The organism is Paenibacillus sp. FSL K6-0108 (assembly GCF_045040695.1).
GTDB classification, from domain to species: Bacteria; Bacillota; Bacilli; order Paenibacillales; family Paenibacillaceae; genus Paenibacillus; species Paenibacillus pabuli_B.
Genome location: NZ_CP150288.1, coordinates 57672 through 115342, shown reverse-complemented (window position 1 = coordinate 115342; position 57671 = coordinate 57672). Strand labels below are relative to the sequence as shown.

Genomic DNA, 57671 nt, shown 5'->3' with positions numbered 1-57671 from the left:
CCCATGTTTGCCCAGTTTACGGAACAGGCTCTCGCCAGCGTTCCACCAAAGATTTTCACCGTACCGGATAACGTCGTCAGTGTATATATCGATCCTGAATCCGGTAAACTGGCTGGCAATGGCTGTGCCGAGAAAAGGCTGGAAGTTTTTATTGATGGCACAGAGCCGACCGAGGTCTGTCGCAGCGCTTCAGACAACTCGGGTTCAGAGAATGATAAAGACAGTCGCGAAGTGCAAAACCAGCAGGGAATACAGGAAGAGAAGCATTCATGGTGGAAGGATTTCAAACGCTGGTGGGTGGAGTAACCAAAGTGACGCAAAAACGTAATGACGTAATTACGTCAGCGTCTGTAAAATTTAATTTTAGCATACAAGCAAAAACCCCGAACCGATCATCTCGGTCCTGGGGCTTTTGCTTCTTTTTTTTGAACAGCTTTGAACATTCATTAATTAAGCGAGTGCTTCTTTCAATTCATCCGGAGAAGCGTTCCACCATTCTTCGTTATGCGTAGTCAGCAGCGTCTTGAGTGCTGCGCGATCTTCAGGTCCAAGTTCATCCAGCATGAACCGGCGCTTCATGGCATAATCCATGCGATTCACATGATCCGCCAGCAGTTTCCATCCACGCCGTGCTTCGGTATCAATCCACATCTCACATGCAGTTGCTCCACCATAGAACTGCCCCTGTTCGTTACGGTCCACAGCTACCCATACCAGCCATACCTGGCGTCCATTGGGTACATCCTCACGGTTGGTCGAGAATTTGATGTTGCGTTCTACCTTACTCTTCGCATGCATTGCACCAATATCGATCTTAGCCTCTCCGTTATCAATAATAACCGGAGACAGGTTGTTCAGATCAATAGAGCCTGCACCAAAGCCTTTGTGTTTGCTCTTTGCACTAACGATATTCAAGGCAATCTGTTTTTTGCCGTTTTGCTCGTTTTGGTCCATGTTTATAGCCTCCAAGGGTTGATACAAATATTTTAACTAATAATCGCCCCAATGCAAACATATACATGCTGTAGATGCTTGTCAACGGGAGGTATTTAACGATGATTCCACGACGTGCCAAGAGCTGGCTCACCGCAATTATAGCCCTGTGTGTAGTTGCCGGAGGGATATGGCTTGGTCTGGGTTCCACACGTTCCATTCATTCTGACTTGCCTGCGCTCGCCCCGGAATCGGGCAAGCCTACGGCACCCGTCAAAACCCAAACATCTCCGGAAAGTATACAGACACCTACCGCTGAAGTATTCAGCAACCGCGTAGTGGAATATCACATGGATGTGAAGCTGGTAGACGGAAATGTATTGCAGGGGACCCAGACGATAACCTGGACACATCCAGGCAAGAAAACCGTCAGCGAACTTTATTTTCACATGTATCCCAACGCCTTCTCCTCTGCCGACACCACCTTTATGAAAGAATCCGGGGGGAAACTTCGTGGTGATGTCATGCCCACGAACGGTTATGGTTCCATGCATATTACAGAAATGAAAACAGAGGACGGGCTTTCTCTCTTGCATCGGATGCAGTATGTGCAACCGGATGACGGGAACATGAAAGATACTACCCTCATTAAGGTAAGGCTGCCCAAACCCGTTAAAGGTGGTGAAAGCATCACGCTTCGCACCCGATTTGAGGTCAAGCTGCCGAAAATTTTCGCCCGCATGGGAACAGCAGATAACTTTGTTATGGCAGGCCAATGGTTCCCCAAACTCAGCGTATATGAGCCAATTGGCACACGAGGTCGAACGACCGAAGGCTGGAATCTGCATCAGTATCACGGCAATTCAGAGTTCTACGCTGATTTCGGGATCTATAGTGTGCGTATTCGGGTACCGGAAACATACAAAGTAGCCGCTACTGGATTTCCAACCCAGCAAGCTGTTGTGAAGAATGGCGAAAAAGTATATCAGTTCTATGCCGATGATGTGCATGATTTTGCCTGGTCAGCCTCTCCTGATTTTGTTTATGCGGAGGAGCCCTTCTCTGCTCCCAATGTACCAGGCGTTCGAATCAAGCTTTATCTCGACCCTGCTCATGAGGATTTGAAGGAACGTTATTTCTACGCCGCCAAAGCAGCGCTTTCCAATTATAGCAAATGGTTTGGCCCTTATCCGTATTCCACACTATCTATCGTTGTCCCGCCCAAATCGGGGAATGGCGCAGGGGGAATGGAATACCCTACTTTGGTCACTGCCTTCGGTGCGGATGATTCTACTCCTGGTTACGATCTGGAACGCACGGTTGTGCACGAGATTGGGCATCAGTATTTTTACGGCATGGTCGCGAGTAATGAATTTGAAGAAGCATGGCTGGATGAAGGATTCACCTCCTATGCGGAAGACAAAGTGATGGAACAGGAATACGGACTTATCCCGAATCTGCCTGTACAATCAGCTCTCATTACTTCTCCAGCTTCATTGACACAGGACTCCTGGAAGTTTGATTCCCAGAATCAATATGCAGCAAATGTATACACACGAGGCAAGCTCGTATTACTCGGAATAGAACAGCAGGTTGGTACAAAAACAATGGAACGTATTCTCTCGACCTATGTGAAGAAATACCGCTTTAAACACCCTACTTCATCTGATTTTCAAAAGGTTGTGGAGCAAGTTACGCGGGCATCCTGGAACGATTATTTTAATCAGTATGTATACGGTGACGGCATGGCTGACTTTGCAGTGGAGAAGATCGCAATCAATCCGATCCTGAAAGACGGCCAAACGTTGTACGAGTCGTCAGTTACATTGCAGAAAAAAGGCAGTGACTATTTAAAAGTACCTGTTCGAATCGTGTTCGAGGATGGAAAAACCCTGACTAAGGAATGGGATGGAAGCGACAAACGCATTACTTACAAACTAACCTATACTTCCCCTGTTTCCTGGGCAATGACTGATCCGCTGTACACCATTGTGCTGGAGAACCACCATATGAACAATTTTCTGAAAGCCGGACTGGATGAGCCAACCAAATCCCGCTGGAGCATGAGCGCAACCAAAATTATAGAAGCCATATTCGGAAGTCTGTCATGGTGAGGTGGATACAGTGAAAGCGAAAATACGTGAAGGCTGGTTTCTCGTCCGTCAGCATATGTTCATTGCAGCACTCTTGTTTCTCTATCAATTAATATGGGGATACTTCCTTTATCGAATGGTACAGTCAGCGGTGGTCCCGCTGCTCCTGCGTTATCCTGATCCTGATGCCGGGGAGCTAAGTACAATCTTGTTCAAAATGGAGAGCCAGCTCGGCCTTTCAACGAACTCGGAGGTTCATCGCTATCTGTGGATTCTAGGCGCTATGCTACTGCTAAGGATGCTGATTAGCCCTCTCATTCAGGCTGGGCTGCTCTACTCGCTCCAGCATTATAATCATTCGGAAGAACGTATCCCATTCATTCGGGGCGTCAAAAATTTGTGGAAGCCAATGCTGTTGCTCTACACCATTCGCACCCTATTGCTGCTGCTACCGGCATATTGGCTCGCACCAAAGCTCTATTCCATCTTCATGGAAGGTTTTCATTCTCTCCATCTGCTTCTGCCTGGTATACCCTATGTTGTTGGCTGGATTGTATACGGGTGGGTTATCCATCACATCCTGCTCTACATGCAGTTTGGTATCTCGGCTCCTGATGGAGAAGGTGGAGCGCTTGGTACGTTTCAAGCTCTATGGATTGCGCTACGCCAGGTCATCCCTCTTATTGGCATTGCAGTCCTGCTAGGAGGCCTTCATCTGCTGGTATTTGGCGCCTTTACTTCAGCTTCATGGTTAGTAACGGGCTTAATCGGTCTTATACTACAACAGACGTATCCACTTGCCAGGTGTTTGCTGAGCCTGTGGAAAATATGCGCCCATTTTCGATTATGGCAGTCCAATTCGGTCAAGGAATAAACTGAACGGTTAAAAATTGTTACCATCTCTATGTAAAGTGTTATGCTCATCTAATGCCGTTAAATAAGCAAACCTCGACCTTTCCCCGTCAAAGGTCGAGGTTTTTTTTGTTAATTTTGTTGTTAAACGTTGCCAAAGTGGTATACCTCTGTTACAATAATCGCAGTGAGTTTTTAGTAACAACTTTGTAATCTTTACCTTCATATTTGTAACTACTTAAAATTTAATCGTCATTTCTTGATTTCGCAGGTGCATAACTAGCATAGCCAAATTCCTAGCACCTGGGAAGCGGGGGAACCAGTTATGGGTGAATTGATCTTGCAACAGAGGGATCATAGGGGACCTTCAACCGAATCCTTAAGCTAACCTCGTAGGCATTGGAAGGGGTATATCTCTTGTTTAAGAAGAAATTAACCGCAGCTGTACTTAGCCTGACATTCGCATTATCGCTTGGAGCAGGCAGCGCATTCGCAGATTCAAAAATGGACCAAGTCATTGATTCAGCAATGGGAACTACATACAAAAGCGGAGGAACAACGCTTAACGGCTTTGACTGCTCTGGGTTTACAAGTTATGTATTCGACAAGCTGGGCATTGATCTGGCTCGCCAATCCAGTTCACAATTCGACATGGGCGATTCAGTATCCCGTATGGAAATGAGACCAGGCGATCTGGTATTTTTCAATACAACGGGCAAAGGGGTCTCGCATGTAGGGATCTTTGTAGGGGATGGTAAGTTTGCACACTCCTCTTCTTCCAAAGGAGTTACAATCAGCGCATTAAGTGAAAGCTACTGGGCTAACCGCTATGTTGGCGCTAAACGCATTATGAGCACGGACGCATATGAAACATTGGCCATCGACTAGGGACAAACTGAGCAACGTCATGCTGGAACAATAAAACTACTGTAACGAAGCATAATAGAACCGTCTGGTACATTCTCCGCAGGAATGTATCCGGCGGTTTTTTTGTGCTTTGTTTCTCTAAACGTATTCAGGATAAGCTATTAAACCAACTTTAGCTTTTTATAGAGCTAATTTTTATTGCTTTGTCCGTGCTCTTATAATGTTTTTACCCATCCCACTATAATATAAACGAAATTACCGGAACTTTTGTTTCACTTTTTTTCTCAAACGGGTACTTGCCAAATGAACGCCTCTTTTGTAGAGTGAAAACAGACTTACATATGGAATGACATATGTATATGGACAATTCAAAACCAGTATAGCTTGTTCACAATGAGAGGAGCATGCAGTTGTATGGATGAAGCCCCTGTGATGTTTCACGTTGTGCCCATGCAAGAAGAACATGCGAAGCTCATCTGCGATTGGCAGTATGACCCGCCTTATAATATTTATAGCTGGCTGCCCTGGGAGCAGATGAAAGCACTTGAGGTGGAATTTGGCGATCCCCAGCTACGGAAAGAACAATATGCGGTCGTACTGGGGGAGGATGGGCAAATTTGCGGTTTCGCTCAATACTTTGCACTTGAAGGTGTCACCCGCATTGGGCTTGGCATGCATCCCGAACGCTGTGGTCATGGTCAAGGGACGGATTTTGTCTCGGCCATTGTGCAGGAAGCCATTCGCCGGAACCCTGCAAACGAAATAGATCTGGAAGTTCTGACATGGAATGAACGTGCCATTCGCGTCTATCTCAAAGCCGGATTTGTTACGCAGGATACATACGAGCGACAGACACCGAGCGGTTTGAAACCTTTTTATTGCATGGTCTATCAAGGTCCACGCGGATAAAAAAGGCTATAAAAGCACCTTGAAAGTCCCCGGTTATGTGATTAGTTCAAAAAATTACCACAAAATGCTATGATGTAACTACAGGTTCCGTTATAATGATATGGATAGTTTCAGGTTAGATGATCTTTCATTCTGGAGGGGACATAAGGGATGCACAAATGGATCATGAGCGGGGTATTTTTTGCAGCGTGCGCTTTAGCTATTGTTTTAATGTTTACGCTTCCAGGGAAAGAGGAAGTTGCAGAAGAAGCGAAACCGACGATGCCACAAGTTACAATGGATGCAGGACAGGCTGAGGCACTAGTCAAAGCAAACTGTATTACCTGCCACGGTGATCAGCTTCAAGGGGGCATGGGCCCTAGTCTGCAGAAGATTGGTAGCCAGGACGATGTGGAGAAGATTTATACCACGATTGTCAAAGGTAAAAGCGGCGGTATGCCTTCGTTCAAAGACAAGTTGAAGGATGAAGAAATCGCAAATGTTGCGATGTGGCTGGCAGAGAAGAAGTAATCCAAGATGTTCAAGGCGATCAGTCTGTGACGGATTGCATGTATAGTGGGTTAGTGATTTCAATCTTGGTCACCTCCTGCACCTTCGTGCATACCAAACCACACTGAAGCTGGACACACAACGTAGTTACCCCTGTATTCAATATTACAGGGGTTGCTGGGTTTATCGATGGTCATACAAAAGAAGAGGCTCTTACTCACCCGCGCTGGGAAGTAAGAGCCTCTTGGTCATATATTAGGTATACCCGCTGGAAAATTGCACGCTATGATTTCTCTGATTGCATTGGCGTATCCTACGGCCGCATGCCGCCTCTGGTTCACCTAAAAGCTTGCATAGATTACTGGGTCTTTGCCTCCTGCTCAGCGAGAAAAGCTTCCACTTCACGTGCGGACGGCATCCCGGACTGGGCGCCGAGCTTCGTCACGGACAACGCGGCTGCGCCCATGGCGAAACTTACCGCCGTGTCAAGCGTCTCTCCGCGCGCGAGGGCTACCGCCAGCGCGCCGTTAAAGCAATCGCCAGCGCCGGTCGTGTCGACGGCGCTTACGGCGTAGCCGGGCGCACGGCACGCGCCGGCACGCCCTGCCTGTACGCGGCCGCTAGGCGCTGCCGCGTACACAGCCCCCTCGGGACCGAGCGTCGTGACGACAGCGGCCCCGAGGGATGCGGCAAGCTCTGCGACCGCCGCATCCACGTCTTCCGGCCGGAGATCATCCCGGCCGGTGAGCACGGCGAGCTCGCTGCGGTTCGGCGTGACAACGTCGACGCACCGCAGCAGCTCCTGGGGCAGACCCGGCACAGCAGGGGCCGGGTTGAGCACCACCAATGCGCTGCCTTCAGCCGCCAGTTGGGCGGCGCGGGTGACCGCAGGCAGCGGGATCTCCAGCTGCAGCAGCACCGCTGCGGCTGCAGTCAGGCTTTTTACCGTATCCGCCTCCTCCAGCATCGCAGGCACGACCTGCCCATTCGCTCCGGGAATGACAATAATCCGGTTATCTCCTTTGGATAGCCAGATGGAGGCTGTACCTGTAACGGTATCATCCAGAATACGAACCTGCGAGGCATCCGCCCCGCTTTCCGTTAGACTATGCAGCAGGCGTTCACCAAAACCATCCGAACCTACAGCACCAACCATTGTTGTCTGTCCGCCCAGTCGTGCAGCAGCAACCGCCTGATTGGCGCCTTTGCCCCCAGCCAAATAGTGCAGTTCCTCCCCGCTCACCGTTTCGCCTTCCTCAGGGATAATATCCGTCTTCACGACCAGATCCATATTAAGGCTGCCTACGACAGCAATAAGAGGTTTGTTCTGATTATCGTCTGACATGTATGCTTCACTCATTTCAGTAGTGCGATAATAACCGATCCCGGTTATTCCGACCTCATTTTCTCAAAAGCTTCGTTATATTGCCCTGCTTCTTTAATATCTACAGATGTGATGCCACCCTCATCCCATGATGTGAGACGCAGTGTCACCGTTGTATAGTCAATCGTAATGAAAGGGTGATGATTGAACGCTTCCGAAATCGCTGCGACCTCGTCCACAAATGCAATCCCTTTCATGTAGTTGGAGAATACGAACTTGCGGACAATCCATCGTCCCTCTTCCAGTTCCCAGCCTTCCAGCCTTCCCAGATGAGCTTCGACTTCCTCTTGCGAAAAAACCATACGTTATCTTCCTCCCCATATGATGGCTCATCACAGACACCTGTCCATGCTGCCACCGAAACCTTTGGTGTTACCCATAGCAACCTAAGCGCATAGGTACACCGCCCTGCGGTTCGCCCGTTTCATGACTATCATCTTACCACGGACAAGCCTCAAATTCCAATAGTACAAATGGCGCTAGATCCACTAGCCATAAGGCTTTAGGGAGATTCTTCTACTCCGTTTTCCATGCCAAAAACCTTATGGAAGCATACTAAATGAGTGGTACAAAAGTCAGCTCTTCTTCCCCGATTAAGATATGAATTCGGTGCTGATCCTTGTCATGAATGACCACTCCACTTCCCACCGGGATAACAGACTCCTCACCCAGCGCATAGAACAGATCTTCCGCAAGCGCCTCATCCACTTCGAGCTGCTCTGTCACACCAAGGCGGGACCACTCTTCCTCGTCCATTTCAAAGAAAACGTAGCGGTCCGGTATTCGACCTAAAGCCTGTGTCAAATCTGTCAATATTCCTTCATAATCCCGTCCATGCTTTACGCCCATTGGCTTTTCACTCCTATTTAGCCCCTAAGGAGCAGATTTGATCTTATTATACCTGAAAATTACCCTTAAAAAAAAAGGCCATCTGGTCGATAAATACTATACATGACCGTTTTAACTGTTTCTGCCACCCTATAGGGTGCCTAACATTAAACGGATTGCGGTGTAACGTTCGTCCGGAAGCCCGAATAAAGCCGCTTGAAAGGATTCAATTTTATCTCATGGATGAGGTGTATGATGGAAATTTCAACGATTATCGGACTAGTTTTAGGGCTGGTTTCACTTGTATTGGGGATGTTCCTGAAGGGGGCGCCCCTAATCAACCTGGTTAACAACCCGGCAGCCTACGTTATTATTTTTGTTGGTACGGCAGCAACTATTTTCATGGCATTCCCCATGTCTGAAGTTAAAAAAATCCCCAAGTTATTCGGGGTACTGTTCAAAAAGCAACAACTGATTGACCGTGTTTCTCTAATCGGCACATTTATGGACTGGGCTTCCACCACCCGTCGTGAAGGCTTACTTGCACTTGAATCGAAAGTCGAAGATATTGACGACCAATTCCTGCGCGCCGGTATGCGTATGATTATTGACGGAAATGATCAGGAATTTGTAAGTGATGTACTCATGGAAGATATTCACGCTACAGAAGAGCGCCATCGCGGCGGTGCCTTGATCTTCTCCCAAGCGGGGATGTATGCACCAACGCTCGGGGTACTCGGGGCCGTTGTAGGTCTCATCGCAGCGCTTGCAGATCTAAGTGATATGGAGAAGCTCTCCCACGCGATTGCAGCGGCGTTTATCGCAACGCTTCTCGGTATCTTCAGTGGTTACGTGTTGTGGCACCCGATGTCCAATAAACTGAAGCGGATGTCCAAAAAAGAGATGGAAATCAAGCTGATGATGGTTGAAGGGCTGTTATCCATTCAATCCGGTGTATCCACAATCGCTATCAACCAAAAACTATCTGTATTCCTGACACCTTCCGAGCGTAGACAACTGGAAGAGAAGGAGGGATCTTCAGGTGAAAAAGGCTAAAAAACATGAACCGCATGAAGAGCATATAGATGAGAGCTGGTTGCTCCCCTATTCCGACTTGATGACTCTGCTGCTTGCCCTGTTTATTACCCTGTTCTCCATGAGTTCACTTGATGCGGCAAAGTTTGAACAGATGGCTTCGGCACTGAGCAGCGCATTGAACGGTGGTTCGGGTGTATTGGATCATACCTCCATGAATCCTACAGATTCCACGACAGATTTGGGCAAAAACAAACAGCAGCCTGAAGACATCACCAAGAAGACACCAGCTCAGATTACAGATGCGCAGATGGCTCAGAAAGAACAGGAAGATCTGGAGAAACTCAAGAAACGACTTGATCAATATATTCAGAAAAACGGGCTTTCCGATCAGCTGAATACAAAGCTGAATCAGTCTGAGCTCAAGATCACGATCAGTGACAACGCCCTGTTCTCCTCTGGCCGGGCTGATGTTAAACCCGAGTCACGCTCATTGGCTAAAGCCATCTCGAGCATGCTGCAGGAGTTTCCGGAATACGAAGTTGTTGTATCTGGTCATACTGATAATGTTCCCATTTCGAACAGCCAATATAAGGATAACTGGGATTTAAGTGCGGATCGCGCACTAAATTTCCTCAAAATTCTGTTATTGAATGAGGCACTGGACCCTGCGAAGTTCACACCTAGCGGTTATGGAGAGTATCACCCAGTCGCCAGCAACCAAACGGATGCTGGACGAGCTCAAAACCGTCGGGTAGAAGTTTCGATTATCCGGAAATATCAAAGTAACAACACAGCCGTGAAAGCAGTTGGACAAGGTAACTAAAAAATCGTTCGTTGTAGACAAACGAATGCTTAAGGCACTCTCCTTCATACCAGGAGAGTGCCTTTTTTTCTATCCACTGATATGAAGAAGTGCTGCTTCCCTTGAGGGAAAGCAGCACCTTGGATATCATCATTTATTCCATATTATAATCTAGCAAACTGCTCAATTCTGACTTTTCTGCGGGTGTCAGTTCTCTCCAGGTCCCTGTGACCTGTTCGCCGAGATGAATATTCATAATACGAATCCGCTTCAACTTCCGCACCTCATAGCCAAATGCACTGCACATCCGGCGAATTTGGCGATTTTTTCCTCTGTCAGAATAATACGGAACACCCGATCTGATATGCGAGTCACCGTACAGGGCAGCGTCATTTCACCAAGGATTTTGACTCCCGTGCTCATGCCTCTTAAGAAGCTCGGCGTTACCTCGCGATCCACGGTGACAATATATTCTTTCTCATGGCGTCCTTCTGCCCTCAAAATTCGATTGACGATATCGCCATCATTGGTCATCAGAATCAGACCTTCCGAATCCTTATCCAGACGACCAATCGGGAAGATACGCTCTTTGTGCCCTACAAAATCAACAATATTTCCTTGAATGTGCCGCTCGGTTGTACTCGTTATTCCGACAGGTTTATTGAGCGCAATATATACGTGTTTCCGTTTTTCCTTAATAGGTTGACCATTAATCCGTACATCATCGCCATCTTCTGCCTGACTGCCCAGCTCTGCCTTCACTCCATTAATTGTTACTTTTCCGCTCTCCACCAATCTGTCGGCTTCCCGACGAGAACAAAAACCCGTTTCACTGATAAATTTATTAATACGCAAAAGGTAATCTCACCTCATCTAGTTCTCTTCTTCTGAAGGTTCATTGTCCGTCTTATGATCTTCCTCTATATTCTCCGGCTGCTGTTGGGAAGCAGGCAGATCGATAATGACGGTGGTCCCCTTATTTAGTACGCTTTTGATATCCATCATGCCCTTATGTGATTGAATAATTCGCTGACTGACCATCAGACCAAGCCCTGTGCCCGATTCCTTGCTTGTAAAGAATGGTTCCCCGAGCTTAGGCATCAGTTCTTCTGGAATTCCAGTGCCTTCATCCTTAATTTCAATCCGAACCCGACTATTCTCTTGGTCATGATTGAGTTTAATTCGAATATTGCCCCCGTCTGGCATGGCCTCCATGCCGTTCTTAAGCAAGTTAATGAAGACTTGCTTCAACTGATTCTCTTCACAGTGTACCATAGCTGAATCAGATGAAGCATTCAGTACAAATTCCACACCATGCAGATGCGCCTGGCTGTCCAGCAATGATATAACATCTCCCAGAATGAAGCGAATATCCCGTTCCTGAAAATGAACCGCCTGTGGTTTGGCCAGGATCAGAAACTCACCCACAATAAGATTAATTCGATCCAACTCGGACAGCATCAAATCCAAGTGACGATGATTAAGCTTGTTCGTCTCTTGCTGAAGCTGAAGAAAGCCACGTAGGGTCGTAAGCGGATTACGTATCTCATGCGCAACTCCAGCTGCCAGCTGTCCTACCGTCGTCAGTTTTTCGGAACGTCTGAGCAGCTCCTCCATACGGTTACGGCTGGTAATGTCTCTTGATACGCTGATCAGTGCTGTGATCTCGCCTGCTTCATCCCGGACTGGTGCTGTGCTCACGCTGACTTCAACACGGCTGCCATCCTTCTTCATCCATGTCGTTTCATTAGACGTAATGGACATGCCCTCAATCAACTGGGCATGCTGCTCTTCCATCTGCTCTTCAGTACCCGGAGGGATAATCTTCAATTTTCGACCTTCTACTTCACGACTGCGCCAGCCGTACAATTGCTCAAAGGCACGGTTTACTCGCAGTACATTTCCATCCAGATCCGTAATATGAATCGCGTCTGCTGTTTGATTAATGATCGATTCCAAATGTTCTTTTACCGCACGATTTTCCTCATACATCTGTTTCAGACGATTCGTATAATGTCCCAAATTACGAATCATGGCATTAATGCGATTAGCCAATTGGCCCAGTTCATCTTTCCTTCGCACTTTCAGACGGAAATCAAAATGGCCATCTGCCACATCATTCACTTTTCCCAAAATAGATTGAATAGGGCGGGTAATGTAACCCGCGAGCAAATAACTCCCAAAGATCACAATCTCCAGCAAAACAAGTGAAATCGAGGCATGACTAACCAGCTGTTCCGATACCATGGAGGATATTTGCTTATAATCCATGACAATACTAATCACATAGGATGATTCATTGGGAGTGAATATCGGAATGAAACTCTTGAGCACCTTCTGATCATGAGTTTCACTGACAAAGGATACATTCTGCCCGGTACGAATTGCCCTTACAACCGCCTTATGATCCTCTTCTGCGGCACCATATTGATATGTACCGAAACGAATAGGCCTGTTGTTTAACTTGTTGTGATTCGTGTCTCTTCCGTCATTGCCCATGCTCGAACTTCCGAAGGTTAATGGATTAATCCCTGTAATCTCCAGAATCGAAGGATTAACTTCCCGAATTTTATTCAAAATCTCGTCTGGACCAGAGATCTTCACATAGTCGTCAACAGCGGCATTATTATAGAAGGGATTGATTATGTAATTCCTCTTCCCATCGTGATAGTAACCCCAAATATCAACATCTGACGGATTTGATGTAGAGTATTCAAATCCATCCGACCAAAAATGGTCCAATTTCTGCCCCTGTGAAATCGTAACCTGATGATTTTCGAACAGCTGTTTAAATGCCTGGTACCAGTATGTCATGGATTTGGTAGACAATCCGATCTCCTTTGGATCTGACGATCGGGTAACCACAATATCATCAGCCGTTTGCTCCATCAATGAAATGTGGGAGACACCGACTTTTTCGCTCATGCGGACCAGGTCTTCATTTGTGATATTATTAATATCAGGGTCCAATTCTTCCGCTGCCATTACAGACGCCAGCCATAGATTGTTCCCGATTTGTCGTTTTACATATTCTGAACTGGATTGACTCTGTTCGACAGCAATTGCAATCTGTTTGGCCGTAAGCACCATCTTGGTTTCGCTGTCCTGCCTTAGATTCTCTTCTGTAGTATAATAACTCAGTGCTATATTCAAAACCAAAATGACGAGCACCGAGCACGACATAATCATGGATAATTTCGTTTTAATAGACAACTTTTTCGTTCACCTCTCGGCTTGTACCCTCTGGCGATATATGGCAAAACCTATATCCATCATAACTGTTGTGTGTCTATTTGAAAAGGATAATTGACCCTTGTCCAAAAGTTACCGCTTGGCTGAAAAACGCGAAATCAATTGTATTTTGTCTTTTCGATGCCTACAATGGGAATAACCACTAAAAATTATACACAAATCCACAGGTATGTGGATAGCATGTTCATAACTATGTGAGCAACTCGTTAGTTATCCACATACTTATACACAACATGTTAACAAACGAATGTCTGTTCGCCGCATAAATGCTCTTTGGAAGGAGTTTTACATTTTAATGAAGGATGACGTTCTCCAACCTGAACTTTCGCATCTCTCGGAGGAGGCTCAGCACGAGCACTGGATGCGTGAAGCCATTGCTGAAGCATACAAAGCAGAAGCACTCGGGGAAGTACCCATCGGGGCTGTAATTGTTCAACATAATCGTATCATTGGTCGTGGGTACAACCTGCGCGAGACCACACTTGATTCCACCGCACATGCGGAGATGGTAGCCATCCGGCAGGCCAGTGAGGCCATCGGTGCATGGAGACTCCTGGATTGCAGTCTGTACGTCACACTGGAGCCCTGCCCCATGTGTGCAGGGGCCATTGTACAATCCAGAGTGCCTCGAGTCATATATGGCACCGCTGACCCCAAGGCTGGCTGTGCAGGAACGCTGATGAATCTGCTGCAGGAACCTCGTTTTAATCATCGAACCGAAGTAATTGCTGACATTCTGCAGCCAGAATGCTCTACCATGCTGACTCAGTTTTTCAGGCGTCTACGCAAAAAATAGAATTTATATCCATCTGGAAAGGAAGTGCATTCCATGCCGCTTACTCTATACGACACACCAAAAGGAATAAGTCTTCGGTTACTTACTCCACAAGATTCGGAAGCTTATCTTGCTCTTATTCAAATCACACGTCATCCCTATCAAGCTGTTGAACCAATCCGGGATGATGAATTCTATACACTGCACGCGCAAACCAGACGCATTCAGGATAGAATGCAGGCGGCCGAGGAAGGCACAGGTTATCAATTTGGAATCTTTACAATTGATGATGGTCTTCTCATCGGTCAGGTCAGTTTGAATAATGTCGTTCAGGGCGTTGCCAATTATGCGGATATGGGGTACTTCATCCATCCAGACTACCAAGGCGGTGGACGAATGACCGCAGCCGTGAAGCTCGCCGTGTCCTATGCCTTCCGTGCCCTGAAGTTAAATCGTGTTCAGGCAGCTATTCTGTTATCCAACTCCGGCTCCAAACGAGTTCTGGAGAAGAACGGCTTTCAGGCTGAAGGCATTGCTCGTAAATATCTCAAGATTAACGGAGAGTATCAGGATCATCAGATCTACGCTGTGCTGGCCGAGGATATGAGTGAATCTTTACAGTAACTAATGAGAAAACTCTGGAACAACATAAAGAGCCGTTCAACCCTAAGGTTGAGCGGCTCTTTGCTTTAACTAATGAATTGGAGAACTTAATATCCGTAAGATGCGTTCATTAACTCTTCAAACTCATCCATTGTAATAACGTCTTCGCCAGTAGGAATATTGATTTTAAATGCTGGCTTCTCGTTAATTTTGGTGTATGTGTTCGAACCTGTGAAAGCAAGTTTAATTTCATCCTTGGTATCAGGTTGTTTGATCAACAGATCAGCAACCAATTTTTGATATACCGGGAAATCTTTTTTGTCCAAAGCAAAATCAATGTGGAACTGGTTAATGGTCAGTGTATCTTTCAATTGATCCAGATCTTTAGCCATTTCAGCTTGATCTGCTTCAGTGATTTTCAGATCCTCTTTAGCTTTGTCGATATCTTCCTGACTCATTTGCAACATATCACGGTACTCTTCTTTAGAGATGATATCCAGTACTTTTGGCAATGCTTTGGTTACCAGGACAGTAACGGCTTCTTTCACATTGTCATTGTTGACCGAAAATTGAACAACTTGCTTCGCATCCAAACCTTCAGGAAGCTGCGCATCCTTCACATTCAGGTTTTTAAAGAATTTATCCTGATCGTACTCGCTCAGAACCGCATCCATAACTTCATTGCTCAGCTTTTGTGTTTTCGCTGCATCCATAGCATTCGGATTCCATTCCGTTCCTTCTTGCTCAGCCAGTTCTTTCAGATCCAGCTCCAGGAATTTACCAACAACCGTTTCCGGAATCGGGAAGAACGGAATACTTGGCACCTTAACATATAACTTCTCAGCGGTCATAACCATTGGAATGTTAAATGTCATACCCATATCGCCTTTAAGCTCAATACCTACCGTCATTTCAGTCTGCATTGGCTCGCTTTGGTATACGCCAGTTACATTCAACTGAGCATCCTTCAGCATGCTCATAAACTGAGACATCGTTGGATCCTGTTGTGACTCGTCTGCAGCTTTATAGCTCAATTCATTGATAGTGAAATTAGAACTCATCTCATACGAAGTCAGTTTGGAAGCATTGGCTGCCGCCGTCTTTAATGCCTCTTTTGGCTCTTGCTTGCTGCTACATGCTGTCAGTGCCATGGATACGGTTAACAGCAACGTAAGAAGAAGCGCCCCCATACGTTTAGTCATTTGTTTCTCTCCTCTCGTGATAACCCCAAAAAAATAATTCAATATCAATGATATACCATTTATTCTAAAACGGAAACACGATTTGGGAAATTTGTGATCTTTACTCTGCAAATTGGCTACAAAGACCTATGTAAGCTTTAGATACAATTAGGTGCGCTTCTTCAAATTATGTATGAACGCGCAAAAACCCCGGTTTGTTAACCGGAGTTATAGGTTATCGTTATGCAATTATTAGGTGCTAAAAAGCGGAAAAATCTTGCCTTCACCCGACTTAGCCTTGAGGATTGTTATGATCGACATGGTTCTGGTTTTTCACTTTTTTGGAGCCTGATAACGGTTCCTGCATGGAAGAATGCTTTTCAGGTTTTCGATGCTGCTCAGCAGCCTGGGCCTCAGGCACAGGTGTTGCTTTAGGTTTGCTCATGTTGTTCCCTCCTCTTCATTGGATTAGGAATGGGATGGGTCCATATCTTCCGTTTTGTCATGATTCATGGAATCCTGATGCCGACGATCGTTTGAGTCCTGTTGAATTTGCTGGGCATGGTGACTATTCACAGGTGTCTGATTCAGGTCCGCGACTACATTCTGCAGATTTTTATCTGTTCCCGCTTTGGCTTTGCTCACGTATTACCACTCCTTTGACATCTGCCTAATGTCTGGTTTTGGATTGCAACGATTGGGCACATTCATGAATATGACGCGTGTAATCCTGAGCCAATTCCTGAATGGGCTCTGTACGCTCATCTGTCGTCCTTCCATCGCGTTCCACATCAATCAGCTGCACACTGACTTCACGTGAATCCACATAGGCACACTTGAAATCAAAAGAGTACATCTGGTGTCCCGCTGTTGCGATGTGAATTCGAATAGCTTGTTGATCAGCCTCGTCAGCCATAACCTGAGCCCGATCTCCGACATTTAGAACTTCAGGCAACCTTTCCTGCCAAGCACCCACAAGCTCCGTCTGATCTATGTTTAATTCGCGGTTCATCTTACCACCTCCACTCTTATATAAAGTGCGGCGATTCAGATGTTTTTATGCATCACACAGATATTGAAACAAACCGATTATTGAAACAAACTGAATTATGTCGTAGACATGCTCTGGAAATATAGGTTGAAGCGACAGCGCTGGATATATAAATAAATGCAAAAAAGGACTCGAGCTTATCGCTCGAATCCTTATCATGATTGTAGTATGGCGGAGAGGGTGGGATTCGAACCCACGTGGAGTTGCCCCCTAACGGTTTTCAAGACCGCCCCGTTATGACCGCTTCGGTACCTCTCCAGGACATTAACTTTTATAAACTTGCCAACGAAATTGATCATACCATAGTTATATGCCAGAAAGCAACCTTTTTATTAATTTATTTTAAATACCATTAAAATTGTTGTTCAGAAACTGTTCAGCCCTGCCTTGTATATTTGATTTTAAACTTTTTCATTATGTGATAATTGAGATTGTTGATAGGTATGTGGCTCATTCGGCAACGGAAGCGGGAAATGGTCTTTTACTTCTGCATTTCCTTTTCTCTCTATCCAAAATGAAGTAGTTAATACGCTGGGTCACTCCGCGCATTTACGACATGGGACTGGCTGTCACCGCATGAGTTTCCTCAAAAGGGAGAAGTCATATTAATGAGGCTGGAACAGATGTCTTTGCGTTAGTACGCTGCTGCGCTCCATTGAATATGTGAACTAAAAAAACCGTCTCCCTGTGAAAATGGAACGTTCTAAACTTCCATTTGTCAGGGGACGGTTTTTTATTGCATTCATTTAGTTAAACATCCTAGGAACGACGGGCAATCACGTCGACTCCACCCATGTAAGGACGAAGCGCTTCAGGAATAACCACTGTTCCATCCTCTTGTTGGTAGTTCTCCAGAATAGCAGCTACGGTACGCCCTACTGCCAGTCCTGAACCATTTAACGTATGGACAAATTCCGGTTTCGCTTTTGGCTCTCTACGGAAACGGATATTAGCCCGACGTGCTTGGAAGTCTTCACAGTTCGAGCAAGACGAGATTTCACGATACGTATTGCTTTCCGGCAACCAGACCTCAATGTCATATGTTTTGGCAGAAGTGAAGCCCATATCTGCTGTGCACAACGTAAGAACACGGTAAGGAAGCCCTAATAATTGAAGCACACGCTCCGCATTTTGGGTCATGTTCTCCAATTCCTCATAAGAAGTCTCAGGCGAAGACAGTTTCAACAACTCAACTTTATTGAACTGATGCTGACGAATCAAGCCGCGTGTATCCCGTCCAGCAGAACCTGCCTCGGATCGGAAACACGAGCTGTATGCTACAAAGTGTTTAGGCAGCTGGTCTGCATTCAAAATCTCTTCGCGATGATAGTTCGTTACAGGAACTTCAGCGGTAGGAATCAAATAATACTCGGTATCTTTCAGCTTAAACAGATCTTCCTCGAATTTCGGCAGTTGACCTGTTCCAAACAAGCTGTCACGGTTAACGATGTATGGAGGCAGAATTTCTTCATAGCCATGCTGATCGCTGTGCAGATCCATCATGAAGTTAATCAAAGCACGTTCCAAACGTGCACCCAGTCCTTTATAAAAAGTAAAACGGGATCCTGTTACTTTGGCAGCTGCTTCAAAATCCAAAATGTCGAGATCCTGTGCAATTTCCCAATGTGCTTTTGGTGTAAATGCAAATGACTTCGGTTCTTCCCAGCGACGAATCTCCACATTATCATCTTCTGAAGCACCAACAGGTACACTCTCATTAGGAATATTCGGGATCGCCATAGTCAGATCGTTAATCTTCACTTCCAACTCACGTACTTCTTCATCCATTGCTTTGATTCGATCGGAGACTTCGCGCATCTCAAGGATTAACTCGTCTGCGTTTTCACCGCTCTTTTTAAGCTTGGCAACTTCCCCCGATACCGTATTCCGGCGGCTTTTCAGGTTTTCACTCTCTTGCAGCAACTCACGACGCTTGGCATCCATGTCTGTGAACCCGGCGATTAGATCCAGCGATTTGCCACGTTTCGTCAAAGCTTCTTCAACACGCGCGTATTCATTCCGCAATATTTTCACATCAAGCACTAGATATCCCTCCCAAATAACACCGCAAAGTGGAAACCTTTCTAATTGCTTATTCCACCAGTTTGCAGTACCGTATAATTTCATCAATCTTCAATGGTAAAAAACAACCTATGTCCGGCGGTACCTACGCTGCGATTTCCGCTCTGGAACCAGATACGGGCAACAAGCAGGCATCTGACCAGAAAGGTCCAGCCAGCAAGCCTTGTGGGTCTCTGGAGGACCGATCCGGTTCACCGGCAGAGTATAGGTTGTATATCTATCACTATTGGTTCTGTACAGATTGTTTATACGACCTTGCCATGTCCACAAAGTACGCATGCAGTCGATAATCATCTGTTAGTTCAGGATGATAGGAACAAGCCAGTAAATGCCCCTGACGAGCAGTAACAATCTCATCCTTGTAAGTGGAGAGAACCTCTACTTCTTCACCCACACTCTCAATTAGGGGTGCTCGTATGAACACAGCCCTTACCGTCTCCTCAATACCTTTTATCGGAAGGTCCGTTTCAAAACTTTCCCTCTGACGTCCAAATGCATTTCTGGATACAGTCATATCCATTAGCTCCAGATGTGCTTCCTCTTGTCCTGCAATATGTTTAGCCATAACGATCAAACCAGCACAGGTGCCGAATACCGGTTTACCCTCAGCAGCGAATGCCCGAATGGCCTCCATAAAACCATATTTGCGCATCAGTTTGCCAATTGTGGTACTCTCACCGCCAGGAAGAATTAACCCATCCAGCTCCTCGAGTTGCTGAACCTGTTTAATAGCCAATCCTTCTGCTCCGGCCCGTTCAATACTACGAATATGCTCAGTGACTGCCCCTTGAAGTGCTAATACGCCGATCCTCATGTAAAATCTACCTTTCTCTTACCAGCCGCGATCCTGGATGCGCTCGGAAGGTGCAAGTTTGGAAATCTCAATACCTTTTATCGGTGCTCCAAGGTTTTGAACACTTCAGCATACAGCTCGTCCTCAGACATACTGGTTATTTTACGAACCTGGCCATTAATAAAGTGCAAGTGTCGAACAGTTTCAACAGTGCTTCTATCCAGAAAAATAATAGACTTTTTAACTGAATCATACGTAGAATTCTAACTTGATATTTTACCCGAAAAATTGTAAATATACAATCCATCTGGTCGTAATCCCTTGCATTTTGTCTGTGGTCTAACGCCACTACATTCGAAAACATCATAATATCCTGTGTTCTTATGAATCTTGTCGATTAGAACAGGTTTTTGATACCATCAAACAAATCAACGAAAAAGTCTTTCACTGCACGGAAGAAGAGACGGAACCAACCGCCTTTTTCGGCTTCTTCTGCGGTGATGAGGTTCACTGTCTTCTCCTGAGGTTCAATCCCCTCAGCTTTGTACGTATAAGTAACTGTCCCAACCTTGGTTCCGGCCTTGATTGGAGCGACTAGTTTATCAGCTTCAGTTACATTTGCTTTGAATGTCACGTCCAGGTTTTGAGTACCTTTGGGTACAACGAAACTAACAGCATTATCCGTCACTACAGGTACAGTCGTTTCCGTCCCTTTTTTCACAGGTACAGCTTCCCAGCCTGTGACTTTAGTTTTGGCAGCAACCGCCTGTTTAACTTCAAAGTTGTTGAATCCATAATCAAGTACTTTCTTCGTTTCTCTAAAACGTGCCGGCTCCGAATCAGTACCCATAACTACACTAATCAGACGCATGCCATTCCGCTCGGCAGTACCTGTAAAGTTATTCCCTGCGTTCGTGGTATGGCCTGTTTTCATCCCGTCCAGACCCTCGTAGGCATAGCTTTTGAAATTGGTGATATTTTTATTCGCTTCCAGCATCCAGTTATAGTTGATGATTGGATCTTTATCATTGGGACGGAATTTGTAGGATTGAATCGTTGTAAAATCTTTGTAGTCCGGGTGGTCCATAATGATATATCTGCACAAAATGGCCGCATCCCGTGCTGACATAACGATTTCTTTATCTTCAGTTGGACGGAAATCCGCAGGCATATCCGCACGATCCAGACCTGTGGAGTTGATGAAGTAGCTATCTTTCATTCCCATACGCTTTGCTTCATCATTCATCATTTTCACAAAGTCTTGTTCGGATCCTGCCACATGTTCAGCCAAAGCAACCGTTGCATCATTGGCAGAACCAACAGCCATAGCAATGTACAGATCCTTGACTGTATGTTGGTCACCTTCTGCGAGGAAAATTCGTGAACCAGTACTTTCCGCTGCGTTCTTTTTAACTGTAACGACATCATCCCAGTTCAATTTCCCCTGTTTGACCTGTTCAGCCACAATATACTCAGTCATCATTTTCGTCATACTGGCAGGCGGCATAGCTTTATCGGCATTAACATTGAGTAGAATCTGACCCGTTGAAGCCTCCATCAATATGGCTGACTTAACATCGAGACCCAGTGAGTCTGCTGAAGGGATGTTCACGGCTCTTTCTGTCTTCGTTGTTGTAGCTGCTGCGGTCAACACTTGTCCTGAATCGTTTGCAGCAGCCATAACAGGCATCACCGCAGACATGCAGAGCATATTAATCAGCATAACCGAGGCTACGCTTTTTTTGAGCATTTGACGTTTTTTCTTATTCATTTGTTTGGCTTTCAATGATGAATACTCCCTTCGGTCCGAAGCTTTCTATTGTGTGCTTCAGTGCAGCTTGAGCTGCCATATTTTCTTAGTCCCTCTCAGGTGAAGATGATGTGTGAGATGTGTCATATATGCGCTGTATCGAAAGAGCAATGTCATTGCTCCTAAAGTTCGAATCGATTGTCACTTAGTTAGCATTAAATGAAATGCTTATGTAAAAGGACGTCCGCGCTTCTTTTTTCGCTGGGCAACCTTCAACCTTTGTCTATTACTCAAAATTCATTGTCAAAAACAGTTTCATAGACTCACGTCAAAAAACCGCCGCAACGCCCTAATCCATTAAAGGATCATCACCGCTTGTTCTATTCTATCACAGGGGTATCCGCAAAAAAAGACAGGCCCGGCGAAAATCGCCAAGCCTGTCCTGGAAATGATTAACACAATTCATATTACAACGAGTAGTTAGGGGCTTCTTTCGTAATTTGTACATCATGCGGATGACTCTCACGAAGTCCCGCACCTGTAATACGAATGAATTGAGTGTTGTTACGAAGCTGTTCCAAACTGCTTGTACCACAGTATCCCATACCTGAGCGAAGACCACCGATCAACTGATGGATGGTATCAGATAATGGCCCTTTATATGCAACACGTCCCTCAATTCCTTCCGGAACCAGTTTCTTGTCATCGTCTTGGAAGTAACGATCTTTACTTCCTTGTTTCATCGCAGCCATTGAACCCATACCGCGGTAAACTTTGTAGCTTCGTCCTTGGAAGATTTCCGTTTCTCCCGGGCTTTCTGCCGTACCTGCAAACAAGCTTCCCAGCATAACTGCATGAGCACCTGCAGCAAGAGCCTTGGTGATCTCACCAGAGTACTTAATGCCACCGTCAGCAATGATTGGTACGCCATATTCACGCGCTACACTTGCACAATCGTATACTGCTGTAACTTGAGGAACACCAATACCTGCAATTACACGAGTTGTACAGATGGAACCTGGCCCAATTCCCACTTTTACAACCGACGCCCCTGCTTCGATCAATTCACGGGTTGCATCGCCTGTAGCTACGTTACCTGCAACAATTGTTAGGTTCGGGAAACGCTCGCGCAGCTGACGAACCGCATCAATGATGTTAATGTGATGTCCGTGTGCCGAGTCTACCGTGATCAGGTCCACACCGGCTTGAACCAATGCATCCGCACGTTCAAAGGTATCTTTGGAAATCCCAATCGCTGCGCCGACCAGCAAACGCCCTTGTGCATCTTTAGCTGCGTTAGGGAATTGAATTGCTTTTTCGATATCTTTAATAGTAATGAGACCTTTCAGTGTGTTGGACTCATCTACTAATGGAAGTTTCTCGATTTTATGCTTCTGGAGGATGCCTTCTGCTTCTTGCAGTGTAGTACCTACAGGCGCAGTAACCAAATTCTCACGAGTCATGACTTCACTGATCTTAATGGAGAAGTCGTGGATGAAACGCAAGTCACGATTTGTCAGGATACCCACAAGCTTTTGGTCTCCTTCAACAATGGGTACACCAGAAATGCGATACTTTGCCATAACGGATTCAGCATCAGAAACCAGATGTTCCGCTGTCAATGAGAACGGGTTAGTAATAACACCACTCTCTGAGCGCTTAACCCGATCCACTTCCTCCGCTTGCTGCTCAACAGACATATTTTTATGGATGATACCAATACCGCCTTCACGGGCAATGGCAATAGCCAATGTCGCTTCAGTAACAGTATCCATACCAGCACTAATCAAAGGAATATTCAGTTTAACGCTGTCACTCAAACGAACAGATACGTCCACTTCTTTAGGCAGTGTCTCGGACTTCCGGGGCACCAGCAGTACATCGTCGAAGGTGAAACCTTCCTTACCAAATTTATCTTCCCACACGCGGGCGTTCCTCCTTATGTTTGCTCAGCTTTACGGTCCAAAACCCGAAGATCTCAGGCTGTATTTTATGCCGAAAATACGTTTTCTGAAAAATTTATTATTGCCATCTTAGCAAAGCGTTATTTAGACTGTCAAGGGAAACTCCCTGGTTATATTAGGTGTATTGCCTGTTGCATACAACTGTATTTCTCGTACGGACAGAATCGTTCTATATATAAAATATGCCACTCATATCGAGTGGCGTTTATCATTGTTAAATCACTTAGCTCATTGTTTTTAACCCAATAGCTATCCCTGCGTTTGCTTATAAACAAATAAAAACCACCACCGAATTACATCGGCAGTGGTTCTTTGCTTGGCGGCTTCCTACTCTCCCAGGACCCTGCGGTCCAAGTACCATCGGCGCTAGAGGGCTTAACGGTCGTGTTCGGGATGGGTACGTGTGGAACCCCTCCGCCATCGCCACCAAACGCGATTTGTCGAAGCATAGCTTCTTGAAATCAAAGTTGGAACTGAAAATCATACACACCTTCCGTGATGTACCGATTTTCATTTCAGAGTTTATTCTCTGAAAACTAGATCCGAAACGAAATCTGCGATTTACAACTTGCATATTTGGATAAGCCCTCGACCGATTAGTACTGGTCAGCTCCATGCATTGCTGCACTTCCACCCCCAGCCTATCTACCTCGTCGTCTTCAAGGGGTCTTACATACTGGGAAATCTCATCTTGAGGGGGGCTTCACGCTTAGATGCTTTCAGCGCTTATCCCGTCCGTACATAGCTACCCAGCGGTGCTCCTGGCGGAACAACTGGTACACCAGCGGTACGTCCATCCCGGTCCTCTCGTACTAAGGACAGCTCCTCTCAAATTTCCTACGCCCACGACAGATAGGGACCGAACTGTCTCACGACGTTCTGAACCCAGCTCGCGTACCGCTTTAATGGGCGAACAGCCCAACCCTTGGGACCTACTTCAGCCCCAGGATGCGATGAGCCGACATCGAGGTGCCAAACCTCCCCGTCGATGTGGACTCTTGGGGGAGATAAGCCTGTTATCCCCAGGGTAGCTTTTATCCGTTGAGCGATGGCCCTTCCATGCGGTACCACCGGATCACTAAGCCCGACTTTCGTCCCTGCTCGACTTGTAGGTCTCGCAGTCAAGCTCCCTTATGCCTTTGCACTCTTCGAATGATTTCCAACCATTCTGAGGGAACCTTTGGGCGCCTCCGTTACTCTTTAGGAGGCGACCGCCCCAGTCAAACTGCCCACCTGACACTGTCCCCGCACCGGATTACGGTACCAGGTTAGAACCTAGATACGATCAGGGTGGTATCCCAACGGTGCCTCCACCGAAGCTGGCGCTCCGGCTTCAAAGGCTCCCACCTATCCTGTACAGATCGTACCCAAATTCAATATCAAGCTGCAGTAAAGCTCCATGGGGTCTTTCCGTCTTGTCGCGGGTAACCTGCATCTTCACAGGTATTAAAATTTCACCGGATCTCTCGTTGAGACAGCGCCCAAGTCGTTACGCCATTCGTGCGGGTCAGAATTTACCTGACAAGGAATTTCGCTACCTTAGGACCGTTATAGTTACGGCCGCCGTTTACTGGGGCTTCGGTTCACAGCTTCGGGACGAGTCCCTAACCGCTCCCCTTAACCTTCCAGCACCGGGCAGGCGTCAGCCCGTATACTTCGCCTTACGGCTTCGCACAGACCTGTGTTTTTGCTAAACAGTCGCTTGGGCCTTTTCACTGCGGCCCCCTCGTGCTATTCACACTACCGGGGCACCCCTTCTCCCGAAGTTACGGGGTCATTTTGCCGAGTTCCTTAACGAGAGTTCTTCCGCGCGCCTTAGAATTCTCTTCTCGCCTACCTGTGTCGGTTTGCGGTACGGGCACCATCACCTGGCTAGAGGCTTTTCTTGGCAGTGTGAGATCATGACCTTCGCTACTATAATTTTCGCTCCCCATTACAGCCCAGCCTTACGATGTGCGGATTTGCCTACACATCAGCCTCACTGCTTAGACGGACATCCATCAGTCCGCGTCACTACCCTGCTGCGTCCCCCCATTGCTCATAACGGCTTACGGTGGTACAGGAATTTCGACCTGTTGTCCTTCGACTACGCCTTTCGGCCTCGCCTTAGGTCCCGACTTACCCTGAGCGGACGAGCCTTCCTCAGGAACCCTTAGGCTTTCGGCGGATCAGATTCTCACTGATCTTTTCGTTACTCATACCGGCATTCTCACTTGTATAATGTCCAGCGCTCCTTACGGTACACCTTCAACCCTTATACAACGCTCCCCTACCCCTGATGCAAAGCATCAAGCCATAGCTTCGGTGGTGTGTTTAGCCCCGTTACATTTTCGGCGCAGAGTCACTCGACCAGTGAGCTATTACGCACTCTTTCAATGGTGGCTGCTTCTAAGCCAACATCCTGGTTGTCTGTGCAACTCCACATCCTTTCCCACTTAACACACACTTGGGGACCTTAGCTGATGGTCTGGGCTGTTTCCCTTTTGACAATGGATCTTAGCACTCACTGTCTGACTCCCGGAAGTAAGTCTATGGCATTCGGAGTTTGACTGAGCTTGGTAACCCTTGCGGGCCCCGCACCCAATCAGTGCTCTACCTCCACGACTCTGTTTTCCGAGGCTAGCCCTAAAGCTATTTCGGGGAGAACCAGCTATCTCCGAGTTCGATTGGAATTTCTCCGCTACCCCCACCTCATCCCCGCACTTTTCAACGTGCGTGGGTTCGGGCCTCCAGTGCGTGTTACCGCACCTTCACCCTGGACAGGGGTAGATCACCCGGTTTCGGGTCTACGTCCACGTACTTATTCGCCCTATTCAGACTCGCTTTCGCTGCGGCTCCGGCTCTTCACCTTAACCTTGCACGGGAACGTAACTCGCCGGTTCATTCTACAAAAGGCACGCCATCACCCCTAAAACGGGCTCTGACTTTTTGTAAGCACACGGTTTCAGGTTCTATTTCACTCCCCTTCCGGGGTGCTTTTCACCTTTCCCTCACGGTACTGCTTCACTATCGGTCGCTAGGAAGTATTTAGCCTTGGCAGATGGTCCTGCCGGATTCATACGGGGTTTCACGTGCCCCGCACTACTCGGGATCCGTCTCGGAGAGAGCAGACTTTCAACTACAGGGCTTTTACCTTCTTTGGCGGGCCTTTCCAGACCTCTTCGTTTAACCGGCTCCTTTGTAACTCCATGTGAGACGTCCCACAACCCCAGAGAGCAAGCTCTCTGGTTTGGGCTTCTCCGCGTTCGCTCGCCGCTACTGACGGAATCACTATTGTTTTCTCTTCCTCAGGGTACTTAGATGTTTCAGTTCCCCTGGTATGCCTCTACGTAACCTATGTATTCAGTTACGAGTAACTGGAAATTACCCCAGCTGGGTTTCCCCATTCGGACACCCCCGGATCAAAGCTTGCTTACAGCTCCCCGAGGCAGTTTCGTTGTTCGCCACGTCCTTCATCGGCTCCTAGCGCCTAGGCATCCTCCGTGTGCTCTTAGTAGCTTAACCATATTGCTCCGGTTTTGACTGCTCGCTTCCCTTGTTTTGCTTGCGCAAAGCCAAAAGTCGCTCCCATTCAATACCATCGCAAAAGCAATTAAGTACCAATTTATTGGAACTTGTTTAACACAAGTTCAGCTAAAAAGGAATGTTCTAATTCGCATATTTCGTTTCGATATCTAGTTTTCAAAGAACAAGCTCCATGCAAAAGCAAGCTGTTTGAGAGTTTGAGCTCTCAAAACTGAGCAACGAGTGAGTTAAAAGCTTTACGAAGTAAAGCTCGCTTCGGAAGCATGCTTCCTGAAGACTTGATTTGAATGTTTCCGCTGCGGGAAACGATTCTCCATAGAAAGGAGGTGATCCAGCCGCACCTTCCGATACGGCTACCTTGTTACGACTTCACCCCAATCATCTATCCCACCTTCGGCGGCTGGCTCCTTGCGGTTACCCCACCGACTTCGGGTGTTATAAACTCTCGTGGTGTGACGGGCGGTGTGTACAAGACCCGGGAACGTATTCACCGCGGCATGCTGATCCGCGATTACTAGCAATTCCGACTTCATGCAGGCGAGTTGCAGCCTGCAATCCGAACTGAGACCGGCTTTTTAGGATTAGCTCCACCTCGCGGCTTCGCAGCCCGTTGTACCGGCCATTGTAGTACGTGTGTAGCCCAGGTCATAAGGGGCATGATGATTTGACGTCATCCCCACCTTCCTCCGGTTTGTCACCGGCAGTCACCTTAGAGTGCCCATCCGAAATGCTGGCAACTAAGATCAAGGGTTGCGCTCGTTGCGGGACTTAACCCAACATCTCACGACACGAGCTGACGACAACCATGCACCACCTGTCTCCTCTGTCCCGAAGGAAAGGTACATCTCTGTACCGGTCAGAGGGATGTCAAGACCTGGTAAGGTTCTTCGCGTTGCTTCGAATTAAACCACATACTCCACTGCTTGTGCGGGTCCCCGTCAATTCCTTTGAGTTTCAGTCTTGCGACCGTACTCCCCAGGCGGAGTGCTTAATGTGTTAACTTCGGCACCAAGGGTATCGAAACCCCTAACACCTAGCACTCATCGTTTACGGCGTGGACTACCAGGGTATCTAATCCTGTTTGCTCCCCACGCTTTCGCGCCTCAGCGTCAGTTACAGCCCAGAGAGTCGCCTTCGCCACTGGTGTTCCTCCACATATCTACGCATTTCACCGCTACACGTGGAATTCCACTCTCCTCTTCTGCACTCAAGTCACCCAGTTTCCAGTGCGATCCGGGGTTGAGCCCCGGGATTAAACACCAGACTTAAATGACCGCCTGCGCGCGCTTTACGCCCAATAATTCCGGACAACGCTTGCCCCCTACGTATTACCGCGGCTGCTGGCACGTAGTTAGCCGGGGCTTTCTTCTCAGGTACCGTCACCTTGAGAGCAGTTACTCTCCCAAGCGTTCTTCCCTGGCAACAGAGCTTTACGATCCGAAAACCTTCATCACTCACGCGGCATTGCTCCGTCAGGCTTTCGCCCATTGCGGAAGATTCCCTACTGCTGCCTCCCGTAGGAGTCTGGGCCGTGTCTCAGTCCCAGTGTGGCCGATCACCCTCTCAGGTCGGCTACGCATCGTCGCCTTGGTGAGCCATTACCCCACCAACTAGCTAATGCGCCGCAGGCCCATCCCCAAGTGACAGATTGCTCCGTCTTTCCAGTTTCCTTCAGGCGAAGAAAACAACTATTCGGTATTAGCTACCGTTTCCGGTAGTTGTCCCAAACTTGAGGGCAGGTTGCCTACGTGTTACTCACCCGTCCGCCGCTAACCATCAGAGAAGCAAGCTTCTCTTCAAGTCCGCTCGACTTGCATGTATTAGGCATGCCGCCAGCGTTCGTCCTGAGCCAGGATCAAACTCTCCAATAAAGATGAATTTCAGAAGCATCGTTAGAGGCTATGAAAACCATCGGTGGTATTGAAAAGAGCGATAAGCTCATTTTGAAACTGACGAGATTAAAAATCTCATTTATTTTGCTTTGAAACCATACAGCCCGAAGGCTTGTACCGATTTCTCAGCGCCGATCTTGCAAGCAAGATCGTTACTCACTCGTTGTTCAGTTTTCAAAGATCAAACGTGTTTCGCTGCTCAGTGTTGTTCACCGCAGCAACTTTTATATCTTACCACATCCAAACCAACTTTGCAAGCTCTTTTTTTAAGTTTCTTTCGAAGCTTATTAGATTTGCTTGCCGCACCGTGTTTCTCGTGTTTTCTTGGCCGGAATTAGAATATACCATGTACAAATATCGAATGCAAGCTTTATTTTCAAAAAAATATATCATGTTTCTCATTTTGCTCTCTACCTACCAGGACTATTTAATATCCCATTAATTATCATCAACACTCCCTTTCCCAGAACATGCGGAGCATCCCTTCTTCCAAAGATATTCCGCGCGTTCTCCAACTTATCCAATCATATGTTACTTCACTTTCTTCACCGGCATCTTTCGCGGCCATAAGCTATAACTGAAGCTGATTATAAAATCGATTCCCAATATGATTCCCCATACTCTTATGAGATTAGAAAATGCCGCAGTACGCTCCGCATCACCAATCCACCAGATCATCGCGAGCAGAAACATGCTACCTATGCACCAAGCCAATAGATGTCTAAGCCATCCCACTCTTTCACGACTAGCATGCTCACTGCCGTACACCTTGCTGCTTCGCGGATTATCTCCACCTTTGAACCAATATAGGAAATAACGATCAGCCAAAGCGATCATCTGATGACCATAGGCAATACTCACCCCTATATATATAGCTGCAATGCCATGAACCATACTCGCTGTAGCACCCCGTTGAAGATCCATCACCGTCGCTACCATAAGAAGAACATCCACAACTGGCGTTGCCATTAACAGCGCGACCCCTGTTCGTTTCATCCCAAGCAGATAACGCACACTCAGACCTGCAGCGACAAATACCCAGAAGGCAATCTCACATCCAATAATAAAATAGGCAATCAAATGATCCACTCCTTTTATAACACAAATGTATTAAATACAATTTAACACGTTTGTATTACAATAATCAACAATGATATAATCCTTATATGCCTAAAATAGTTGATCATGATAAACAACGTCTGCTCGTAGCCGAAGCGGCTTGGCGTGTCATCCGAAGAGATGGCATGGAACAGGCCTCCGTTCGAAATATTGCGGTAGAAGCAGGAATATCGGCCGGGTCTATGCGCCACTACTTTTCAACCCAATCGGAACTACTCCTATACGCAATGAATCTGGTATCCGAACGGGTATCGAATCGAATCACACAGATGTCCTTTAATTCATCTCCTTTGGAGAATATGAAGCTTCTGTTATTAGAACTCTTGCCAAGCACGGATGAAAAAATGGCCGAAATGGAGGTGTGGTACGCTTTTACCGCCAAGTCCAAGAGCGACCCTGTTCTCAAAGAGCATGCCGACAAAGTCTATAATGAGCTCCGACACGCGATGGCTACGGTTATCACCTACCTCATGGAGCTCAATCTCTCCCGTACAGACCTTGATAAGGAGCTGGAAATTGAACGGCTGTACGCATTGGTCGACGGTTTGGGAATTCATGCGATTCTTCGTCCTGACCAGATGAACACCAAGATCATGGAGGATATCCTTACTATGCATCTTGCAACGTTATGCCGAGATGCAGAATAACATACCGTCAAATCAATCAAAACAGCTCTACTCTTCGTACCAACAGGAACCGATTAATTGCTTCTATGTAACAAAAAAACCGTCAGGCATTCGTTGTAACTAACCTATTCCGTAAAGGGTTAGTCCTAGATGCGCGACGGTTTTCTTTTTATCCAATAATAATCCGGCCCTCCGGATGGCGATACAGCTTCTTCTCTTTGCGCGGACGAAGCGCATATGCGATAGTGAGTGGCCCGATACGTCCGATAAACATCGTGAAGGCGATAATTACTTTTCCCCATACCGTTAATTCATGCGTTACCCCCACCGACAAACCTACTGTCCCAATTGCCGAGGCCGCCTCAAACATGAGTGAAAGGAACGGTGCATCCTCTGTCGTAAGTAATAACATTACCACAACCATGAATATGATCAAGGAAACCATAATAATCGTTAATGCTCTCATCAGCAACTCTTTCGGAACACGCTGACGGAAAAATACAATATCTTTATTGCCACGAATCATGGCATACACCGCTCCAATCATGATCAGGAACGTTGTCGTCTTGATCCCACCCCCGGTTGATCCCGGAGATGCCCCAATAAACATCAACAGAATGAAGAAGAACTGGGTTGCCTGCCTCATCTGGGTAATATCAATGGTGCTCGTACCCGACGAACGTGTAGAGACCGATTGGAAGAACGAGGCGTAGATCTTTTCGCTCCAACTGAGAGGCGCCAGAGTGTGCCCATTGGTGAATTCAAATACAAAAAGTACAATGGCACCAATACCAATCAGCGCACCTGAGACGGACAACACCAGTTTGGACTGCAACGATAAGCGGCGGCGCTTGCGGAACTCAAACAAATCATTCAGTACCACAAAGCCAAGTCCACCCGATACAACCAGCACAGAAGCTGTCAGGTTAAACAACCAGTCGCCTGTATAATACTGAAAACTATTGCCAAACAGATCGAAACCACCATTATTAAATAATGAAACCGAGTGAAAAGCACCATAGTATACCGCCTGCCAAAAAGGCATCTCCGTTGCCCAGCGCAGTGCCAGTATAACGGCAGCCACACCTTCAATGGTAAACGAAAAAATCAGCACTTTGCGGATAATGCGTACAATGCCTTCCATACTGTCAGCGTTGATCGCCTCTTTCAGAAGCAGTCTGTCCTTCAGCGAAATTCGCTTACCCAATACTAATGCAAACAACGTTGCGATGGTCATGAAGCCAAGTCCACCTAGCTGCATAAGCACCATAATTACGATTTGACCGAACAGGTTGAAGGTTGTCCCTACATCCACTACAACCAACCCGGTTACACATGCGGCAGAGGTTGACGTAAACAGCGCATCAATAAACGCTAAATGCTCGCCGCTTTGATTGGAGATGGGTAGCATGAGCAGAATCGTACCGATCATGATAATAAGCATAAAACCACCAACCAGAATCAATGGGGGTGATAGGAATTTAGCAATGTGAAGCCTAAACTTCATGGAGGGCACCTCTTTTAACATAATACAAGCAGGTAGGCGAACAAGTTCTGTCACCACACTTTGATAACACATGCTCTTCAGACGAATCTGACACTTCAATGCCTATGTAAACCTAAAGAGGAACTTGCCACAGCATCATACTGAACGGCAGGTTCCTCTTCTATTATGAACGAGTCAAACGTTCCTTATTTAATCCTGTGTACGAGGACGCATGTGCGGGAAGAGCAGTACGTCACGAATGGACGGGGAGTTGGTCAACAACATGATCAGACGGTCAATACCAATCCCCAGTCCACCTGTTGGTGGCATACCATATTCGAGCGCACGGATGAAATCATCATCCATTTCGTGTGCTTCGTCGTTCCCGTGTTCTTTCTCCAGCAATTGTGCCTCAAAACGCTGACGTTGATCAATTGGATCATTCAGCTCCGTAAAGGCATTGGCATGCTCACGTCCAACGATAAACAGCTCAAAGCGGTCCGTGAAGCGTGGATCTACATCGCTTTTCTTCGCCAGCGGCGAAATCTCAACCGGATGCCCCATAATAAAGGTTGGTTGAATCAACGTCTCTTCTACAAACTGTTCGAAGAATGCATTCAGAATATGACCAAATGTCATATGCTTTTCAACTGGAACCTTATGCTCTTTCGCCAAACGATGAGCTTCCTCGTCCGTCATGTGCACGGAGAAGTCCACGCCTACAACTTCCTTAACCGCGTCTACCATCGTTACACGGCGCCATTGTGGTGTAAGATCCACTTGATAGTCTGCATATTGAATAACTTGTGTGCCAAGCACTTCCTGTGCGATGTGAGCAACAAGATTCTCAGTCAAACGCATAATATCCTGATAATCGGCATATGCCTCATACAGTTCAATCATCGTGAACTCAGGGTTATGACGTGTCGACATGCCTTCGTTACGGTATACACGGCCGATCTCATATACTTTCTCCAGACCGCCCACAATCAGACGTTTCAGGTGAAGCTCGATCGCAATCCGCATGTACAATTCCATATCAAGTGCATTATGATGCGTGATGAATGGGCGCGCAGCGGCTCCACCAGCGATGGTGTGCAGCGTCGGCGTTTCCACTTCCAGATAACCCAGAGAATCCAGGTAACGGCGCATCGACTGAATGATTTTGGAACGAGTAATGAAGGTCTGCTGCACTTCGCGATTCATAATCAGGTCAACATAGCGCTGACGGTAACGCAGCTCTACATCCGCGAGTCCATGATATTTATCCGGAAGCGGGTATAGTGATTTGGACAATACTTCAAGGTTTTGAACCTTAACTGAAGTTTCGCCTGTTTTGGTTTTGAAGATTACCCCAGAGACACCTACAATATCACCGAGATCGAGCAGGCTGAACGCGGCATATTTGTCTTCCGGCACAGTATCCTGACGAACATAGATCTGGATTCTGCCGCTCAGGTCCTGAATATGTGCAAAGCTCGCTTTACCCATTCCCCGCTTCGCCATAATCCGTCCGGCAATACTGACTTCGATGTGCTTCTCTTCCAGCTCTTCCTTCGTCAGTTCATCATACTTCTTCAGAATGGAGCCGGCTTCTTCCGTACGTACGTATTTTTGGCCAAAAGGGTCGATTCCCAATTTGCGGAGCTCGTCCAATTTGTCGCGGCGAATTTGTAAAAGCTCACTTAGTTCGGTTTCCTGATTCAAGACTTCATCCGTCATGATCTATATTCATCTCCTTATTTACATTGCAGGCATCTTCAGAGGCATGCTGCCTCCAATGTTGAAAAAAGCTTCCCTAAGGAAGCTTTTGTCTCAGTACCCGACTGCTTCATTGCTTATATTACTTTTTGATGTCTACAATTTTATATTGAATTACGCCAGCAGGCACACTTACATCAACAACCGTACCTTTTTTCTTGCCCAGAATAGCTTTTCCAACAGGGCTCTCGTTCGATATTTTGTTTTGTAGCGGATTGGATTCCGCAGTACCTACGATTGTATATTCCGTGATATCACCGAATTCCAGATCTTCTACAGTAACTGTTGCACCCACGCTTACGGCTTCGGTATCAATCTCGTCGCTGTTGATAATCCGCGCGTTCCGGAGCAATTTCTCCAAAGTGATAATGCGGCCTTCAATGAAAGCCTGCTCGTTCTTCGCATCTTCGTATTCGGAGTTTTCACTAATATCTCCATACCCGATAGCTACCTTAATCCGTTCAGCCACTTCGCGGCGCTTCACCGATTTCAGCATTTCCAGTTCTTCTTCAAGCTTCTTAAGTCCCTCTGGTGTAAGGATAACTTCCTTATCGCTCATCTCAACCGATTCTCCTGTCATGGGAATAATTTGATTGCACGGCGACGGAACCAATGCTGTTTACAGAGCTCCGCCCGCATACATCTTCAAAACTATATGAAGTTCTCCGGAGAAACAGAACGTTCGGAACGTTCCTCCTGATGCACTAGCCTTATGACGCACATGGCGAATTTATACTGTGAAATTATAGGGTAACGGTCTCGAAAAGTCAATGTTACGCCCCCTATAGCTGTAAACGTTTTACATTAGCAGATCAGGATGCATTTTCGGCTACTGCCGGTTCTGACTCCAGATTGCCTTCGATATGCAGCTGGCCTACAAAGTTCTCCAGAATGTGCACCATCTCATCACGTTTCGTTTCTTCCATAATAACGTCCTTGATGCGAGCAGATCCTTTGAGACCTTTCAAATACCAAGCCAGATGTTTACGCATCTCGCGAACAGCAACAGTCTCACCCTTCAATGCAATCAGACGGTCCATATGCAAAATGGCAACCCGGATTTTCTCTTCCGCATTCGGGTCAGGAAGCAGTTCGCCGGAACTCAAGTATTGAATGGTACGATACAACATCCATGGGTTACCCAAGGCTGCACGACCGATCATAACCCCGTCACAGCCTGTTTCATCCAACATGCGACGGGCATCTTCCGGTGAAGATACGTCTCCGTTCCCGATAACCGGGATCGAGACAGCCTCTTTTACATTTTTGATATGCGACCAGTCAGCAGTACCTGTATAAAGCTGCTCACGTGTACGGCCGTGCACACTTACTGCCTGTCCGCCGGCGCGTTCAACAGCTTGTGCATTCTCAACTACGTAGATATGCTCGTTATCCCAGCCGATCCGCATCTTGACTGTAACCGGCTTATCTACCGCGTCGACTACAGCGGATACCATTTCATAAATTTTGTTCGGATCAAGCAACCAGCGCGCACCTGCATCACAGCTCGTCACTTTAGGCACAGGGCATCCCATGTTGATGTCTATGATATCCGCATTGGTTTCCTTGTCCACAATTTTGGCTGCTTCTACAAGAGCATTACGATCTCCGCCCCAAATTTGCAGGCTCAGCGGTTTCTCTCGCTCATCCACAAACAACATCTCACGTGTACGCTTGTTACCATGCACGATGGCTTTGCCACTCACCATTTCCGCACAGACAAGGCCTGTCCCAAATTCTTTTGCGATCAGACGAAAAGCCGGATTACATACACCCGCCATCGGCGCAAGTACGACCTGGTTTTTCATTTCAATTCCACCAATGTTAAGCATGGTAGTCGTCCCACTCCTTTTAAATCCGCAGACTCTTGCATGAATCCTGGTTAATGTTTATTTTGTATAAGATCAACGAATACTGACTGTTTTGTTGTTAGTAAAAAACGACGTCAGTTCCCCTGCAACTCCTCAATGCTGATCGATAGCACTCCGGCAATCAGGTTCAGTTCCCGTTCAGTCACTTTGCGGTTGCCTCGTTCAATCATACCCAGAATGGCCAGCGATATGCCCGTCTCAGCAGCGAGTTCCTGTTGTGTTAAACCTTTCAGCTTCCGGAAAGCCCGGATTCGATTGGCCAATTGCACGTTTTCCAAAGCTGTATTCCATCCTTTCCATCCAGTACAGACAACGATGATTGAACAAAGGTATGCAAACCTGAATGCTCATCTTCGGTTACGATATCAGCCAGTGGCACCAATACAAACGCCCGTTCACCCATCCGTGGATGCGGCAGTTGCAGCCGTTCGGTATCACTTGTCTCTCCATCCATCCAAAGCAAATCCAAATCGACTGTACGAGGGCCCCAACGGATATCACGAACCCGTCCAAGCCGTGTTTCGATCTCCAGCAGTTCCGTGAGCAGCTGCTCCGGCAAAAGTGTAGTCTGTACCGCAGTTGCCATATTCAGAAACGCTGGCTGGTCCACATAACCTACCGGTTCCGTCTCATACAGTGCAGAACAGCGCAGGACGGATATATGAGGATGTGCATCCAGCAACGTTAACGCCTCAAGCAGCGTCTGTTCCCGGTCACCCAAATTAGCCCCTAAAGCAATATAAGCCTCTGAAGATTCAGAGGTCGAATGTGCAATCATGATCGGTTCTCACTTTCTTGTGCGGCGAAGCTCAACAGTTACGCCCCCAAAATGAATATCAAACGGCGGATGCGGCTTCGTCACCTTGACTGTCAATGCATTGATAATAGTATAAGTGTCCAGTAACGAAGATGCAATATGTTCGCCCAAAGCTTCAATTAACTGGAATGATTTATTTTCAACAATCTGTTTTACGAGCTCATGAATTTCCGCATAATTGATGGTTTTGGTCAAATCATCGTTACGCCCTGCCTCACCCAGATCCATATCAATCTCCAGATCAATATAATAACGCGCCCCCAGCTTCCGTTCCTCGGCAAATACGCCGTGATATCCGTAATACTCCATTCGATGCATGACCATTCTATCCATAAGTTCCGCCTGCCCTCTATATATATTGAAATCATGGTTCGATGTTTGTTCCTATTGCAAAACGCTGCGCTTGCACTGGACGGGTCCCCGGGCCCCGCCAACATCATTTCCTCCGCAAGCCTGGAGATGAATACAACATGGCATCACACATGTCCACCGTGCGCCGAATCGGCTTCACATCATGAACTCGCACCATCTGGCAGCCTTGGGCAATGCCAAATGCAACCGTAGCGGCTGTACCCTCCAGCGCATCATCCGCCTGCACCTTCAAGGTGTTCTGAATAAACCTTTTACGAGAGGTAGCAAGTAGAACGGGATACCCCATCTCATTGAGCAGCCCGAGCGATGACATGAGCACGAGATTTTCGTTCAGATCTTTCACAAAGCCAATGCCCGGGTCCAGAATAATCTGATCGGGATGGACTCCGGCTTCAAGCGCAATCTGAATACTCTCCTGAAGATCACTGACTACATCAACCAAATAGTTGGTATAGTCTCGTTCTTCCCGGTTGTGCATTAGAATCAGAGGACATCCCAGTTCTGCCGCAGTACGTGCCATCTCCGGGTCAGCCTTGGCACCCCATACATCATTGATAATGTGCGCTCCAGCTTGAATGGCCTGACGAGCGACATCGGCTTTATAAGTGTCCACTGATATCGGAATATGCGGAGCCTGCTGCCGCAGTGCTTCAATGACCGGAATGATCCGGCTGAGCTCTTCATCAGCGCCAACGACATCTGAGCCCGGACGTGTGGATTCGCCGCCAATATCAATGAGATCCGCACCGTCTTCCATCATCTGAATGGCGTGAGCCACCGCTCGCTCCACATTGGTATAACGTCCCCCATCCGAGAAGGAGTCCGGTGTGACATTCAGAATGCCCATAATAAGTGTACGTGTACCCAATTGTAGCTCTGCTGGCCTACACGCATAATTCCGTTCATAGATGACTGGTGTAAGTGTCATGAAGTATACCCCGCTTTCTGCCGGTACATACTCAGAAGCACTTCTGTAACCGGGCCTATATGTCCGCTGCTGACTACCGTTTCCGTTCCATCCTGATCCCGCAATGTCGTAACTGGGACGAGTTCAGAAACAGAACCTGTCAAAAAGATCTCCTCTGCCTGCAGCAGTTCCTCCCAAGGGAACAAACCTTCCTGGCAAGGCATTCCTCGCTGAGCTGCAAGCTCCAGTACAACGGCTCTGGTAATGCCCGGCAAAATGCCTGTCGCAAGTGCCGGCGTGTAGAGTACGCCCTGTCTCACCCAGAACACATTACTGACAATCCCCTCAGCTACATGCCCGTCTCGGGTTAATTGCAGCCCTTCCGCGCTCTGCACATGCTGTCCGTATCCGTTCAGTTCACGCTTTGCCAGAATACTGTTCATGTAATGCAGCGATTTGAACCGCACTTCCCCTTCAGGCGTGTTACGAGGCGTCGACAGACGTTGAAGCATTTTACCATTTTCAAATAGAGAGGGAGAGGGTTCAGGCAGTGCTTTTGCCAATACGATATGATTGGGTTTCCCATAATCTCCTGAAGGTAGTCCGAGCGGAGCCTCGCCCGCAGATACCGTGTAGCGCACATAGGCATCCTCAAGTTCATTAGCAAGCAGCAGGTTGTTGATCGAATCCGTTACCTCCGCTGCTGTTGCTGTGAAAGGAATGCCCAGTTCACGACACCCTGAAGCCATCCGTTTCAAATGACGATCCAGCAGAAAAGGAACTCTCTGATACGTCCGAAATGTCTCGAACAATCCGAGTCCGTACAAAAAGCCGTGATCCATCACCGGAACCACGGCTGCCGCCATATTGACCAATTCTCCGTTTATCGCGGCATATTTCATCTCTATACCTTTACCTGCTGAGACAGGAAGTTACGCAGCATTTGATGACCGTGATCCGTAATGATGGATTCGGGATGGAACTGAACACCTTCAATCGCATATTCCTTGTGACGTAGGCCCATAATCTCGCCTTCAGCCGTCTCGGCCGTAATCTCTAGGCAGTCTGGCAGACTGCTGCGTTCTACGATCAGAGAGTGATATCGCGTAGCTGTGAAGGGAGATGGTAATCCAGTAAATACGGATGTTCCGTTATGGTGCATCTCCGATGTTTTGCCGTGCATCATGCGGTCCGCACGAATAACATTTCCTCCGAAAGCCTGTCCGATGGCCTGATGTCCCAGACATACGCCGAAGATTGGAATACTACCCTTGAAGTAATCGATAACCGCCAGACTAATACCGGCCTCATTGGGAGTACAAGGACCTGGTGAGATTAAAATATGATCAGGTGCCAATGCCTCGATGCCTGCCAGATCAATCTCATCATTACGGCGAACTTCCACCGTCTCCCCCAGTTCACCCAGATATTGAACCAGGTTGTATGTGAAGGAATCATAATTGTCGATAACCAGTATCATATCCTTGTTCCTCCTGTTCTTCCGTCCACGCAGGGGACGGTTGCTTGGTTATTTTAATTTAACAGCTTCCGCTTCCTCGCTGTAATTCACAGCCCTCATCATGGCTCTTGCCTTGTTGCGGCACTCTTTGTATTCCCGATAGGGATCGGAATCAATAACAATGCCCGCACCTGCTTGTACATATCCGATTCCATCTTTAATGGAAAGTGTACGAATGACGATGTTCAACTCCATATTGCCACTGTAGTCCATCCACCCAATCGAACCCGTATACGGTCCACGACGCACAGGCTCCAGTTCTTCAATGATTTCCATCGTGCGAACTTTGGGTGCACCTGTAATCGTTCCACCTGGGAATGTCGCTGCGATCACATCAAATACGGATAATCCGTCGGCCAGCGTTCCCTCAACTTGAGACACCAGATGCATGACATGGGAATACTTCTCGATCGTCATCAGTTCAGGCACATGGACTGATCCATAAGCCGCAATTCGCCCAATATCATTCCGCTCCAGATCGACCAGCATAATATGTTCTGCCCGCTCCTTCTCACTGTTCAGCAATTCAGCGGCCATCAACGTATCCTCAGCTTCATCCCTGCCTCTTCTCCGTGTGCCCGCGATCGGACGAGCGCTCACCTTCCCATGATCTACTTTGACGAGCAATTCAGGTGAACCGCTCACCAGTTGAAAGTCCGGACTACGCAGCATTCCCATGTAGGGAGAAGGATTCACGAGACGAAGCCATTCATAGATGTGCTCTGCACTGGACTTCAGACGTTTCTCCTGTCGAAGGGACAGGTTTACTTGAAACACATCCCCCTGCCGGATATATTCCTGCACTGTACGTACCGCCTGCTCGAAGTCCTGTTGTGGAAATGAAGTATGCCATCCTTCCGTTTCCCGCTCCGAATCGGCTGATTGCGAATTAAGATGAATGTGGCTGTGGCGAAGCTCCAAAGCCTGCTGCTGCTCTTCCGCCTGGGCAAATCCCAGAATATGCAGCCAGCGCTGCTGCATGGCTGCTGCTCGCTCTTCTGCTTCCGTGTAAAGTCTGCGCAGATCAGCCTCTGTCTGATTTGGTTGCACAGGCATGTGCACCATACAGAATAAGGCCTCTTGCTCATGATCATACGCCCATAGTTCTTCAAAACGCATCCACCAATAATCGGGGAGTGCCGGGTTGTCTGCTGCCAAGGTTGGCAGCTTTTCCAGGGATCTGGCTACGTCATAGCTTAGATACCCTGCACAACCACCACCAAAGTCTGGAGCCCCGCTAACCTTTGGTGCGCTGTATGGCGCAGCCCATCTTTTTAACACTTCAAGTGGTTTACCAACGTCTGTCCGGGTACCGCCTTGAATAAGATCATGAATAACAGCCTCATTACCCTTGCCGGAAATAACGGATACCGGGTTTAATCCCAGAAAGGTATACCTTCCGCCTTTTCCATTTTCCAATACTATTGCATAGGGTGACGCCTGCTGCCAGGCTGCTTCCCACGTTAACGGTAAACCGCCATGATACGGTCCCTTATCCGACTTAATCATATACGGCATCATGGTCCAACCTTTTCCGGCCCACTCTGTCCAGTCGGCGTATGTTGTCATCAGGTGTGTCATTGCGGTTTGCCGCCCTCCATCTGTCGCTAGTTCTATTGTCTGATAGTATACTAAAGCGCCGCTGCTTTTAAAAGCATTCAGCAAAAAATCCTCCACACCCGGCATGCGGGCTAGGAGGATTTGTTTCATCACTTGTTAAGCTTAAGCTTCAAAGTTGTAAAGTGGCGTACTGAGGTAACGTTCGCCGTTACTTGGTACAATCACGACAACGCGTTTGCCTGCACCCAACTGTTTGGCCACTTGCAGACCTGCGCGGATAGCTGCACCGGAAGAAATACCCGAAAGAATACCTTCTTCCTTCGCTACCTGACGAGCCGTCTCGAACGCATCGTCATTCTCGATGTGAATGATCTCGTCATAGATTTCCTGATCCAGAATCTCAGGAATAAAGTTGGCACCGATCCCCTGGATTTTGTGAGGGCCCGGTTTTCCACCTGCCAGGATTGGAGAAGCTGCTGGTTCAACAGCAACAATTTTAATCCCAGGGAAGGATTCCTTCAACACTTCACCTGTACCAGTAATCGTTCCGCCTGTACCGATTCCTGCAACGAAAGCATCCAACGTACCGCCTACAGATTGAATAGCTTCAACAATCTCAGGGCCAGTCGTTTCACGGTGGATCTTCACGTTGGCTTTATTTTTAAATTGCTCAGCCATGAAATAAGATGGATTTTCCTTAAGCAATTCCTCAGCTTTCTTAACTGCACCATTCATACCTTCAGCTCCCGGTGTGAGCACAAGCTCAGCTCCGTAGGCGCGAAGCAGGTTACGACGCTCCATGCTCATCGTTTCCGGCATAACAATAACAGACTTGTAGCCTTTGGCTGCAGCCACCATAGCCAGTCCGATCCCTGTGTTACCACTTGTTGCTTCAATGATGGTATCACCCGGTTTCAGCTTGCCTTCTTTTTCCGCTTCTTCCACGATGCTGATCGCGATACGGTCTTTGACGCTCGAACCTGGATTCTGGTATTCCAGTTTCACGAATACTTCAGCACTGCCTTCAGGTACGATACGGTTCAGACGAACAAGCGGAGTACCTCCGATGAGTTCTGTTACGTTATTAACTACTTTAGCCATATGAATGCCCTCCTTAGTGGGATGAATACTACTTAAGTCCTGTTGCCATATACATGTGCGGCCGAGCAGCCTCTAGATGTTATAAAAGAACTGCGGAAATCCGTCAAAGTCCATTCCATCTGCAATAAGCCGGACAGAGCCTGGGTTTCCGAAGATTTCTTTGGTCATATAAAATGTTTTATTCCGAGTAAATGAGTAGGTTTTTGATTATTTTTATCTTATCAACCTTACACCCTATTGTCAATATGAGTACTCAAAAAAATACTCCGCCCTGGGCCCTAAGGCTGTAGACAGAGTATTTTTATCAAGATGCAGCAGAACATTCGTATGCAGAATAATCAGGATGCCGGAATTTCAGCGATGATGACAGCTTCATACTTGCTCCGCAGCCTTTCCTCCACCTGGGGCAGGGGATCAGCCTGACTGAGTGCCAGCTGCATCCGAATCTCCTCGTGTACCTCTTCTGCGGGTTGTACCTGGCGCTCTTGTTTGTCGTTCATTTTAATGATGGCATAGCCTTCTTCCACCTTCACCGGCCCTGCAATATCGCCAACGACCAGTTGAGCTGCAAGTTTGAGGAGTGCTTCGGACTGAAACGGATCATTCTGCTCGATCCATCCCAGACGACCACCTGCATCACGAGAGTAACTGTCCGTCGATTCCTGACGTGCGGTTTCTTCAAAGTCTGCACCCTTGTCGAGCGCATCCAGAACTGATTTTGCCTGGTCCTCTTCCTTCAATACAATGATAGACAGATCGTATTTTTCAGGAGAAACATAGTCTTCATGGTGCTCGTTCCAGTAATGCTCAATATCTGCATCCTTGATCTGAATGCCGCTTGTAGCAATTTTCTCTAACAACAGCCTGTATCCTGCCTCCAGCTCAAGGTCCTGCCTAGATAAACCTAGCTGGGACTGCATCTCGTCAAAATAAGCCTTCTCCGAGTCATACCCTTCCATGGCCGCGGCAAGTTCTTTTGCAATTTCCTTGGGGGTCACCGTCAAATTACGGTCCACCGCTTCTGCATAAACGGCTTTCCGGTTAAGCATCTGAAGCAGCAATTCACTGCCGTAGCGTCGTTTCAACGCCTCGGTCCATTCCTTATTGGTGATGACCTCTCCATTTATTGTTGCTACGGCGCTTCCATCTTCCTGATTGGAATCCTGAGGCGAGTCTGCTCCATCACGTCCAGTCCGTGAGCCTTGCAAGACCATAACTGAACCCATCACGAGCATTCCAAGCGTCAAGACAATTACGGCCGTCCATAACCCTTTCTCCTGTCTTGTCATTCCGCGTCCCGTCCCCGCATAAAATCAGTTCTTGGCTTGCTCTAGGATGGTCTCAAGTTGTTCCTTGTTGAAATCGTAAGCTTCGTTACAGAATTGGCAGACCACTTCAGCCTGGCCTTCTTCCTCAATCAACTGCTCCATTTCAGATTGACCCAGGCTGATCAGCGTTTTCTCTACCCGCTCACGTGAACACTCACAGTGGAAAGTAATATCCATTTCGTCCATGACCTGCACATCAGGCAATACACGGCGAAGTAACTCTTCCAGTCCATGACCCTCATCCAGCAAAGTCGTTACCTGCGGCATCGCACCAATGGCTTTTTCGATCACGGTTATTTCGTCATCTGTCAAACCTGGCAGTAACTGCACAATGAATCCACCGGCTACAATAACCGAATTGTCCGTATCCACCAGTACACCAACGCCTACAGCAGAAGGCGTTTGCTCCGATTTGGCAAAATAGTACGTAAAGTCTTCGCCAAGTTCTCCTGAAATAATCGGTACACTGCCGCGATAAGGCTCTTTCAGCCCCAGATCCTTGGTTACGTTCACGAATCCCTCTGTTCCGACTGCACCAGCAACGTCCAGCTTGCCCATGCTGTTGCTCGGCAGATGTACATGCGGATTGCTTACATAGCCACGAACTTCACCCTTCGCATTAGCATCAGCAACAATCTGTCCAATAGGACCGTCGCCTTTGACTTGAATAGTTAGCTTCTCTTCTCCCTTAAGCATGGCACCCATAATGGCTGCTGCCGTTACCGTACGCCCCATAGCTGCTGTAGCCGTGGGAAACGTATCATGTCTTCTGCGCAGTTCCTCAACCAGTTCCGTCGTCTGCACAGCAAAGGCTCTAACCCGTCCGTTCATTGCTGTACCACGAATTAATCGGTCTTGTTTGTTGTTGTTTTCCAAGTCATTCAGCCTCCTTTGGCGTAATCGCCAGTTATAGAAAAAACGGCATAACATATAAGACTGTAATCTCAGCCCGCTGTTTGCCGTCTCTGTTCTTACCTTTCCCGGTTCCGCTCATAAATGATACGCAGCCCTTCAAGCGTAAGCAGCGGATCCACTTCCTCGATGCTGCGTGTTTCTTCTGCAATCAGCTTGGCAAGGCCTCCGGTTGCAATGACTCTGGGCTTGGCTCCCATTTCCTCGCGAATACGTTCCACAATGCCGTCCACCTGTCCTGCATAACCATAAATAATGCCGGCCTGCATCGCATGAATGGTGTTACGCCCAATGACTTTCTTGGGCTTCTCCAATTCAATGCGAGGTAGCTTGGACGCCCGTTCATAGAGCGCTTCGGTTGCAATATGGATGCCTGGTACGATAGCCCCGCCCAGATAATTTCCTTTCTCATCAATACAGTCAAATGTGGTCGCTGTACCGAAATCGACCACAACGAGAGGACCGCCATACTTCTCAACAGCGGCCACTGCATTAACAATGCGATCCGCGCCAACTTCACGAGGGTTCTCATACCGCAGGTTCAGGCCGGTTCGAATACCAGGTCCGACGAGCAGTGGTTTCTTTCCTACGTACTTCTCACACATGGCTTCAATCACATTCACCAGCGGCGGAACCACGGATGCGATGATCACACCTTCAATGTCGCGTGTCGAAATACCCGACATATGAAATAAATTATAAATCAATACGCCATATTCATCCACTGTCGACTGACGGGATGTGCTCAGGCGAAAATGGTGGAGCAACTCCCGGCCCTGATACACGCCGAGAACGATGTTGCTGTTGCCCACGTCTACCACAAGAATCAAAGAGGTTCACCCCTCTTTCTTTTCGTTTAAATCCAGGCTGATATCCAGGCTCTCAAAAGAGTAGGTTAACCTGCCAACTGAAATTACATCCACTCCGCTCTCTGCAATACCACGAATGGTATTTAGTGAGACGTTGCCCGATGCTTCCACCTTCACATGCGGAGCCTGCTCACGAATAAGAGCGACGGCCTCACGCATCCGATCTGGGTGCATGTTATCCAGCATAATGATATCTGACCCAGCCTGCAAGGCTTCTCTGACCTGTTCCAGGTTTTCGGTCTCGACTTCAATGGTCATGGTATGTGGAATGACTGCCCGTGCACGCTGCACCGCTTCAGTGATTCCGCCTGCGCCCTTGATATGATTATCCTTAATCATGACGGCATCATAGAGGCCGAACCGATGATTTGCTCCGCCACCAACTCGCACTGCATACTTTTCAAGCAAACGGTGCCCTGGTGTTGTTTTACGAGTATCGACCAGTCGTGTAGAAAGGCCATCCAACGCATCAACATAAGTACGCGTACGGGTAGCAATACCAGACATGCGCTGCAGCAGATTAAGAGCCAAGCGCTCTCCTGTAAGCAGGCTATGTGTGCTTCCTTCCACCTCAGCCAGAATTGTACCATGGGTAACTGCGTCACCGTCTTTTACCCTCGGCGTGAATACAAGGCCAGGATCGACTACCTGAAACACGAGTTCGGCTACCGTAATTCCTGCAATAATTCCATTGTCTTTGGCATGGATAACGGCCTTGGACAGGCTGCCCGCGGGAATCGTCACACTTGTTGTGACATCCCCTGCACCAACATCCTCACGAAGCCAGTTTTTGATGGATTCGATGAGTCCTTCATTATATCCGTTCAGTATCATGACATCAATTCCTCCACAATCGCTTGTTCTCGCTGCTGCAGACTGTGCTTCTGCCATACGGCATCGTCACGCTGCGGGAAATCCTCACGGTAGTGGGCTCCCCGACTTTCCTCGCGGTGTAATGCTCCAGTGGTAACCAGCCAGGCACAGGTCAACAGGTTGGCATATTCCATCTCTTCTTTGTGAGTAAACTTCTGATCAAAAAATGGAAGTTCTTGTTGCAGTTTTTCCATTGCTGCTTGTAGATTACCGCCATTCCGGCGCAGTCCCACCTGACGTACCATCATTTTTTGCAGACGCAAGCGCCTTTCGGATACCGGCTTCTGCTCATCCTTTATAATTCTGCTCAAGCTTGTTGATGCAGGAGCCCCTTTGTGCAGTGAAGCAAGTGGAGGAAGAGATTGAATACGATCAACGATTCTCCGGCCAAACACAATTGCTTCAGACAGAGAATTGCTCGCCAAACGATTAGCGCCATGCACTCCAGTAGAGGATACCTCACCGCAGGCAAATAACCGGCCAATACTGCTCTCCCCGCTGAGATCCGTCTTCACTCCGCCCATCATGTAATGTGCAGCAGGAGCGACCGGAATCCAGTCTGTGGTCATATCCAGTCCGTATCGCATACAGGTCTCATAAATGGTAGGAAACCGATGCTTAATCATCTCCGCCGGTTCATGCGTGATATCCAAATATACAAACGTACTGTTTGTCGATTCCATCTCACTGACAATAGCCCGGGCGACGATATCACGTGGTGCCAGTTCAAGCTGTGCATGATATCGTTCCATGAAGCGCTCGCCTTTCACATTGCGCAAATAGGCTCCTTCGCCACGTACCGCCTCGGACACCAGGAAACGTGGTGCTCCCGGATAACAAAGGGAGGTCGGGTGAAATTGGATAAACTCCATGTCTCGGACAACCGCTCCGGCACGATAGGCCATCGCCACGCCATCTGCTGTAGCCACTTCCGGGTTAGTTGTATATCGATACAACTGTCCAGCCCCGCCAGAGCATAATACGGTTGCCTCTGCCTTCACAAATACTTGCGAACCGTCAGCCTTCTGAACCAACGCACCTACACATTCTCCCTGCTCTGTAATCAGGTCAATGACAAAATGCTCATCCCATACTTCAATCCCCGGATGTTCATTGGCCTGTGAAGCCAGTGCACGTACAATCTCATATCCCGTTGCATCGCCATTAGCATGCAAAATACGGCGGTGGCTATGCGCACCTTCCTGCGTCAACGCCAACTCGCCGTTCTCCAGATCAAACAAAGTACCCAGTCGAATCAGTTCTTTCACTCCGTCCGGGCCCTCGTTCACCAATGCTTCGACTGCTTCGGAGCGGCAAAGTCCCGCTCCGGCAACAAGTGTATCTTGCAAATGGTAGGCAGGTGAATCATCCTCAGCAATAACTGCAGCAATGCCCCCTTGCGCATACCGGGTGTTACTTTCCAGTAATGACTTCTTCGTGATCATCAACACACTACGTTGTTCACTCGCCTTGATCGCAGTAAACAAACCAGCAATGCCCGAACCAATAACCAGCACATCCGTCTCCACCATCGGCAGCGCGGACAGATCAAAATCCACTAAGTATTGCGGTATCATGTTATTTCACCTGTCTTGGAGCAAGAGTAGCGCATGCTACTTCACCAGTAACATGCGCTCTAGTGATTCTCTGGCTTTGTCGGCAACGGCTGGCGGCACGTAAATTTGCGGCTTCATCGTCTCCAGGCATTTAACCAGCTTTTTCAAGTTGTTAACCTTCATATTCGGACATACGAGGAACTTGGTAGCAAAGTGGAATTGTTTATCCGGGCTATCGAGACGCAGTTGATATCCTGTGCCATCCTCGGTGCCTACGATAAATTCTTTAGCGGAAGAATTCTTGCAATATTCCAGAATAGCGGTTGTGCTACCTACGAAATCACCCATCTCTACAACCTCAGGGCGACATTCCGGGTGAACAACGAACTCGGCATCTGGATGCTTCGCTCTCATCTCAACCACGTCTTTGACTGTCAGCATATCATGGGTATTGCAGTAACCTTCCCAGATAATCATTTTCTTGTCTGTATGTTGTTGCACATAATGTCCCAGATTTTTATCCGGTACCCAGATGATTTCATCGGAATCAACAGATTGAATGACTCTGACAGCATTGGCCGATGTACAACAAATGTCGGTCTCTGCCTTGATCTCAGCTGAAGAATTGATGTACGTTACAACTTTGGCATTCGGGTGCTGTGCTTTCAATTTACGTAAGCCTTCAACGTTAACCATATCTGCCATAGGGCAGCCTGCACGCTCGTCGGGGATGATAACCGTTTTGTTAGGGGCAAGAATTTTAGCGCTTTCACCCATAAAATGAACCCCACAGAAAACGATAACATCCGCATCGGTTTGTGCTGCCTTCTGGGCCAGCAGAAACGAATCCCCTCGGAAGTCAGCGACCTCCTGCACCTCGTCACGTTGATAATAATGGGCAAGAATAATGGCATTCCGTTCCTTCTTCAACTCCATCAGCCGCTCACGCAGCTCCCGGTTCATCTCAGCCTTGCGCTCTAAAGCCAGAGCTTCCACCTGTGATCCTCTCCTTATCGGGACAGCCTCATCCGCTGTTTCATATGGCAAATCCAAGTCGTTATTTTCGCTTGAGAAACGAATCACAAGCGGTTTAACAACTAATGTACACAACGTTCACGACTCTGTCAATAAATGAAAAGAGCCCGGAACAATGGCATAACCGGCTATTTCCTACGTAGTTCGCCCTAAAGCTCCCGGTTATCATTATCTATGCAATTTAAATGATTATAAAAAAAAGAGAGCCCTGGGGCTCTCTTTTTCATCTACCACAATAGGCAGACGATGTTATACATTAAGACGTTGGCTTCGGTCCACCATCATCCGGGTCATTGCTGTTCCCTTTGTCCAGATTCGGAGCTTCGTTAGGAATATCTCCGGCTGGTGGCTCAGGCGTTTCATCCTTGCCTTGGATACGGACGCGTACATCACCGATGTTATCGATGATCGCCTCTCCGCCTTCGCTAGGCGTACCTTCTCCTTCGTTGCTGTTTTCATCTTTAGGAGCCAGGGAACCCGTCTCGATCAATTGCTTGATCTGATCCATTTCCAATGTCTCCACTTCCAGCAACGTTTGAGCGATTAGATGCATCTCTTTCGTATGTTTAACGAGCAAGTCCTTACATTTCTCGTAACATTCGTTAATAAAGCGTTGCATTTCCTGATCAATCTCATAAGCGATGGAATCCGAGTAATTCTGTTCGTGACCGATATCCCGACCAAGGAATACCTGTCCCTGCGAACTACCAAACTGCATAGGTCCCAGCTTCTCACTCATACCGTATTCCATAACCATGCTGCGAACAATACCTGTCGCTTGTTGGAAGTCACTGTATGCACCAGTACCAATCTCACCGATGAACAGTTCTTCAGCAACACGACCTCCAAGTAGTCCGGTTACTTTATCCAACAGCTCTTGTTTGGTCACCAACATGCGGTCTTCTTTTGGCAACATGATTACATACCCACCCGCACGTCCGCGCGGAATGATGGTCACTTTATGTACCATATCAGCATGTTCCAGGAAGTATCCTACAATCGTATGGCCTGCTTCGTGATATGCAACGATGCGCTTCTCACGGTCACTGATAACACGGCTTTTCTTCTCCGTACCCACGATGACACGGTCAATCGCCTCGTCAACTTCTTTCATGGAAATATCTCTGCGATTACGACGTGCCGCAAGCAATGCCGCTTCATTCAAGAGATTTTCCAAATCTGCGCCGGAGAACCCGGTTGTACGCTTCGCGATAATATCCAACTTCACGTCTTTGGTGAGTGGTTTGTTGCGAGAGTGTACTTTCAGAACCGCTTCACGACCTTTTACGTCAGGACGGTCAACCGTGATTTGACGGTCAAATCGACCTGGACGCAGCAAGGCAGGGTCCAGAATATCTGCACGGTTCGTTGCGGCAACGATGATAATACCTTCATTGGCTCCGAATCCGTCCATTTCAACGAGTAACTGGTTGAGGGTTTGTTCACGTTCATCGTGGCCTCCACCAAGACCAGCACCACGCTGACGTCCTACAGCATCAATCTCATCGATAAAGATGATACATGGGGCGTTTTTCTTTGCATTTTCAAACAAGTCACGTACACGAGATGCACCGACACCGACGAACATTTCAACGAAGTCAGAACCGGAAATACTGAAGAATGGTACACCCGCTTCACCGGCTACAGCACGAGCGAGCAAGGTTTTACCTGTACCTGGAGGACCTACAAGCAATACGCCTTTAGGAATCCGGGCACCTACTGCTGCGAATTTACGAGGGTCCTTGAGGAAGTCCACGACTTCAACAAGCTCCTGTTTCTCTTCGTCAGCACCCGCAACATCTTCAAATGTAACCCGTTTCTTCTCTTCGTTATAGAGACGGGCACGGCTTTTACCAAAGTTCATTACTTTACCGCCGCCGCCTTGAGCCTGATTAAACAGGAAGAAGAACAGCAGGAACATAATGATCAAAGGAATAAAGGAAGTCAGCAACGTCAACCAGATGCTGTCACCTTTCATAGGTTCCTGATGATATTGGAATTTGTTCGTTTCGCTTGCAGTTACAAGCTCACTAATTGCCTCATCCGTAGGAGGAATATACGTTGAGAAATTTTCTGATTTGGCTCCGTCAGGCGTCTCCCTGTATTGACCGGTCACGAGGTACGTCTGACCGTTGAATTGAACCGTCAATTCAGAGACGTTATTGGCCTTGATCGCCGCGCGCAACTGATCATATCTAGGATTATCGGTGGCTTCGCCGCCATTGCTGACGAACTGGACTATCCCCACCACAACTAAAAAAAGAATCAAATAAAAAGCAGAATTCCGGATGAACCGATTCATCCCCTACCTCCTCTCGAGACACTTTAATTATTTTAACATAGCCCGACATGGCTTCTCAACAGAAGCCACCAACAGATATGGGCTTGGAGCTAGCTTAAACATTAGTTGCTGTAAACTTCCGGTTTCAGAATCCCGATGTAAGGGAGGTTCCGGTACTTCTCAGCATAATCCAGGCCATAGCCAACGATAAATGCATCCGGAATGTCAAAACCTGTGTAATGAGCTTCAAGTTCAACCTTGCGACCTGAAGGCTTGTCAAATAGCGTAACTACGCGGACGGATTCAGCACCGCGATTCTGCAAGAGCTCGATCAAATAACTGAGCGTGAGCCCACTATCAATAATGTCCTCTACAATCAGAACCTCGCGTCCCTCAACAGGTTCATCCAGATCCTTAATGATTTTGACCACGCCAGATGATTTGGTGGAAGCGCCGTAACTCGATACTGCCATGAAATCCATCTCAACAGGTACCGTAATGTTCTTAACCAAATCAGCCATAAATATAAACGCACCCTTGAGCACACAAATGACCAAAGGATTGCGATTTGCATATTCGGCACTTATTGTTGCGCCTAATTCCTTGATTTTACTCTGAATCTCTTCTTCACTGATCAATACTTCCTGAATGTCGTTCTGCAACTGTGCGAACCTCCTAAGTTATACATATGAAAGCCTTACCTGAACCATAACCACTACCCCTGAATCGCTGAATCGCCTACAGTCATGTACAGGATTACGGAAGTATCCTCCCTGACAGGAGCTACACTGGACCGGCGAACACCCGGTAACCAGATGATATTGCCTGCTCCGTCACATACCACGGGAACCCGTGAACGGACAGAAGGGGGAATTTTCTCATCGATGAAAATATTTTTCACCTTTTTGCTTCCGTTTAATCCCATCACTTTCATGGTATCTCCAGGTAACCGTGAACGCACAACCAGCGGCATAAGCAGTTGATCCGCATCAAATGCGGCATGATCCGCCGATTCCGGTACATGATAGTCCTCGGGACTCATCGGAACGAGCCGAACATGTCGGTCGATTTCCGTGAGAGAAAGCTCATAAGTTCCGCTCCATTGAGCAAGACGATATTCGTAAGATTGATCCTGTACGTCAGTCCGTATGCCAAAAGAGATCAGATCATACTCCCGGGTGCAGGCGAGTGTCTGTCCTATATCCAGGCTCCAGGTCGTCGCGTCAGGCTGGATGACCTTACGACGAATGGTTTCAATACGGGTAAAGTCGACAAAATCACTGTCCAAAGGCAGATAATTCAATATTAGTTTAATCAACCTTCGTTGTAAAGCGACATGTAACTTCAAAAAGGAAGGCACCTCAAAGGTTTGCCTTCCGCCGTTCGCCTGCACTAGACACCTGTATGCGTCATATGCACCCTGCTCCATGAAATCGTCTTCATCGCCTACAATTTCGGCAAGTCGATTCAAAGACGGCGTCAACTGTCCATTATATTGCCCCAAAAAAGGGAGCACATCCAAGCGAATGGCATTACGCCGATATTTACGCAGGGAATTGCTTTCATCATTAAAATACAGAAAACCCTGGGTATTACAAGCTTCTACAAGGTCTGTCTTGTTTATACGAAGGCATGGACGAATAAGTTCCACATTTTTTTCCCGACGTTTAAACTTCATTCCTGCGAGTCCGGAAAGCCCACTGCCACGCAGCAAATGGAGCATAACCGTCTCTGCCTGATCGTCAGCATGATGGGCCAGTGCAATGCTCGCCGCATTGTATTTGGCAGCCACCTGATGCAGAAACTCATATCGCTTGTTGCGCGCGGCTTCCTGAGAACCTTGACCAGTAAGCTTCATATAAGAAGGTACATCGGCCTTCACCCACTCAAATGTTATGTCGAGCCGGTGCGCAAGTTCCTCCATCATCTCGGCTTCATGATCGGATTCATCCCGGAAGCCATGATGTACATGCGCGCAAATCAATTCCAGCGGAATATGCCTGGTACTGATCTCATGCATAATATGCAAAAAAGCTACCGAGTCCGGTCCGCCCGATACTGCGACGACAATCCGATCCCCGGGAACCCATAACTGATGCTCTTCCGCTGCATCCAGCACGTTATTCACCAGCTTGTTCCAGCGTAAAGCCTCCATACCTGTTCCTCATTCCTTACGTTATGTATATGCACTCTCACAGGTCAGAATCGCAGTGCATAGATGAGTACCCCAATAAGTAGTATAACGGATACAGCAAATGCATTTTTGAGCCAACGTGGTGTTGTACTTTTGGAACGGCGACGAAGAGGAGAAGGGCGTGACATCATCTCTTTCCAGACCTTAGCCGCGTGTCCTGCATCCTGAAACTGACCTCGTAATGCCTGAATAGTCCAGTTTCGAAAAGGGCGAAGACGTTCACTGCGCTCCACAAGAGCTGTAAGCTGGTTTACACTTCGCAGTTGGGGCAATCCTTCTGCAGCCAGCACTTTGAGTGCATCAGCTTCAAGTACATGAATCAATAATAACGCAAAAGCAAACACATCATAGGTACCATCTGCTGTTCGGCTGCCCGCATTCCAGAATCCGCGATCATACCATTCCGTGAACTGTTTGACGCTCCGGCCGATAGAAGTCACTCCACCATAGTCGATAAGTTCTACCTGCCCATAATCCGATACCAGTACGTTCTGAGGTTTGAGATCGCCAAACACCCATCCCGCATGGTGCAATTGAGCCAGCTTCTGCAGTAGTCTGAGTCCAACCAGAAGTGTCCAATCCGTTCCCTGACGCCGAATGAAGTGGTGCAGAGATTCCCCCCTAACGTAACGCATCACATAAAAAGGAATATCACGACCACGAATGGCGTAATCATCCACATCTTTCAGATAAGAAGGAATGCCACTCTGCCGAAGGGCCTCATGATTACGCTGTAATTGAAAAGATTTGAGCACATTAATTTCTGATTGCAGATCTACAGGGTCAAATCCCATTTTAAGAGCATAATGTTTGCCATTCTCACCCCGCTGGACAAGAAAAACGATGCCGTTGGCTCCTTTGCCCAGCAGCTTCCGAATCGTATAACGGCTGCGATTCCATTTCCCTGTGATGACTGTTCCTGGCGGGAAAGAGGCGTCAGACAACGTTGTCACCGAGCATCCCTTCTCTTTCAATGCGATAGTTCCCTTCTATTTCCTGCTGTCCCTCCAGTGTACCATAACGGTAAAAATCAATCACCCTTTGAATCGCAGGACCTGTCGGCGTCGCTCCCTTCATTTGCAAACGTCCAAATAGTGAACGAACACGGCTCGGATCAACTGTCCAGTCGATGTCCATGACAGCTTCTTCTCCGCTATGTCGTCCAGGAAAATGAAAGACAGAAAGATGGCTCTGACCCATACGTGCCTGCAAGCTAAGCATTAAATCCCGAATCCCTTCCTCCACAGCAGCTAGCTTCGGCTTCATACTGGCACTTACATCAATGAGAAGAACCACTTGAAGCGGTGTTGTCTCCGCCATATCCTCCATCACTTCAACCACCTGTGCACGTTTAGCCGGTTCAAGGTCTGTTACCGTTTTGGGCTCGTGCTCTCCCAGAATTTGTGTTAACTCTCTATTAACCGCCTGTTGAATGGTCTGAACCACCGTTTTTCTTGTCATCATCTGCATCGTATGGGCAAGCTGTCTGGTGCCTACGATCTGACTGATTCCACCTCCGGCTTTGGCAATATCCTCGATCTCCCGACTGCCCAACTCACCAATAGTTCCATAATCAATAACACCGACCACGTTGACTGTAATTCCCTCTTCCCGCGCCTCCGCCGCAGCCAGCACCGGGCTTGCACCTACATTGGAACAACCGTCGGTGATCAACAATATTTGTTTCATCCGATATCCCTCCGTTTTGGGTTACTCTCCAACTCTATGACTAGCATTGCCAGAATGAAGAGACTTCAAACAGAGGAATATCCAATTAACTAACGGTACGCGGACGTTCCATCCGGCTTATTCCGGGCACTCTCAAAGTGGCCCACTCCGGGCGATAATGTTCTATTTTGCCTACAATTACAGTCATATCATCATAGATCTCATTCTGCTGATAACGAATAACACTTTCAAGCAGGCAGTCAGCTACTTCCTGAGGATCATCACTATCAATTTCCTGAATGAGGCGTTTCATCCATAGTTCTTTATTGACGGCATACCCCGGTGCATCGTAGATGCCATCTGTCATCATAATTAAAACATCCCCTGGTTGAAGCTGTACGGTTACCAGATCCACCTCAATATCTTTGATGATTCCAATCGGCAGATTGCTGGCCGAAACCTGAATAACCTCCTGCCCTCGTTTAATAAAACTTGGAGTTGAGCCGATTTTCATGAATGTGGTCTCTGCCGTATATTCATCGATCAGAGCCATATCGACCGTTGCATACATCTCTTCAGGAGAACGCAGCATCAGAACGGAATTTACCGATTTGATCGCCAGCTTCTCATCCATGCCCGATTGTAACAACTGTTCCAGTATATTTAGTGCAGCACTGCTCTCCATGCGTGCCCGTTCCCCATTGCCCATCCCATCGCTAAGCGCAACTGCAAATGTACCATTGCCCAGTTCAACCGTACTGAAACTGTCCCCGGACATCACATCTCCCCCTTTGGCGGCAGCAGCAACACCCGTTGTTATCTCAAACGTTTTGGCAGAGCCAAAGGTGACTGTCGCCAGCCCTTGGCGAGGGTCGAGCATCGTCTCATTCAAGACGGCGATATGCTCGTCCAGTACATCCGAGATTAGCGGAGCGATCATTTTTCGGCACTCGTCAAATCCCCGTGTATAGGCATGAACAATCTCTATTTCCACATTCCCCGCTTCCAGATTAATGATTTCAATAGAATGTATGGACAGACCTAACGATTCAAGCGCATCCCGAATCTGTTCCTCCTGATGTACCATTTCCTCACTTTCCCGCTGAATTTCTTTGGCCAGGTCCTCCATCACCTGGGATACCCCTGATAATTGCTCTGCAACCAGCTGTCGACTATCTATAATCTGACGTTTCCATTGCATGTTATGTTGATGCAGACCATACTGAGCACGCATTACTTCGAGCACTTCTTCCGGTTTCGCACATACCCTGTTCCATTCCACGGGAATCTGCTTTCCTGACATCTCCGGGTTGGCCTCAATGGAACTCATCACGTCCGTCATATATTTATAGGTTTGAATAAACTTGGCATCCCAGCATTGGGCGCGCTTAAAGCAACCCGAACACGTCCCTTCGGCTACAGCATTCATGAAATGCTCCATCCCGCCTTCGTTCTGTAACGGCTCCCCCGCGCCGGACATTTGATCGAAGCTGCGTGACAGTTGACGGAATACCTGCGAAAAACGGGTAACTCGTTCTGCGGTGACATCCCGTATTCTCTTCGCATATTCATGCTGCGATTTCGTGTGATCCTGCGTGCCAGGAACATATTTGGAGATGGCCGTCATCATGCTTTTAGGCGTCAACATAAACAGCGCTATGGCTGCACAAGTTTCCCATAAGGAATTCATGACATCTCCCGGACCACCCAGATATATGGACAAAATGGAGGAACCCAGCAGCATACCCAGCGCAACCGCTGCGCGTTTACCCTCCCGGAGCATACCCGCCAGCATGCCAGCAAAAGCAAGCAGACTCATCTGATATACTGCCGACATGTCGGCCAAACTCAGAATGAGGCCAGTAATAACCCCAACCGAGGCTCCTAGGGGGGCTCCGCCCACCAGCGCAAAGACTAGAATGAGATACCGAGAGAGTATATGCTCTACGGACAAAGATTGAATCGTCCAGCCCACCGCCCCCGTCATAACGGAAGCCAGCAGGATGATCAGACAGAGGATCTCCTCGTTCTTCAGGTTGAACTTTTTTTTGCGATAGGTGAAGATAGGTATGGCCTGTATGAAAACAAGGGTAAGCACAAAGCTGAGTACAGAATCCATGGTGAGCATCAGCATGGCGTACCAGCTGAAAGACGGCCCAATGACAACGGCGAATAACTTGACCATAAAAGTAGTCGTAAACACCATCGTTGGCGCATAAGATAATTCAGCACGGTCATAAGACTCCAACCCTCTGAACAACAGATAGAAGATGGCGAGCTCCGAAGCAACAATCAGAGGTACCGGGAACGGGGCAAAAAGACTTCCTGCCAGCAGCGCGGCTCCTACCGGAATAATGTAATCCCTGCGCATGAAAGCAATTACCGCAAAATAAGCAATCGCAAAGGGCGATAATTCATTCAGAATCATAGCCTTGCCCAATAAAAATCCCATAAAGGTGAGAAGCAGCACCCATTTACGTGCAGCAACGATCTGGACGGCCTTGCGGGAGCTAATCCACTGTTTCAGACGTACCGACAGCTCCTCCCGAGCTTCTGTACCCCCTTTACCAGCTTTCATTCCCGGAAATTGAATGACATTCCACTTTTCCATCATCCTCAAGGCACCCCATTCGATTAATTTGATTTTCATGTTTCGTTCTCGATGGTTCTGATTATAGATAGAATAGAAGACGTAGTTTGTCACAATTGGTGGGTAGGGTCCAAAAACTTTACGACAAAAGAAACAGAGGCGG

General features: G+C 47.6%; 49 protein-coding genes, 1 tRNA gene, 3 rRNA genes, 1 pseudogene and 1 riboswitch (1 of these 55 only partly in view). Of the genes and pseudogenes, 11 read left to right on the top strand and 43 right to left on the bottom strand.

Annotated features, from left to right (window positions below):
- Nucleotides 1–306, top strand: the final stretch of a protein-coding gene (locus tag MHB49_RS00540) for a transglycosylase domain-containing protein (protein WP_405154641.1). The gene continues 1773 nt to the left of window position 1, outside the view; 306 of the gene's 2079 nt are visible here — the last part of the coding sequence; its start codon lies off the left edge, out of view; it ends in the stop codon at nt 304–306.
- A gap of 144 nt (nt 307–450) precedes the next feature.
- Here MHB49_RS00540 and MHB49_RS00535 read toward each other — a convergent pair whose 3' ends face one another.
- Nucleotides 451–954 carry a YwhD family protein gene (locus tag MHB49_RS00535; RefSeq protein ID WP_247900190.1) on the bottom strand — a complete coding sequence of 168 codons (504 nt, stop codon included), beginning with the start codon at nt 952–954 and terminating at the stop codon, nt 451–453.
- Nucleotides 955–1055: 101 nt separating this feature from the next.
- On the opposite strand from MHB49_RS00535, the gene MHB49_RS00530 reads away from it, so the two are divergent.
- The 5 genes from MHB49_RS00530 (at nt 1056) to MHB49_RS00510 (ending at nt 6164) form a co-directional block, all read left to right on the top strand.
- Nucleotides 1056–3047, top strand: coding sequence for a M1 family metallopeptidase (locus MHB49_RS00530; protein WP_405154640.1), 1992 nt, complete (start codon nt 1056–1058; stop codon nt 3045–3047).
- A gap of 10 nt (nt 3048–3057) precedes the next feature.
- Nucleotides 3058–3900 (top strand): hypothetical protein, encoded by an 843-nt coding sequence (locus tag MHB49_RS00525; protein ID WP_405154639.1) that lies wholly within the window; start codon nt 3058–3060, stop codon nt 3898–3900.
- Nucleotides 3901–4154: 254 nt separating this feature from the next.
- Nucleotides 4155–4292, top strand: a riboswitch (cyclic di-AMP (ydaO/yuaA leader).
- A gap of 3 nt (nt 4293–4295) precedes the next feature.
- On the top strand, nt 4296–4766 hold the full coding sequence (locus MHB49_RS00520; RefSeq protein WP_024628797.1) for a C40 family peptidase: 471 nt from the start codon (nt 4296–4298) through the stop codon (nt 4764–4766).
- Between the two features lie 393 nt (nt 4767–5159).
- Nucleotides 5160–5654: a GNAT family N-acetyltransferase gene (locus MHB49_RS00515; protein ID WP_405154638.1), complete on the top strand. Its 495-nt coding sequence runs from the start codon at nt 5160–5162 to the stop codon at nt 5652–5654.
- 150 nt (nt 5655–5804) lie between these two features.
- Nucleotides 5805–6164, top strand: a complete 360-nt coding sequence (locus tag MHB49_RS00510) for a c-type cytochrome (protein WP_400349464.1) — start codon at nt 5805–5807, stop codon at nt 6162–6164.
- Nucleotides 6165–6501: 337 nt separating this feature from the next.
- Here MHB49_RS00510 and rbsK read toward each other — a convergent pair whose 3' ends face one another.
- From rbsK to MHB49_RS00495, 3 genes are all read right to left on the bottom strand, one after another.
- Complete coding sequence (gene rbsK, locus MHB49_RS00505; protein ID WP_405154637.1) at nt 6502–7488, bottom strand: ribokinase; 987 nt, start codon at nt 7486–7488, stop codon at nt 6502–6504.
- A 44-nt stretch (nt 7489–7532) separates the two neighbouring features.
- Nucleotides 7533–7829 (bottom strand): 4a-hydroxytetrahydrobiopterin dehydratase, encoded by a 297-nt coding sequence (locus tag MHB49_RS00500; RefSeq protein ID WP_247900184.1) that lies wholly within the window; start codon nt 7827–7829, stop codon nt 7533–7535.
- Between the two features lie 253 nt (nt 7830–8082).
- A complete protein-coding gene (locus tag MHB49_RS00495) occupies nt 8083–8376 on the bottom strand; it encodes a hypothetical protein (protein ID WP_247900183.1) in 294 nt (97 codons plus the stop codon).
- 234 nt (nt 8377–8610) lie between these two features.
- Here MHB49_RS00495 and motA point away from each other — a divergent pair, with 234 nt between their 5' ends.
- The gene (gene motA, locus MHB49_RS00490) at nt 8611–9411 is read left to right on the top strand and encodes a flagellar motor stator protein MotA (RefSeq protein ID WP_405157013.1); all 801 of its coding nucleotides are present in this window, start codon (nt 8611–8613) and stop codon (nt 9409–9411) included.
- Nucleotides 9398–10216 carry a flagellar motor protein MotB gene (gene motB / locus MHB49_RS00485; protein WP_405154636.1) on the top strand — a complete coding sequence of 273 codons (819 nt, stop codon included), beginning with the start codon at nt 9398–9400 and terminating at the stop codon, nt 10214–10216. The genes motA and motB overlap by 14 nt, the downstream gene beginning before the upstream one ends.
- 133 nt (nt 10217–10349) lie before the next feature.
- Here motB and rluF read toward each other — a convergent pair.
- Together rluF and MHB49_RS00475 are read right to left on the bottom strand one after the other, a co-directional pair.
- Nucleotides 10350–11050 (bottom strand): annotated as a pseudogene (gene rluF, locus MHB49_RS00480) (23S rRNA pseudouridine(2604) synthase RluF).
- A gap of 18 nt (nt 11051–11068) precedes the next feature.
- Nucleotides 11069–13408, bottom strand: coding sequence for a PAS domain S-box protein (locus tag MHB49_RS00475; protein ID WP_405154635.1), 2340 nt, complete (start codon nt 13406–13408; stop codon nt 11069–11071).
- 334 nt (nt 13409–13742) lie between these two features.
- Here MHB49_RS00475 and tadA point away from each other — a divergent pair, with 334 nt between their 5' ends.
- A complete protein-coding gene (gene tadA, locus MHB49_RS00470; protein WP_405154634.1) occupies nt 13743–14243 on the top strand; it encodes a tRNA adenosine(34) deaminase TadA in 501 nt (166 codons plus the stop codon).
- A gap of 33 nt (nt 14244–14276) precedes the next feature.
- Nucleotides 14277–14846 carry a GNAT family N-acetyltransferase gene (locus MHB49_RS00465; protein ID WP_405154633.1) on the top strand — a complete coding sequence of 190 codons (570 nt, stop codon included), beginning with the start codon at nt 14277–14279 and terminating at the stop codon, nt 14844–14846.
- Between the two features lie 86 nt (nt 14847–14932).
- Here the strand turns inward: MHB49_RS00465 and MHB49_RS00460 are convergent, their stop codons facing one another.
- The 13 genes from MHB49_RS00460 to MHB49_RS00400 form a co-directional block, all read right to left on the bottom strand.
- The gene (locus tag MHB49_RS00460) at nt 14933–16027 is read right to left on the bottom strand and encodes a hypothetical protein (RefSeq protein WP_405154632.1); all 1095 of its coding nucleotides are present in this window, start codon (nt 16025–16027) and stop codon (nt 14933–14935) included.
- Nucleotides 16028–16298: 271 nt separating this feature from the next.
- A complete protein-coding gene (locus MHB49_RS00455) occupies nt 16299–16451 on the bottom strand; it encodes a small acid-soluble spore protein P (RefSeq protein WP_247900176.1) in 153 nt (50 codons plus the stop codon).
- Nucleotides 16452–16474: 23 nt separating this feature from the next.
- A complete protein-coding gene (locus tag MHB49_RS00450) occupies nt 16475–16651 on the bottom strand; it encodes a hypothetical protein (protein WP_405154631.1) in 177 nt (58 codons plus the stop codon).
- A gap of 25 nt (nt 16652–16676) precedes the next feature.
- On the bottom strand, nt 16677–17018 hold the full coding sequence (locus MHB49_RS00445; RefSeq protein WP_247900174.1) for a hypothetical protein: 342 nt from the start codon (nt 17016–17018) through the stop codon (nt 16677–16679).
- 208 nt (nt 17019–17226) lie between these two features.
- Nucleotides 17227–17315: transfer RNA gene (locus tag MHB49_RS00440), tRNA-Ser, on the bottom strand.
- A 501-nt stretch (nt 17316–17816) separates the two neighbouring features.
- Nucleotides 17817–19100, bottom strand: coding sequence for a serine--tRNA ligase (serS, locus tag MHB49_RS00435; protein WP_405154630.1), 1284 nt, complete (start codon nt 19098–19100; stop codon nt 17817–17819).
- A 262-nt stretch (nt 19101–19362) separates the two neighbouring features.
- Nucleotides 19363–19953, bottom strand: a complete 591-nt coding sequence (gene pdxT, locus MHB49_RS00430; RefSeq protein WP_247900172.1) for a pyridoxal 5'-phosphate synthase glutaminase subunit PdxT — start codon at nt 19951–19953, stop codon at nt 19363–19365.
- Between the two features lie 376 nt (nt 19954–20329).
- Complete coding sequence (locus tag MHB49_RS00425) at nt 20330–21718, bottom strand: D-alanyl-D-alanine carboxypeptidase family protein (protein WP_405154629.1); 1389 nt, start codon at nt 21716–21718, stop codon at nt 20330–20332.
- A gap of 431 nt (nt 21719–22149) precedes the next feature.
- A complete protein-coding gene (gene guaB, locus MHB49_RS00420; RefSeq protein ID WP_247900170.1) occupies nt 22150–23607 on the bottom strand; it encodes an IMP dehydrogenase in 1458 nt (485 codons plus the stop codon).
- 353 nt (nt 23608–23960) lie between these two features.
- A 5S ribosomal RNA gene (gene rrf, locus MHB49_RS00415) occupies nt 23961–24077 on the bottom strand.
- Between the two features lie 145 nt (nt 24078–24222).
- Nucleotides 24223–27150: ribosomal RNA gene (locus tag MHB49_RS00410) — 23S ribosomal RNA — on the bottom strand.
- Between the two features lie 340 nt (nt 27151–27490).
- A 16S ribosomal RNA gene (locus MHB49_RS00405) occupies nt 27491–29042 on the bottom strand.
- Together the 16S, 23S and 5S rRNA genes form the textbook arrangement of a ribosomal RNA operon.
- A 552-nt stretch (nt 29043–29594) precedes the next feature.
- Entirely contained in the window at nt 29595–30152 is a 558-nt protein-coding gene (locus MHB49_RS00400) for a hypothetical protein (protein ID WP_405154628.1), read from the bottom strand.
- Nucleotides 30153–30229: 77 nt separating this feature from the next.
- Here MHB49_RS00400 and MHB49_RS00395 point away from each other — a divergent pair, with 77 nt between their 5' ends.
- Nucleotides 30230–30829, top strand: coding sequence for a TetR/AcrR family transcriptional regulator (locus tag MHB49_RS00395; RefSeq protein WP_090905165.1), 600 nt, complete (start codon nt 30230–30232; stop codon nt 30827–30829).
- Between the two features lie 148 nt (nt 30830–30977).
- Here MHB49_RS00395 and MHB49_RS00390 read toward each other — a convergent pair whose 3' ends face one another.
- The 24 genes from MHB49_RS00390 to spoIIE all read right to left on the bottom strand — a co-directional run bounded on the left by MHB49_RS00390 (nt 30978) and on the right by spoIIE (nt 57532).
- Entirely contained in the window at nt 30978–32315 is a 1338-nt protein-coding gene (locus MHB49_RS00390) for a TrkH family potassium uptake protein (RefSeq protein ID WP_110002356.1), read from the bottom strand.
- A gap of 189 nt (nt 32316–32504) precedes the next feature.
- Entirely contained in the window at nt 32505–34016 is a 1512-nt protein-coding gene (gene lysS, locus MHB49_RS00385; protein WP_247900167.1) for a lysine--tRNA ligase, read from the bottom strand.
- A gap of 121 nt (nt 34017–34137) precedes the next feature.
- A complete protein-coding gene (gene greA, locus MHB49_RS00380; RefSeq protein ID WP_247900166.1) occupies nt 34138–34614 on the bottom strand; it encodes a transcription elongation factor GreA in 477 nt (158 codons plus the stop codon).
- 253 nt (nt 34615–34867) lie between these two features.
- Nucleotides 34868–35887, bottom strand: a complete 1020-nt coding sequence (gene dusB, locus MHB49_RS00375; protein ID WP_405154627.1) for a tRNA dihydrouridine synthase DusB — start codon at nt 35885–35887, stop codon at nt 34868–34870.
- 113 nt (nt 35888–36000) lie between these two features.
- Nucleotides 36001–36204, bottom strand: a complete 204-nt coding sequence (locus tag MHB49_RS00370) for a helix-turn-helix domain-containing protein (protein WP_247900164.1) — start codon at nt 36202–36204, stop codon at nt 36001–36003.
- Nucleotides 36156–36704 (bottom strand): 2-amino-4-hydroxy-6-hydroxymethyldihydropteridine diphosphokinase, encoded by a 549-nt coding sequence (gene folK, locus MHB49_RS00365; RefSeq protein ID WP_405154626.1) that lies wholly within the window; start codon nt 36702–36704, stop codon nt 36156–36158. Before folK ends, MHB49_RS00370 begins: the two co-directional genes overlap by 49 nt.
- A gap of 9 nt (nt 36705–36713) precedes the next feature.
- The gene (gene folB, locus MHB49_RS00360) at nt 36714–37076 is read right to left on the bottom strand and encodes a dihydroneopterin aldolase (protein WP_053778905.1); all 363 of its coding nucleotides are present in this window, start codon (nt 37074–37076) and stop codon (nt 36714–36716) included.
- 103 nt (nt 37077–37179) lie between these two features.
- Complete coding sequence (folP, locus tag MHB49_RS00355; protein WP_405154625.1) at nt 37180–38043, bottom strand: dihydropteroate synthase; 864 nt, start codon at nt 38041–38043, stop codon at nt 37180–37182.
- Nucleotides 38040–38924 (bottom strand): aminotransferase class IV, encoded by an 885-nt coding sequence (locus tag MHB49_RS00350; protein WP_405154624.1) that lies wholly within the window; start codon nt 38922–38924, stop codon nt 38040–38042. Before MHB49_RS00350 ends, folP begins: the two co-directional genes overlap by 4 nt.
- Before the next feature lie 2 nt (nt 38925–38926).
- Nucleotides 38927–39502, bottom strand: a complete 576-nt coding sequence (gene pabA, locus MHB49_RS00345) for an aminodeoxychorismate/anthranilate synthase component II (protein WP_405154623.1) — start codon at nt 39500–39502, stop codon at nt 38927–38929.
- Nucleotides 39503–39550: 48 nt separating this feature from the next.
- Nucleotides 39551–41122, bottom strand: coding sequence for an anthranilate synthase component I family protein (locus tag MHB49_RS00340; protein WP_405157012.1), 1572 nt, complete (start codon nt 41120–41122; stop codon nt 39551–39553).
- 141 nt (nt 41123–41263) lie between these two features.
- Nucleotides 41264–42202 carry a cysteine synthase A gene (gene cysK / locus MHB49_RS00335; RefSeq protein WP_062329357.1) on the bottom strand — a complete coding sequence of 313 codons (939 nt, stop codon included), beginning with the start codon at nt 42200–42202 and terminating at the stop codon, nt 41264–41266.
- A 338-nt stretch (nt 42203–42540) separates the two neighbouring features.
- Nucleotides 42541–43491 (bottom strand): peptidyl-prolyl cis-trans isomerase, encoded by a 951-nt coding sequence (locus tag MHB49_RS00330; RefSeq protein WP_405154622.1) that lies wholly within the window; start codon nt 43489–43491, stop codon nt 42541–42543.
- 24 nt (nt 43492–43515) lie between these two features.
- On the bottom strand, nt 43516–44406 hold the full coding sequence (gene hslO, locus MHB49_RS00325; protein ID WP_348773235.1) for an Hsp33 family molecular chaperone HslO: 891 nt from the start codon (nt 44404–44406) through the stop codon (nt 43516–43518).
- A gap of 95 nt (nt 44407–44501) precedes the next feature.
- Complete coding sequence (locus tag MHB49_RS00320; protein WP_247900157.1) at nt 44502–45272, bottom strand: type III pantothenate kinase; 771 nt, start codon at nt 45270–45272, stop codon at nt 44502–44504.
- Between the two features lie 6 nt (nt 45273–45278).
- Nucleotides 45279–46145, bottom strand: coding sequence for a carboxylating nicotinate-nucleotide diphosphorylase (nadC, locus tag MHB49_RS00315; protein ID WP_247902978.1), 867 nt, complete (start codon nt 46143–46145; stop codon nt 45279–45281).
- Nucleotides 46142–47761 carry an L-aspartate oxidase gene (nadB, locus tag MHB49_RS00310; RefSeq protein ID WP_405154621.1) on the bottom strand — a complete coding sequence of 540 codons (1620 nt, stop codon included), beginning with the start codon at nt 47759–47761 and terminating at the stop codon, nt 46142–46144. Before nadB ends, nadC begins: the two co-directional genes overlap by 4 nt.
- A gap of 36 nt (nt 47762–47797) precedes the next feature.
- Nucleotides 47798–48736: a quinolinate synthase NadA gene (nadA, locus tag MHB49_RS00305; RefSeq protein WP_247902977.1), complete on the bottom strand. Its 939-nt coding sequence runs from the start codon at nt 48734–48736 to the stop codon at nt 47798–47800.
- A gap of 295 nt (nt 48737–49031) precedes the next feature.
- A complete protein-coding gene (gene ftsH, locus MHB49_RS00300) occupies nt 49032–51077 on the bottom strand; it encodes an ATP-dependent zinc metalloprotease FtsH (protein WP_405154620.1) in 2046 nt (681 codons plus the stop codon).
- Nucleotides 51078–51178: 101 nt separating this feature from the next.
- On the bottom strand, nt 51179–51718 hold the full coding sequence (hpt, locus tag MHB49_RS00295) for a hypoxanthine phosphoribosyltransferase (RefSeq protein WP_247900154.1): 540 nt from the start codon (nt 51716–51718) through the stop codon (nt 51179–51181).
- Between the two features lie 53 nt (nt 51719–51771).
- Entirely contained in the window at nt 51772–53211 is a 1440-nt protein-coding gene (gene tilS, locus MHB49_RS00290; protein ID WP_247900153.1) for a tRNA lysidine(34) synthetase TilS, read from the bottom strand.
- Nucleotides 53212–53255: 44 nt separating this feature from the next.
- Nucleotides 53256–54203, bottom strand: a complete 948-nt coding sequence (locus MHB49_RS00285; protein ID WP_405154619.1) for a serine/threonine protein kinase — start codon at nt 54201–54203, stop codon at nt 53256–53258.
- Nucleotides 54187–54939 (bottom strand): VWA domain-containing protein, encoded by a 753-nt coding sequence (locus tag MHB49_RS00280; protein ID WP_076292125.1) that lies wholly within the window; start codon nt 54937–54939, stop codon nt 54187–54189. The genes MHB49_RS00285 and MHB49_RS00280 overlap by 17 nt, the downstream gene beginning before the upstream one ends.
- Before the next feature lie 85 nt (nt 54940–55024).
- Nucleotides 55025–57532 (bottom strand): stage II sporulation protein E, encoded by a 2508-nt coding sequence (gene spoIIE / locus MHB49_RS00275; RefSeq protein WP_405154618.1) that lies wholly within the window; start codon nt 57530–57532, stop codon nt 55025–55027.
- Nucleotides 57533–57671: the final 139 nt, after the last annotated feature.

Excerpts from the sequence above, each read along its gene's own strand:
- MHB49_RS00390 (WP_110002356.1), bottom strand. The coding sequence starts at position 32,315 with ATGAAGTTTAGGCTTCACATTGCTAAATTCCTATCACCCCCATTGATT.
- MHB49_RS00395 (WP_090905165.1), top strand. The coding sequence starts at position 30,230 with ATGCCTAAAATAGTTGATCATGATAAACAACGTCTGCTCGTAGCCGAA.
- MHB49_RS00530 (WP_405154640.1), top strand. The coding sequence starts at position 1,056 with ATGATTCCACGACGTGCCAAGAGCTGGCTCACCGCAATTATAGCCCTG.
- MHB49_RS00465 (WP_405154633.1), top strand. The coding sequence starts at position 14,277 with ATGCCGCTTACTCTATACGACACACCAAAAGGAATAAGTCTTCGGTTA.
- rbsK (WP_405154637.1), bottom strand. The coding sequence starts at position 7,488 with ATGTCAGACGATAATCAGAACAAACCTCTTATTGCTGTCGTAGGCAGC.
- folP (WP_405154625.1), bottom strand. The coding sequence starts at position 38,043 with ATGACACTTACACCAGTCATCTATGAACGGAATTATGCGTGTAGGCCA.
- tilS (WP_247900153.1), bottom strand. The coding sequence starts at position 53,211 with ATGGAGGCTTTACGCTGGAACAAGCTGGTGAATAACGTGCTGGATGCA.
- pdxT (WP_247900172.1), bottom strand. The coding sequence starts at position 19,953 with ATGAGGATCGGCGTATTAGCACTTCAAGGGGCAGTCACTGAGCATATT.
- lysS (WP_247900167.1), bottom strand. The coding sequence starts at position 34,016 with ATGACGGATGAAGTCTTGAATCAGGAAACCGAACTAAGTGAGCTTTTA.
- nadC (WP_247902978.1), bottom strand. The coding sequence starts at position 46,145 with ATGATACTGAACGGATATAATGAAGGACTCATCGAATCCATCAAAAAC.
- MHB49_RS00515 (WP_405154638.1), top strand. The coding sequence starts at position 5,160 with ATGGATGAAGCCCCTGTGATGTTTCACGTTGTGCCCATGCAAGAAGAA.
- motA (WP_405157013.1), top strand. The coding sequence starts at position 8,611 with ATGGAAATTTCAACGATTATCGGACTAGTTTTAGGGCTGGTTTCACTT.
- MHB49_RS00445 (WP_247900174.1), bottom strand. The coding sequence starts at position 17,018 with ATGAACCGCGAATTAAACATAGATCAGACGGAGCTTGTGGGTGCTTGG.
- ftsH (WP_405154620.1), bottom strand. The coding sequence starts at position 51,077 with ATGAATCGGTTCATCCGGAATTCTGCTTTTTATTTGATTCTTTTTTTA.
- MHB49_RS00340 (WP_405157012.1), bottom strand. The coding sequence starts at position 41,122 with ATGACACACCTGATGACAACATACGCCGACTGGACAGAGTGGGCCGGA.
- folK (WP_405154626.1), bottom strand. The coding sequence starts at position 36,704 with ATGATTGCACATTCGACCTCTGAATCTTCAGAGGCTTATATTGCTTTA.
- MHB49_RS00330 (WP_405154622.1), bottom strand. The coding sequence starts at position 43,491 with ATGACAAGACAGGAGAAAGGGTTATGGACGGCCGTAATTGTCTTGACG.
- MHB49_RS00495 (WP_247900183.1), bottom strand. The coding sequence starts at position 8,376 with ATGGGCGTAAAGCATGGACGGGATTATGAAGGAATATTGACAGATTTG.
- MHB49_RS00350 (WP_405154624.1), bottom strand. The coding sequence starts at position 38,924 with ATGAAATATGCCGCGATAAACGGAGAATTGGTCAATATGGCGGCAGCC.
- folB (WP_053778905.1), bottom strand. The coding sequence starts at position 37,076 with ATGGATAGAATGGTCATGCATCGAATGGAGTATTACGGATATCACGGC.
- nadB (WP_405154621.1), bottom strand. The coding sequence starts at position 47,761 with ATGATACCGCAATACTTAGTGGATTTTGATCTGTCCGCGCTGCCGATG.
- greA (WP_247900166.1), bottom strand. The coding sequence starts at position 34,614 with ATGAGCGATAAGGAAGTTATCCTTACACCAGAGGGACTTAAGAAGCTT.
- dusB (WP_405154627.1), bottom strand. The coding sequence starts at position 35,887 with ATGCTTAACATTGGTGGAATTGAAATGAAAAACCAGGTCGTACTTGCG.
- pabA (WP_405154623.1), bottom strand. The coding sequence starts at position 39,502 with ATGATACTGGTTATCGACAATTATGATTCCTTCACATACAACCTGGTT.
- cysK (WP_062329357.1), bottom strand. The coding sequence starts at position 42,202 with ATGGCTAAAGTAGTTAATAACGTAACAGAACTCATCGGAGGTACTCCG.
- MHB49_RS00455 (WP_247900176.1), bottom strand. The coding sequence starts at position 16,451 with ATGAGCAAACCTAAAGCAACACCTGTGCCTGAGGCCCAGGCTGCTGAG.
- MHB49_RS00460 (WP_405154632.1), bottom strand. The coding sequence starts at position 16,027 with ATGACTAAACGTATGGGGGCGCTTCTTCTTACGTTGCTGTTAACCGTA.
- MHB49_RS00280 (WP_076292125.1), bottom strand. The coding sequence starts at position 54,939 with ATGAAACAAATATTGTTGATCACCGACGGTTGTTCCAATGTAGGTGCA.
- MHB49_RS00535 (WP_247900190.1), bottom strand. The coding sequence starts at position 954 with ATGGACCAAAACGAGCAAAACGGCAAAAAACAGATTGCCTTGAATATC.
- MHB49_RS00500 (WP_247900184.1), bottom strand. The coding sequence starts at position 7,829 with ATGGTTTTTTCGCAAGAGGAAGTCGAAGCTCATCTGGGAAGGCTGGAA.
- spoIIE (WP_405154618.1), bottom strand. The coding sequence starts at position 57,532 with ATGATGGAAAAGTGGAATGTCATTCAATTTCCGGGAATGAAAGCTGGT.
- tadA (WP_405154634.1), top strand. The coding sequence starts at position 13,743 with ATGAAGGATGACGTTCTCCAACCTGAACTTTCGCATCTCTCGGAGGAG.
- MHB49_RS00510 (WP_400349464.1), top strand. The coding sequence starts at position 5,805 with ATGCACAAATGGATCATGAGCGGGGTATTTTTTGCAGCGTGCGCTTTA.